The sequence below is a fragment of the Pseudomonas sp. BN415 genome (assembly GCF_029871195.1).
GTDB classification, from domain to species: Bacteria; Pseudomonadota; Gammaproteobacteria; order Pseudomonadales; family Pseudomonadaceae; genus Metapseudomonas; species Metapseudomonas resinovorans.
Genome location: NZ_SSOK01000029.1, coordinates 1 through 54,791, shown reverse-complemented (window position 1 = coordinate 54,791; position 54,791 = coordinate 1). Strand labels below are relative to the sequence as shown.

Below are 54,791 nucleotides of genomic sequence, written 5' to 3'. Positions count from 1 at the left end.
GGCCGACAGACGCAGCAGGCTGATGAAGATCAGCCGCGTCAGCGCCGACAGGCTCGCCTCACGCCCCGGACGCTGGGCACCGAACTCACTGCGCAACTGGTCGAAGAGCAAATCCAGGCGTTGCACTTCCTCGCGGTATTCCTCCCCCAGTGCCGAAAAAGCGACGCACACCGGCGCAATCTGCGGACCGTCGGCCAGGCCCTGCTCGGCCTCCAGCAGCGGCCAGACCAGTTGCTGACGAACCGTGAGTACGTGGCCGTCGGCGTCCTGCTCGGTGACGAAGGCATGCGGGATGGTCGGCGGTGTGAGGAAGAACAGCGGTCCTTCCTGGCGGTATTGCTGCTCATCCAGGTAGACCCGCACCGCGCCGCTCTTCACGTAGTGCACCTGGAAAAACCGGTCGTGGCGATGCACCGGCATGTTGCGGCCGAAGAAGTCCGCCAGCTTGCCCAGGGCCTCGTAATGCACCTCGGCATCGGCGTAACGCTGGTCGTAGACCTGGCCAATGTTGATGTTGGGGATGGGCTGGCGCTCTGACATGGCGACCTTTCTCCGCTGCCTTTGCACACCTTCGATGACGAAAGGCGAAGACGCAAGGCTTGACGATCATTAACATGTTAAATATAACGTTAACACATTAACGAAACCTCGATACGGGTGGCGCGCCTGTCAGGCCCACCCGCTTTTTATCCACAGGAGACCACCATGCGCCCTGCACTCGACCACGTCGCCACCGGCACTCTGTTCGGCGTCGCGCTGAACTACCAGGGCCTGCTGGAGAGCCGTCTGGACGAATTCCAGCAGCCCCCCTACCAAAAGCCGCCGGTCAAGCCAGTGCTGTTCATCAAGACCCCGAATACCCGCAACGGCCACGGCCAGCCGGTGGTGTATCCGAAGGGCGTCGAGCGCCTGCAACCCGGCCCGGCCCTGGGTGTGGTGATCGGCAAGAGCGCCAGCCGCGTGCGCGCCGAAGATGCCGTAGCCCACGTGGCCGGCTACGTGATCGTCAACGAGTTCAGCCTGCCGGAAGTTAGCTATTACCGCCCGGCAGTGAAGGCCAAGTGCCGCGACGGCTTCTGCCCCATCGGTCCAGAATTCGTCCCCGCCGCTGATGTGCAGGACCCGCACGCCCTGACCCTCAAGCTCTTCGTCAACGGCGAACTGCGTCAGGAAAACAGCACCGCCAACCTGGTGCGCGGCATTCCCCAACTGATCGAAGAGATCAGCGAATTCATGACCCTGCACGAGGGTGACGTGCTGATCACCGGTACCCCGGAAGGCCGCGTCGACGTGCAGCCGGGCGATGTCGTGGAAGTGGAAATCAGCGGCCTCGGCCGCCTCGCCAACACCGTGGTCGCCGAATAAGGAGCCCGAGATGAAACACGCACGCATTCGCCATCAGGGCGTTATCCACAGCGTCACAGTGGAAGAAGGCAACGCCGTCCGCCTCGCCGATGGCCGCCTGCTTGCCGAAGAGCAGGTCGAGTGGCTGCCACCGGCCACCGGCAGCATGTTCGCCTTGGGCCTGAACTACGCCGACCACGCCGCCGAACTGTCCTTCAAGGCGCCCACCGAGCCGCTGGCCTTCATCAAGTCACCGGGCACCTACACCGGCCACAACCAGGTCACCTGGCGCCCGGACAACGTCGCCTACATGCACTACGAGTGCGAGTTGGTGGCAGTCATCGGCAAGCCGGCGCGCAACGTCAAGCGCGAGGACGCCCTCGCCTACCTGGCTGGCTACACCGTCTGCAACGACTACGCCATCCGCGATTATCTGGAGAACTACTACCGGCCCAACTTGCGAGTGAAGAACCGCGACGCCACCACCCCGGTCGGCCCCTGGATGGTCGACGCGGCGGACGTGCCCGCCCCCTCGAAGCTGAGGTTGTGCACCTGGGTCAACGGCGAGCTGAAGCAGGAAGGCACCACCGCGGACATGATCTTCGACATCCCTTACCTGATCGAATACTTCTCCAGCTTCATGACCTTGCAGCCGGGCGACATGATCGCCACCGGCACGCCGGAGGGCCTGGCGGACGTGGTGCCCGGCGATGAAGTGGTGGTGGAAGTGGAAGGCGTGGGCCGCCTGGTCAACCGCATCGTTAGCGAAGAGGCCTTCTTCGCCAGCAAGCAACAAGAGGCATGAGCAACATGATCAAACACTGGATCAACGGCCAGGAAGTCGAGAGCAAAGAGGTCTTCGTCAATTACAACCCGGCCACCGGCGATGCCATCGGCGAAGTCGCCAGCGGCGGTGCCGAAGAAATCGCCGCCGCCGTGGCCGCCGCCAAGGAAGCTTTCCCCAAGTGGGCCGACACCCCGGCGAAAGAGCGCGCGAAGCTTATGCGCAAGCTGGGTGAACTGATCGACGAGAACGTTCCGCACCTGGCCGAGCTGGAAACCCTGGACACCGGCCTGCCGATCCATCAGACGAAGAATGTGCTGATCCCCCGCGCTTCGCACAACTTCGAGTTCTTCGCCGAGGTCTGCACCCGCATGGACGGGCACAGCTACCCGGTGGACGACCAGATGCTCAACTACACCCTCTACCAGCCGGTGGGTGTGTGTGGCCTGGTCTCCCCGTGGAACGTGCCGTTCATGACCGCCACCTGGAAGACCGCGCCCTGCCTCGCGCTGGGCAATACCGCGGTGCTGAAGATGAGCGAGCTGTCGCCGCTGACCGCCAACGAACTGGGGCGCCTGGCGCTGGAAGCCGGCATCCCCAAAGGCGTGCTCAACGTGGTGCAGGGCTACGGTGCCACGGCTGGCGACGCCCTGGTCCGTCACCCGGATGTGCGTGCCATTTCCTTCACCGGCGGCACCGCCACCGGGCGCAAGATCATGCAGACCGCCGGCCTGAAGAAGTACTCCATGGAGCTGGGCGGCAAGAGCCCGGTGCTGATCTTCGATGACGCCGACCTCGACCGCGCCCTGGATGCCGCGCTGTTCACCATCTTCTCGTTGAACGGCGAGCGCTGCACCGCGGGCTCGCGGATCTTCATCCAGGAAGGCGTCTACGACCAGTTCGTCGCCGAGTTCGCCGCCCGTGCCAAGCGCCTGATCGTCGGCGACCCGCAGGACCCGAAGACCCAGGTTGGCTCGATGATCACTCAGGCCCACTACGACAAAGTCACCGGCTACATCCGCATCGGCATCGAAGAGGGCGCCACCTTGCTCGCTGGTGGCCTGGAGCGCCCGGCGAATCTCCCGACGCACCTGTCCAAAGGACAGTTCATCCAGCCCACGGTGTTCGCCGATGTGGATAACCGCATGCGTATCGCCCAGGAGGAGATCTTCGGCCCGGTGGTCTGCCTGATGAAATTCAAGGACGAAGCCGAAGCGCTGCGCCTGGCCAACGACACCGAATACGGCCTGGCCTCGTACATCTGGACCCAGGACATCGGCAAGGCGCACCGACTCGCCCGTGGCATCGAGGCCGGCATGGTGTTCATCAACAGCCAGAACGTGCGCGACCTGCGCCAGCCGTTCGGCGGCGTGAAGGGCTCGGGCACCGGCCGCGAAGGCGGCCAGTACAGCTTCGAGGTCTTCGCCGAGATCAAGAACGTGTGTCTTTCCATGGGTAGTCACCACATCCCGCGTTGGGGCCTGTGAGATAACTGCTACTCCATAAAGAGGGGAGTACCGCTCCCCTCCCCGTGCCGGCGTGCAACCGACCGACAACAAGACCAGGAGTTACCGTCATGGGCAAACTTGCTCTGGCTGCCAAGATCACCCACGTCCCCTCCATGTACCTGTCCGAACTGCCGGGCCCGCGCCAGGGCTTTCGCCAGGCAGCCATCGACGGGCACATCGAGATCAGCCGCCGCTGCCGCGAGCTGAACGTCGATACCATCGTCGTGTTCGACACCCATTGGCTGGTCAACGCCAACTACCACATCAACTGCGCGCCGAACTTCGAAGGCCTGTACACCAGCAACGAGCTGCCGCACTTCATCGCCAACATGGAATACGGCTTCCCGGGTAACCCCGAACTGGGCCGCCTGCTGGCCGATGAGTGCAACCGCTTGGGCGTGGAAACCATGGCCCACGACGCCACCACCCTCGGCCCGGAATACGGCACCCTGGTGCCCATGCGCTACATGAACACCGACCGCCACTTCAAGGTGGTTTCGGTTTCGGCGCTGTGCACCTCCCATTACCTGAACGACAGCGCCCGCCTCGGCTGGGCCATGCGCAAGGCGGTGGAAGAGCACTATGACGGCACCGTCGCCTTCCTCGCCAGCGGCTCGCTGTCCCATCGCTTCGCCCAGAACGGGCAAGCTCCGGACTTCGCCACCAAGGTCTGGAGCCCCTTCCTGGAAACCCTCGACCACCGTGTCGTGCAGATGTGGGAAGACGGCGAGTGGGAAGCCTTCTGCGGCATGCTCCCGGAGTACGCGGTCAAGGGCCACGGCGAAGGCTTCATGCACGACACCGCCATGCTGCTGGGTGCGCTGGGCTGGTCGAAGTACGACGGCAAGGCGGAGGTGGTCACCCCCTACTTCGGCTCGTCCGGCACCGGCCAGATCAATGCCGTCTTCCCGGTCACTCCGCAGGACGGCTCCGCCATCCCCGCTGCCCAGGCCTCCAACCCGGCCGGCGTCGTCTCCACCAGCCGCCTGTAAGGAGCATCGCCATGCCCCATCTGGTCCTACTCTACACACCCGACCTGGAGCGCGAAGCGGACATCAGCGGCCTGTGCCGCGCGCTGGCCGACCGCATGCTTGAACAGCGCGACGAAATCGGCCGCCAGGTGTTCCCCACCGGCGGCACTCGCGTGCTGGCCTACCCCGCGGCACACGCCGCCGTGGCCGACAGCCAGGGTGACTACGGTTTCCTCTACGCCAACCTGCGCATGGGCGCCGGACGCAGTCCGGCCGTGCACAAGCAGGTCGGCGACGCCCTGCTGGCGGTGCTGCGCGGACACCTCGATGAGCGGCTGGAACGCCGCCCCATCGGCATCACCCTGCAGATCGACGAAAGCCCCGGCCAGGTCTTTGATGCCAAGCACAGCAGCCTGCATCCCCTGTTCAACAAGAGTTCCTGAGGTTTCCATGCTCGACGCCAGCATCATCCAGCAAGCCGCCGCCCGCCTCGACGCCGCGGAGCGTTCCCGCGAGCAGGTGCGCCAGTTCTCCCTGGACTACCCGTCTATCAGCATCGACGACGCCTATGCCATCCAGCGCGCCTGGGTAGCGCAGAAGATCAAGGACGGTCGCAAGCTGGTGGGTCACAAGATCGGCCTGACCTCCCGCGCCATGCAGGTGTCGTCCAACATCACCGAGCCGGACTACGGCGCCCTCCTGGACGACATGCTGTTCGAGGAAGGTAGCGACATCCCCTTCGAGCGTTTCATCGTTCCACGCGTGGAAGTGGAACTGGCCTTCATCCTCGGCAAGCCCCTGCGCGGCCCGAACTGCACTGTCTTCGACGTGCTGGACGCCACCGAATGGGTGATTCCGGCGCTGGAGATCATCGACGCGCGCATCCACCAGGTGGACCCTGATACCAAGATCACCCGCAAGGTCTTCGACACCATCTCCGACAACGCCGCCAATGCCGGCGTGGTGATGGGCGGCCGCGCCGTGCGCCCCAACGAGATCGACCTGCGCCGCGTCCCGGCGATCCTCTACCGCAATGGCGTGATCGAGGAATCCGGGGTCTCCGCCGCGGTGCTCAACCACCCGGCCAAGGGCGTGGCCTGGCTGGCCAACAAGCTGGCGCCCTACGACGTCACCCTGGAAGCCGGCCAGGTCATCCTCGGCGGCTCCTTCACCCGCCCGGTGGCCGCCAACCCCGGTGACACCTTCCACGTCGACTACGACCAACTGGGCTCCATTGCCTGCCGTTTCGTCTGAGCCTCTCCTGTAGGAGCGAGCTTGCTCGCGAAGCTTTTCGCCAGCAGAGCTGGCTCCTACAGTCATGCCTTCCAAGGAGGCCCCATGGACCTGCCGATCAACACCTTCAAACAGCGCCTGCAATCCGGCCAGCCGCAGATCGGTCTCTGGCTCGGCCTGGCCGATGCCTACTGTGCGGAACTGGCGGCCAACGCTGGTTTCGACTGGCTGCTGCTGGACGGTGAGCACGCGCCCAACGACCTGCGCAGCCTGCTGGCCCAGCTCCAGGCCATTGCGCCCTACCCTTCGCAGCCGATCATCCGCCCGCCGGTTGGTGATGCTGTGCTGATCAAGCAGCTGCTGGACATAGGCGCCCAGACCCTGTTGGTGCCCATGGTGGAGTCCGCCGAGCAGGCCGCCGAACTGGTGCGCGCCATGCGCTATCCGCCGTTTGGCGTCCGGGGCGTCGGCAGTGCCCTGGCCCGTGCCTCGCGCTGGAACAGCATCCCCGACTACCTGGATAACGCTGACGAACAGATGTGCCTGCTGGTGCAGATCGAGAACCTCCAAGGCCTGGCCAACCTGGACGTAATCGCCGCCGTGGACGGCGTCGACGGCGTATTCATCGGCCCGGCCGACCTCTCCGCCGCCATGGGCCATCGCGGCAACCCTGGCCACCCGGACGTCCAGGCCGCCATCGAGGACGCCATCGCCCGCATCCGCAACGCAGGCAAGGCCGCTGGCATTCTCTCCGCCGACCAGACATTGGCCCGCCATTACATCGAGCTGGGCGCCGCCTTCGTCGCCGTCGGCGTGGATACCACGGTGCTGATGCGTGGGCTGCAGAGCCTGGCGGCGGCGTTCAAAGGGGCGCAGGCTCCGGTGAGTGGTGGTGGGGTGTATTGAATCGCCCGGGTAGAAACGGCAAGCCGGCGGATTGAGCCGGCTTTTTAGTCCCGCCGAATTGCCAGCAGCAGCCCTGTAGGATGCCCATGCTGTCAGCGCCAACAACGGCAGACACCCTGGTTTGATGGGTATCGCAAGCTCCACCCATCCTACGGCTGCGCGCTGAACATGCCTTGCGGAACGGGATCCGCCGGACCCCATACCAAGAAAATGGCGCCCACTCAGGGCGCCATTTTCATTGCCAGGCAGGGCTTCAACCCAGCGCAATCACCGCCTTGAGCATCTGCTTGAAGGTCTCCACCTGCTCCGCGCTGAACTGCGCAAACACCTTCTCCTGTTGCTCACGGGCGATGCGCCAGAGCTCCTCGGCCTGGTCCACACCCAGCGGCGTCAGCACATAGCGCTCCTCGGCATCGGCCACCATGCCCTTGCGTTTGAGGATGGCCACGGCTTCTTCGATCTCGCGCATGGGCATCGCCACTTCACGCTGCAAGTCGCAAAGACTGAGGCCGGCGTCATTCTCCAGCACCATCAGCATGCGCGCCTCGCTGGTACGCAGGCCGGTGGCCAGCTGCTTCGGCTGGTAGTTGGCCTGGTAGCCACGCACCGCCTGGGTCATCAGGTAGTAGAGGTTGTGCGACAGGCGTCCCTGAAAGGCGCTGGACGCTGGCTGGCCTTCGGCCTTCTGGGTCATACGGGTGTGGGGTAGGACCATGGAATAGGCGCCCTGGTGATAGAGCAGCGGCGAGCGGCCGAAATCGTCGAAGGCCAGTACCTTGCCGATCAGGATGACGTGGTCGCCACCCTCGACCTGCTGGTGCAACTCGCACTGGAAACGTGCGGCGCAATCCGGAAACAGAGGCGCACCACCAATACCGCTGTCGAACGCCACGCCCACGAACTTGTCATCACGCGGGCGGGCGAACTGGTTGGACAGCTCGATCTGGTCGGCGGCGAGGATGTTCACCGCGAAATGGCTGGCCTGCTCGAACACCGCCAAGCTACTGGAGCGCTTGTCGATGCTCCAGAGGATCAGCGGTGGGTCGAGTGAAACCGAGTTGAAACTGTTGGCGGTGACGCCGGCGCGCGTGCCATCCGGTGAGGTGGCGGTGACGATGGTGACCCCGGTGGCGAAGTTGCCCAGGGCGCGGCGGAAGGCACGGGAGTCGAAAGCATTTTCTTGGGACGACATGACGCAGCTCCTGGCGGCCGCCGCATGGGACGGCCGCGCGATGGTTCGAACAAGTAGCACGCAGGTGGGAGTGGCGGCGCGACGGCTCACACCATGGAGGGGTCCGGCTCCAGCCCCATCAGCTCGCGGCCAAGGATCTGCGCACAAACGTCGTAGTCGGTGTAAGCATGGGCACCGGTCATGTGGGCGTCGCGGAACAGCCGCTGCATCTCGTTGCTCTCGAACCAACTGGTGCCGCCAGCCGCATCGAACAGGCGGTCCACCGACTGGATGCACATCTTCACCGCGTAGGCCTGGTTGGTGCGCCAGAAGGCCAGAGTCTCGCGGCTCGGGTACTGGTGGCGCTCGCCGTGTTCGGCGTGTTCCTGCCAGGTCTTCTCGAGGAAGGCGCGGGCGGCGGCGACCTGGTGGGTAGACTCGGCCAGGCGCATCAGCGCCGGGGTGGCGGTGCCGACGCTGGCGCCGGTGTAGGCACGCACGCGGTTCCGGGTCTTTTCCTTGTAGGCCTCCAGCATGCGCTCGGCGATGCCCAGGCTGATCGCCGCGAAGCCGCTGGCGAAGTACGGACGGTAGGGCGCGTAGAAGATTTTGCTGTCCGGATAGAGGCCGAAGCCGTCGGAGCGGCCCTCCATCATGTCCTTGGCGGCCTGGATGCGGTAGTTCGGGACAAAGGCGTCCTTGATGACCAGCGTCTTGGTGCCGCTGCCCTTCATCCCGGCGGCATACCAGTCATCACGAATCTCGTAGTCGCTGCGCGGCAGCACGGCGAAGCAGTAGACCGGCTCGCCTTCGGCATTTTTGCGACGGCAGCCGACAATGGCCCATTCGGCATGGTCGCTACCGCTGCTCCAGCCCATTTCGCCGTTGAACAGAACCCCGCCCTCGACTTCTTCGACCTTGCCGAACGGTGCAATGGAGCTGCTGGCAGTGGCGTTGGAATCCTCGCCCCAGACTTCCTCCTGCAGGCGTGCAGAGAACATCGCCAGTTGGTGGCTGTGGGTGCACAGCAGGCTGAAGGCCCAGGCGGTGCTGGCGCAGGCGCCGGCCAGGGCAACCACGCAATCGGCGAACTCCGGCAGGGAGATTTCCATGCCGCCGTACTTCTTCGGCTGCAGCGCGCGGTGCAGGCCGATGCCCTTGAGCATGGCGATGTTCTCGTCGGGAACCTGGCGCAGCTGTTCGGCCTTCGCGGCGTTGGCAGCAATGGCAGGCAGGATGGCCTTCAGGTCGTCGAGAAGGGGGTTTGGCTTTTTCATGTCGGGCCCTGCTTATTGTTAGAGGTGGCGCCGTTGGGCCGAAGCGGTCCTGATGGCCGGATCAGGCCGCTGCCGCAGGCGGTAACCCAAGTGGGTGCAGGGCGATTATGGGACGGGGTGCCAACCCCAAAAATGGACGTTACGGACTCCCGATTGCATTTTTCATAGCGACTTGCTGTGGGGGCGAATTCATTCGCCAAGGGCAACGCAGTTGCCCCCATGAAATCCGTCAGGCAGGTCTTCGGCCTGCTTGACGAATGAATTCGCCCCCACAAGGTCCCCCCGTCAGGGTTTGATCTGCTTCAGCTCGTTGAGCAATTCGAAGAGCTGCTTGAGCTTCGCCTCGCCGAACTGATCCTGGATCTTCTGGTAATTGGCCTCCATCCCCGAGCTCATGGACACGAAGCACTGCTGGCCCTTCTCGGTGAGGTTCACCAACACGCGGCGCTGGTCCTGCGGAGCCTTGCGGCGCACCAGCATGCCATCGCGCTCCAGACGCGCCAGCACGCCGGTCATGCTCGGCTTGAGGATGCAGGCCAGATCAGCCAGTTGGTAGCTTTCCAGTTCGCCGTGCTGCCGCAGTAGGCGAATCACCCGCCATTGCTGTTCGGTCAGGTCGTGCTGGTTGAGCAGGGGGCGGAAGAAACTCATGGCCGCTTCACGGGCCTGCAGCAGAGTGAGGGTCAGGGAGGGTCTGGTTTCGGGCATGGTGGCTGTGGTCCGGGACGTATCGTGAACATTTTAACGAAAATAGCCGGACCACCACAGCTCCCGCAAGATGAAGGGGCGAAACCGTCGGGCCCGCCCCCCGGTAAATCATGCCTCCCCGAAGCTCAGCTCCGGCGGCTGACGGCGGAAACCGCCGGTGAGCCAGCCGAGGTAGATCAACCCCAGCGCCAGCCAGGACAGGCCGAGGATGATCGCCAAATGGTCGAGACTGACCATCAGCCAGAGCGTCGCGAGCATCCCGATCAGCGGAAATATCAGGAACTGCACCAGCGCGCGCGGGCCACGGCGCTCGCCGTTCAACCAGTAATGGAAGATCACCGACAGATTCACCAGGGTGAAGGCCAGGAAGGCGCCGAAGTTGATGAACGAAGTCGAAGTGGTCACGTCCATTTGCAGCGCCAGCAGGGCCACGGCTCCGCACAGCACGATGCTGCCCAGCGGGGTGCCAAAACGCTCGCTCAGGCGGCCGAACAGGGACTGCGGCAGCACGCCATCGCGCCCCATGGCGAACAGCAGGCGCGAGGCGCTGGCCTGCGCGGAAAGACCTGAAGTGAATTGGCCGACAACCAGGCCGATGAGGAAGATCGACACGAATACGTCGCCACCAATGTTGCGGGCGATCTCATAGGCGGCCGAGTCGGCGCTCTGGAACTCGCTGGATGGATGGGCCAGTTGCACGAAGTAGGAAGTGACGATGAAGATCAGGCCGCCGATCAGCGTGATCAGCAGGATGGCGCGGGGAATAGTACGGCGCGGGTCGCGCGTTTCTTCCGTCAGGGTGCTGACCGCGTCGAAGCCGAGGAAGGAATAGCAGGCGATAGCCGCACCACTCATGATCAGCGGCAATTGCATGCCCTCCTTGAGGAAGGGTTCCAGCGACCACAACGGCTTGCTCGCATCGCCAAGCACGTAGTGCACGCAGAGCACGACGAAAGCGACCAATACCAGGAACTGCACCAACATCAGCGCGCCGTTGATGTTCTTCGCCAGGCGCAGGCCGACCACGTTGATGGCAGTGGTCACACCGATGAAGGCCAGCACCCAAACCGCGTGGGGCACGGCGGGAAAGGCCGAGTGCAAGTAGGCCGCGCCGATCAACCAGATGGCCATGGGCAGGAAGAGGTAGTCCAGCAGCACCGCCCAGCCGGCGAGGAAGCCCAGCTTGGGGTTGATCGCTTTGCGCACGTAGCTGTAGGCCGAACCCGCCACGGGGAAGGCGGCGGCCATTCGCGCATAGCTCAGAGCAGTGAAGAGCATGGCCACGGAGGCTGCGACATAGGCGGCCGGTACCCGGCCGCCGGTGGTGTCGGCGAGGATGCCGAAGGTGCCCAGGACGATGATCGGGGTCATGTAGGCGATGCCGAACAGCACCACTGACCCCAGCGACAGGGTGCGCTGAAGATGAGCCATTACCGCTACTCCGAATTGTTGATTGTTGTGGCAGAGCCGATGTCGGCAGGAAGCGGCCACCCGGCGATAGGCGGCCGAAAAGGAATCAGGTGATCAGCAGCTCTCGGCGGCCGTCGGCGTGGTCGATGCGCTCACCCGGCAACACGAACCGCCGCTCTTCCAGGTAGCGGTAGTCGCGACGGGCGGCCGCGAGGCGGGACATGTCCAGTTCGACGATCTGCCGGCACTCGTCGCGCCCGGCCTCGCACAGCATTTGGCCGAAGGGGTCGACTACCGCGCTGCCGCCGGCGAACACCAGGTCGCCGTCGCCCCCGCCCACACGGTTCACCATCACCGCATAGACCTGGTTCTCCATGGCGCGGGCCATGATGGCGGTGCGGTGGGTAGGGCCATAGGGGTCCATGTTGCCGTTGGTCACCAGGATCAGTTCGGCACCCAACTGGCCGAGAGCGCGGGCACTCTCGGGGAACTCGATATCGAAGCAGATCAGGATTCCGACGCGGATGCCCTTCCACAGCGCCGTGGCGTAACGGTCACCGGGCGTGAAAATGCCGCGATCCGAGGCCCAGAGGTGGGTCTTGCGGTAACGCAGGGCGATGCCCTCCGGGGTGATCAGCAGCGTGGTGTTGTAGAAGGTACCCGCGTCGTTCTCGGCTACGCCGACGACCACCGCGACATTACGCTCGCGCGCGGCGCGCTGTACCGCCTGGACACTGGGGCCGTCCAGTGGCTCGGCAACGGCAGCGACGCTCTCTTCTGTTGGGAAGCCCATCAGTTGGGTTTCCGGGAAGACCACGAGGTCGGTATCCGGTGCACAGCCAGCGATGGCCTGGAGCGTGCGTTCGAGGTTGTAGGCAGTGTCGCCATCACGGCCGGCGAGTTGGACGAGTTCGACCTTCATGAGTACTCCTGGTTCTTGTCAGCGGGCGAGCAACGGTCACAATGCTCGGCACCCGCCCTGGTATGTCCGGAGTATGGAACGCGCCGGGGCCGGGAGTAATTACGCGGGCGTGGTAACCCATCGGGGGTAGAAATATGAATCCAACGTTGCAGGACATTGCCTGGCATCAGGCCATCGGCCGGCTGGTCGAACAGCTCGACCGTCCTGGCTTCTGGCTCGCCCTGGTGCGTTTGCTGGAGCAGTATGTGCCCTTCGATAGCTGGGTCGCCCTGCTCTTCAGCGATGGCCGACCGCAGGTGTTCGCCGAATGCCCCGGTGCCGATGGCGGGCCCGACTCGCTGTTCCAGGACTACCTGCACGGCCTCTACCAGCTCGACCCCTTCTATATCGCCAGCTGCGAGCAACACGCCAGCGGGCTGTTCCGCCTGGCCGACGTGGCGCCGGAATGCTTCGAACAGACCGATTACTACCAGCGCTACTTTCGCCTCAATGTGGTGGCTGACGAGGTGCAACTGAACGTGGCCCTGGACGGCGGCAGGACCCTCTGCCTGTCCCTCGGCTCGCGCCAGCCCTTCTCCCCGGAGCAACTTGCCCTGCTCGGCCTGATCCAGCCCTGGGTTGCCGGATTGATGCGCCAGCGCCTGACCTTCGAGAAGGAACTCATGGCCAGCCCACCGCCACCGGCACCGGCCTGGGAGGCGCAGTTGGAAGCGGCTGGGCAGAAGGTAGAGTCAGCCCTCACCACGCGCGAGATGGAAGTCGGCCGGCTGATGCTGAGTGGCTGCTCCAGCAAGGAAATTGCCCGCAAGCTGGATATCTCGGCAGAGACGGTGAAGGTCCACCGCAAGCACATCTACAGCAAGCTGGGGATCAAGTCGCAGTCGGAGCTGTTCAGCCTGTTCCTGAAGGCACAGAAGGGTTGAGGGAGTAGCTCTTCCGTGGAGGCGAATTCATTGGCCAAGCAAACCGATAGTTCGGCTCAAACAATTACTTCCTGCGAATCAACCACTACTGCAACCCTGGCCGAAAACCACATATTCCAGGCGATGAACTTTGCCTTGATGGTCTTCGTAAGTCATATAAGCCGGGACAACGCCACAAACGTCGGGGATTTCACTTTTTGAAATAACCCTGGCGATATCGAGCTCCATCCCATAGTGATACTGCTCGATAGCGATTTCTCCGGCGACAGCGGTCTCCTCCGGTTCTTCGGCCAAGGCGAAGGCAGACATGCCGGCAAGCGCCAGCAAGGCAAGAGTTTTCATTGGATAGTTTCCGAGTGCTTGGAAGTTTGAAACTTCGACCAGCTCTCCACGAACTGGCCGAAGGTACAGCGCAACACCTTTCGGTGATATTTACGGCAGCAAGTGCCTCATCGTGGGAGGCAGGGTAATTTTATTGTCTGGGTAACTTTCTAAACAGCGCCAAACACTCCAAGGACTATTTACTGGCCAAACAACAATCCATTGAGGAAGCCTGACGTTTCCGGCTTCTTGCCCGCTTCGCCAATCACCACGGTGCAGGTCATGCCGGCAGCCAGCAGCACGCCTTCCGGCACTTCATCCATGTGGATGCGCACCGGTACCCGCTGGGCCAGGCGCACCCAGTTGAAGGTGGGGTTCACATCGGCGATCAGCTCGCGGCTTTCCGGGTTGTCGCGGTCGTAGATACCACGAGCGATGCTGTCCACGCGCCCGGTGAGGCGCTCGCCGCTCATCAGCCTGAGTTCGGCGAGATCCCCCACCTTGATGCGCGGCAGGCGAGTTTCCTCGAAGTAGCCGTTGACGTAGAAGGAGCGGTCAGCCACCAGGGCCATGCTGGCTTCGCCCCGCTCGGCATAGTCGCCCTTATAGACATTGAGGTTGGTGATGTACCCGGCCACCGGGGCACGGACTTCGGTACGTGCCAGATTGAGCTTGGCGGCATCCAGGGCGGAGGCCGCCTCCTGGTACTCGGCCAGGGCGGCGGCGGCCAGGTGCCCAGAGTCCTCGCGGCTTTCACGGGAGACCACCAAGTCGTCCATGTCGGCGCGGCGGTCGGCGTTGACCTTGCGCATGTCCAGCGCGGCCCTGCGCGCCGCCACCAGCGCTTCGGCCTGCTTCACGGCCACCTCATAATGGGAAGGGTCGATACGCAGCAGCAGGTCACCGGCTTTCACCTGCTGGTTGTCCCGCACCCTGACATCCACCACCAGACCCGCCACATCCGGGGCGATGTTGATCACGTCGGCACGCACACGGCCGTCGCGGGTCCAGGGCGAGTCCATGTAGTGCGACCAGAGCGTGCGCACCAGCGCGACCGCCAGGGCGAGGATGAACAGGGTCGCGCCGACGCTGATGATTCGTTTCAGGGACATGAGGGCCTCAACGGTAGATGGTCAGCGCCAGGGCGCCATACAGGCAGGTGAACAGGCCGACGCGCAGCAGCGCCGGGTGCCAGGCGTGGCGATACAGGCCGCACCAAGCGAACAGGCGGTCCAGACCCCAGCCCAACAGGAAGGTGACCAGGAACAGCAGGGTCAGGCTCGGCATGTAGACGCCGTGCAGGGCGAGTTCACGCGGCATGGGCGACTCCTTGCAGAAGGACCGGTGCTTCATCACCGGCCAGTGGGTTCTGCGGGTCCAGCAGCGAGCTGCGGATGAAGTGCAGGTAGCTTTGCAAGCGCCGCAAGGGCGAGGTATCGAACTGCGGTGCACAGGGCTCGGCGGTGTTGCGCACGCTGTCGATGGCCATTTCCACCGCTGCCAGGGCGCGCTGGCGATTGGTTTCCGAAGGCTGGATGAACAGGCGTGCGAGGGCTCGGCCCATGGCGCGGATGGCGTTGCGCCAGGGCATGGATTCGGCATAGCAGGACAGCGCCGGCAGCCGCGCCTGCTCCAGGCGCAGTTCGATCACCGCATGCCCTACTTCCTGCACCAGGAACATCCAGCGCAGCAGCTGGCGCTGCACGTCCGGGCGTCCGGCGGAATACAGATAAGCCTGGTTCAGCAGGTCGCGGGTGCCGCTTTCAAAACCGGACACCAGCCCCTTCATCCGGCCACTGACGGCACGCACCACGCACATGCGCAGGTCGCGCTCCAGGCGGCGCCAGAGCCAGGGCCGGTTGGGCGGCAGGAGCAGGGCAGCAGCGGCGGTAGCCAACGCCATGGAGAGCACTGAGGCAAGGTACTCGTTGAGCACCCGGTGGGGGTCGAACAGGGTCTGGTTGGCCGGCATCGAGGTCATGCTGAACCACACCAGCAGACCCAGGCCGGCGCCAGCCAGCTGCGGCCGCGCCAGCAGGAAAGCACCGAGGGCGACCACCGGCGCCAGGGCGCAGCAGAGCAGCGCGAATCCGTCGATTTCGGGCAACACGCAGAAGGTCAGAATGATGCCCAGGCAAGCGCCGGCGGTCGCACCCAGGGTGAGTTGCAGCGACAGTCGCCTGGGGTTGGACGAGGAAGACGCCAGCGCGGAAACCATGCCGATGGTCATGGCGAAGGTGCCGCCGCTGGGCCAGGCAGTAGCCATCCAGAACACGCTGAGCGACAAGATCAGCAGGCTACTGCGCAGGCCCGCCACGGCTGCGGCCACGGCATTGGCGCGCGGCTGGAAGTTTTCTTTCCACTGCTCGCGGACGTGGTGATCGTCCAGCAACGAAGCGTGGGTCTGGGCGTAGTTGTGCAGGTCGTCGGCGAAGCGGTAGAGCAACTCAGCAGCGGTGTCGTAGTCCAGCCTCTGGGCTTCACTGGGCTGCTGCATGGCAAGCTGCGCGCGGCCGTTGCGGATCAACTGCATCAGTTCCTGCTTGCAGACCTCCAGGCGGATGGCGAGCTGCGCCGCGTCGGCCTCGCTGCTCAGGCGGTCGCGCAACGGCGCCAGCAGCCGTGAGACTTCCGCCAGGCAAGGCTGCAAGACCTGCAGCACGGCGTCTGCGCAGGAGCCAGCTCTGCTGGCGAACGCTTCCGGCTCCGTGCCTTCGCGAGCAGAGCTCGCTCCTACATCAGGTGCCGGCGCGTTGGCCAGGCGCCGCAGCAACTGGTGCAGGCCGTGGAAGCGGGTGGATAGCACCATGAACTCGTTGTTCAGGCGCGCCAGGCGGCCGCTGCGCATGCGCATGTGCGGGTCTTCGAAGGCCGTGGCGCTGCGCATGTTTTCCAGGCTCACGGCGGCCGCTGCGAAGCGCGCATTGCTGGCATCGAAACGCGTACTGTCCAGCCCACCAGCCAGCCCTTCGCAGGCAAAGGCGGCGAAGTCGCGAAAGCGCCCGTGCAGGGTGTTGCGCAGGTCGGTGCGGGTGCTCTGCGGCAGGATCAGGCCATTGACGAGGCCGGTGCAAAGGATGCCCAGGCTGATCTCCAGCACGCGCCAGAGGGCGAGCATGAAGGCGTCGTCCGGGTGGGTGGTGGCTGGCAGGCCGATCATCACTGCCGTGTAGCCGGCCAGCACGCAGGCGTAGCCACGGAAGTCGCGATAGCGTGCGGCCCCTGCGGTGCACAGGCCGATCCAGATGGCCAGGCAGAGCATGAACAGCACCCGCTCCTGATTGAACAAGGCGATCAGCGTAACCATCACCGCCAGTCCCAGGAGGGTGCCGATGATCCGGTAGAAACTCTTGGCCAGGACGTGTCCGCTCTGCGGCTGCATGACGATGAACACGGTCACCAGCACGGTGCCCGGTTGTGGCAGTTCCAGGCGATAAGCCAGCCAGAGGGCGAGGAAGGCGGTGAGCAGCGCCTTGAAGATGAAGGCCCAGGTCAGGCCGTCACTGCGCGCCCAATCGGCCAGCGCGCGGTTGAAGGATTGCACCATGAAGGGTCCTCAGGGCTTGGGGAGAAAGCGCAGGCGCGGTTCCTGGGGTGCCAGGCTGGCGTCGCTCGGACCGACCGGCTCGGGCAGCGCGCCGCCGCCCAGGGCCAACAGCAGGTCGGCCTGGGCACTGAGCGAGGCCGCGCGTACCCGCTGTTGCTGGAGCTGGCGCTGGAACAGGGTGGGTTGGGTATCCAGCACGGCGTCGAAGCCGGTGAGGCCTCGCTGCTGGGCCAGCAAGGCGAGGTCGCAGGTTTTCTGTGCGGCAGCCACTGCCTTGGCGGCGAGTGCCTGCTGTTGGCGCAGCGATTTGATCCGCACCAGCGCGTCGGCCACCTGTTGCAGGGCGCTAACCAGCGTCTGGTTGTAGTGCTCCACCGCCAGGTCGTACTCGGCGGCGGCCGCGCCCAGTTGGCCACGGCGCAGTCCGCCATCGAACATCGGCAGGCTGAGGGCCGGACCGAGGTTGTAGGTGAGCTTGTCGTAACGCAGGAAATCCAGCACGCCGCCCTGGGTGGCGTTGGAACCGATGCCGCCCAACAGATTGACGTTAGGGTAGAAGCCAGCCTTGGCGAACTCTATACCCCGGGCCTGCGCCGCCACCTGCCAGCGACTGGCGACCAGGTCGGGCCGGCGCCCGAGCAGTTCCAGCGGCAGCTGCGCCGGCAGGCCGGGCAGGCGTTGCAGATCAAGGGTCGGTCGTTGCAGGCGCTCGCCCTTCCCCGGCCCGTTGCCGGCCAGGGCGGCGAGCTGGTTGCGGGTGAGCGCGATGGATTCGTTCAGCGCATCGATCTGCCGATGGGTTTCCGGCAAGGGCGCCTCGGCGCGGCTGATTTCCAACCGCGTGCCGATGCCGTCCCGCAATCGCCGCTCAGCCAGGCGCAGGATGTGTTCCTGCTGTGCAAGGCTGGCCTGGGCAATGTCTCTTTCCCCATGGAGCAGCGCCAGGCGGATGTAGCTGCGCACCAGGTTGCCCTGCAACTCCAGTGCGGCCAGGCGCGCGTCGGCCACCGTCACCCGGGCCTGGTCCAACGCCTGGTGACTGCGGCTGCGCTCGCGCCCCCAGAGGTCGAGGTCATAGGAAAAGCCCAGCAGGCTGGTGTTGTCCCAGCTGGTAGTGCGGGCGAGCTCACCGGGGCCGTAGAAGTAGTCGTCGGGCCAGCGCTTGCGATGCAGGTTGGCGTCGAGGTTCACCTGCGGCTGCTCGGCCGACTCCACCACCCCGGCCAGAGCACGGGCCAGGCGCACGCGGGCAGCGGCCATCGCCAGGCTGGGGCTGTCCGCCAGGGCCTGGTCCATCCAGGCATTCAATTGCGGGTCGCCATAGGCACGCCACCACTGGGCACGGGGCCAGGCGGCCTCCTGCTGGGCGCGACGAATCGCCGAGCCGGGGTCCAGTTGGGCAACGTCCAGGCGTTCGGCCTGGGAGGCGATGCCCTGACTATCGATGCAAGCGGAAAGGAGAGAAACGACGGCGAACAGACTGGCGCGGGCGACGCCGGGCCAAGGATTGCGGTGCACTGCGGCATATCCTGAATGCTGGGTAGCCAGACACGGGGCCTGGATCGGCGGCGATTCTAGAGATGGGACAAGCGAAGGATAAGGCGACGGATAGATGAAGGATTGTGTACTAAATCAGCCATAATCAACCGACACACTTCGTGACAAAATTTACCCCCCTTTCGGGCCAGGACCCTCCATGGACATCCTCTTCAACATGCGCGCCTTCGTCTGTGTGGCGGAGACCGGCAGCTTTACCGCCGCTGCCCAGCGCATGGATCTCACCACCTCGTACATTTCCCGCGCGGTGGCGACCCTCGAAACCCATCTGCGCACCCGCCTGCTGCACCGCACGACCCGTCGAATCGCCCTGACCGAAGCCGGCCAGCGCTACCTGCTGCGCTGCGAGCAGATCCTCGGCTACATCGAGGAAGCCGAAGCGGAAGCCAGCGAGGCCCATGCACGGCCGGTAGGCAACCTGAAGGTGCATGCCATGACCGGCATCGGCCAGCACTACCTGATCAAGGCCATCGCCCAGTACAGCGAAAAGTACCCGGACGTGAGCTTCGACCTGACCCTGGCCAACCGCACCACCGATATCCTCGACGAGGGCTACGACATTTCCGTGGTAATCGCCCAGGAGCTGCCGGATTCGGGCTTCATCTCCAAGCAGCTCGGCACCACCTACAGCGTGCTCTGCGCCTCCCCCGGCTACATCGAGAAGCACGGGGCTCCACGCATGCCTTCAGATCTGTCGAAGCACCGCTGCCTGCGCCTGGTGAACAACGTGATGTCCCTGGACAAGTGGCTGTTCGAAGGCCCGGACGGCCAAGAGATGGTCAGCGTCAACCAGACCCCCTTCCAGGTGAACACGGCAGACGCCATGACCGAGGCGATCAAGGCCGGCATGGGTGTCGGCGTGCTGCCGGTGTACTCGGCCATCAGCGGGCTGAAGGACGGCAGCCTGGTGCGCGTGCTGCCCAACCACAATCTGTTCCCTCTGGGCATCTACGCCCTTTACCCGTCGCGGCAGTTCCTCGACGCAAAGATCCGCACCTGGGTGGAGTTTCTCCGCGAGTTCGTCCCGGAACGGGTCGAGGCGGATGAGAGAGCGGTAGCGGAATTCAGCCTGAGGTTGGGTGCGCGCGGGTAGCCCCTACAGATTCCCCGCCTGGTCCAGCATCCGGCGGCTGCGTTCGAACCAGGCCAGCAGGTAGTCCGCCAGTACCTGCGTGCGCCGAGGCAGGCCACCTTGCCAGGGGTGGACCAGGAACACCGGGGTCTGTCGCGTCTGGCAGTCGCGCAGCAGCCACACCAGTCGGCCGTCGGCCAGTTCGTCGTAGATCATGTAAGACGGCAACCGCGCGATACCGGCCGACGACATGGCCGCCTTTTTCAGCAGGCTGTAGTGGTTGCTGGCCAGCGCCCCGGCCACCTTGACCCGCTCCAGTTGGTGCTGGCGGTGGTAGAGCCATTCCTCGAAGCCGCTGTAGTGGGTATTCAAAAGGCACTGATGATGAGCAAGGTCCGCCGGCTGTTGGGGTTCGCCATGGGCCACGAGGTAAGCCAGCGTGGCGCAAGTGATTTCCTGCAGGGAGAACAGCGGCTTGGCCACCAGTCTCTCGTCCACATCCATGCCGGAACGGATGGCCAGGTCGAAGCCGTCGGCCACCAGATCGCGATAACCGTTGTGCAGGTCCAGCTCGATGCGGATCTGCGGGTACTGGCGGGTGAAATCCAGCAGCAACGCATCGAAGAAGGTTTCGCCAAGGGACACCGGCAACGTCAGCCGCACGCAGCCGGCCAGGTCCTCCTGCAGGCGACGTACCGACTGCCGTGCGCGCTCGGCCTGAGCGGCCAGGGCCTGCGCTTCCGGCAATAACGCAGCGCCGGCAGCGGTCAGGTCCAGGCGCCGGGTGGTGCGATACAACAGGGCGGCGCCCAGCCCTTGTTCCAGCAGGCGAATGCGCTTGGACAACTGGCCCTTGCTGCAGCCCAGGCGCTCCGATGCCGCCGTGAAACTACCCGCGTCCATCAGCACTGCGAAGGCAGCCAGATCGTCCAGCTCGCTCATGGGAAATACCGTTCCATTGTTTCCATTTGAAAACCAACGTTTTCCAATTACATGGATTATCGACCAAAGTCGGCACTCTACACTGAACCGGTCATCCCCTCCCTCACACAGGAACCGCTCCTATGAAAATCATCCTCGTCGGTGCCAGCGGCACCATCGGCCAGGCCATCGAGCAGGAACTCAAGGAACGCCACGAGATCATCCGCGTCGGCCGCAGCAGCGGTGACCAGCAGGCGGATATCACCGACCCGGCGTCGATCCGTCGCTTGTTCGAGCAGGTCGGCCCCTTCGATGCGCTGATCAGCGCCGCCGGCAAGGTGCATTTCGGTGCCCTGGCGGAGATGGGCGAAGCCGAGTTCGCCGTCGGCCTGAAAGACAAACTGATGGGCCAGGTCAATCTGGTGCTGATCGGTCGCGAGTTCGCCAACGACGGCGCCTCGTTCACCCTCACTTCCGGGGTGCTGAGCCACGATCCAATCCGCTACGGCGCCTCGGCCAGCATGGTCAACGGCGCCATCGATTCCTTCGTGCGCAGCGCAGCACTGGAACTGCCACGCGGCATGCGCATCAACAGCGTCAGCCCCACAGTGGTCGAGGAAGCCCTGCCGGGCTACGGGCCCTACTTCCGCGGCTACAAGGCGGTACCGGCCGCCGACGCGGCGCTGGCCTATGCCAAGAGCGCGGAAGGCGCGCAGACGGGGCAGATTTACCGGGTCTGGTAATGGCCGCTACAGCCCGCCGGCGTAACACACCGGCGAGCTGGGTGGGCCGCCGCGCTCCAGCTCTTCTTCGAGAAATTCCGCCAGCACCCGGGCGTTGTTGTGCGCTTCGTCCCTGGCGGCGTAGAGGAGCGTCAGGTTGCCCGCGCGCGCCATCGCCAGCAGCCCTTGCCAGGACTCGGGGTGAGCGGCCAGCTCGGCGCGGTAGAGCAGGCGGAATTCATCGAACAGCTCCGGGTCATGGCAGAACTGCTTGCGCAGTGTGTCCGACGGCGCCACCTCCTTCAGCCAGGCCGACAGCCCCAGGGATTCCTTGCGACAGCCCCGCGGCCATAGACGGTCCACCAGCACGCGGTGGCCATCAGTGGATAGCACCGTTTCATACACGCGCTTGCACTGGATCATTCGCCCTCTCCACCCTTGAGCTGGGCGTCCTGCACCGGTAACGTGGCCGCTCCCTGAAGGAGACCCGTGATGCGCTTTGCCCGCCCCCTGCTATTCAGCCTCTTGCCTCTCTTCGGCGCTTGCCAGATGTTCGCCGAGAAAGCCCCCGCCCCCGCCGCCAATCTGGTGCGCTTGCAGGGTGAGCTGAGCGTAGACGCCGGCCAGGTGATGTTCAGCCCCTGTGGCGAGAAACGCCGTTTTACCCTGGTGGACAGCGGCGCCACCGGTCTGCTGCCTGAGGCGGCCAACCTCTCTGCGGACGGCCCAGGCACACTGTTCGCGGACATTCGCGCCAGCATGGGATCGACCAGTGTGCAAGGCGCCGACGGCCAGTTGGCCCTGCATACCCTCTACCGCCTTCAGCGCGAAGGTCATGGCTGCGAAGACCTCAACTTCAAGCGCCTGCTGTTGCGCGCCAGCGGCCATGAGCCGGACTGGAGTGTCAGCGTCAGCGGCAAGGGCCTTGTGCTCAACCGCCCCGGCCAACCCTCCCTGGCCCTGCCCTACATGGAAGAACAGCTGCCAGACGGTCGCTTCAACCTGTCCAGCGAGGCCAACGGCCAGCGCCTCGAGCTCTGGGTAGCACCACAACGCTGCGTCGACAGCATGAGCGGCGCGGTTCAGCACCTGACCGCCGAGTTGCGCCTGGACGGCGAACCGCAGCGTGGCTGTGCGTCTTTCGGCGGCGCCCGCAACGACTGAGGCCCTGCAGCGACTCCTCGCTTGTCCTTCATCGCTAAGCTGAGTGAAGGACAACCGGAAAGGAGTACACCATGCTGCGTATCGCCCTGAATGGATATGGGCGCATCGGTCGCGCGTTGGTTCGTGCGCTGTTCGAGCGGGGTCTCGACCAGCGCCTGCGCATCGAAGCCATCAACGACCTCGGTGACTTCGAGTCACTCGCCCACCTCACCCGCTTTGACTCCACGTTCGGCCGCTTTCCCGGCCATGTCGCACTGCATGACGAACGCCTGCAAGTGAACAACCAGATCATCCACCTGCTGCGCGAACGCGACCCGGTGAACCTGCCGTGGGACCAACTGGGCGTAGACCTGGTGCTGGAGTGCTCGGGCAAGATGAAGAAGCGCGCGCAGGTGGAGCAGCACCTGACCGCTGGCGCGCCGCGGGTACTGCTGTCCCACCCGCTGGACAGCGCTGACCTGACGGTGGTTTACGGGATCAACCACGAGCAGCTGGGCAGCCAGCAGATCGTCTCGAACGCATCCTGCACGACCAACTGCCTGGCACCTCTGGCCATGCTGCTGCACCGCGAAGTGGGTATTCGCAGCGGCCTGGTGACCACGGTGCACGCCTACACCAACGACCAGAGCCTGCTCGACAAAAGCCACGGCGACCTGTACCGGGCGCGCGCTGCGGCCGTGTCCATGATTCCCACCAGCACCGGCGCGGCCAAGGCCATCGGCCTGGTCCTGCCGGAACTGGCCGGCCGCCTGGATGGCCTGGCGGTGCGTGTGCCGACGCCGAACGTGTCGCTGCTGGACCTTACGTTCATTGCCGAACGCCTAACCAGCCGCGAGGCAATCAATGCCGCCCTGGAGGCAGGTGCCCGCGAGTTGCTGCCAGGGGTGATGGAGTGCAACGCGCTGCCACTGGTGTCCAGCGACTTCAATGGCTACCCGACGTCCTGCGTGGTGGACCTCAATCACACCCGTGTACAGGGTGACCTGGTGAAGGTGCTGGCCTGGTACGACAACGAATGGGCCTTCGCCAACCGTATGCTGGACGTGGTGGTGGCCTGGCTGAATCCCTAGCGTGGGGTCCAGTGACAGAGCGTGGTGCGGAGTGAGCCGTTGGGCCGCCGGGCCGGATGGTCAACGGTCGACACTTCGCGAGGGCCAGCCGCGCGTTTGCGGCTGTTCAAGGCAATCAATCCAGCACCCCGGCCGGCGTCGGGGATGCGCTTCTCCATTGGCTCAGCGCCACCCCGGCAAAGACCAGGCCGGCGGCGAGCATCTGCATGCTCGTCAGGCGCTCACCGAGCAGCCCCCAGGCGAAGACCAGGGTAAACACCGGGATCAGGTTGATGAATCCCGTGGCCTGGCTGGCCGGCAGACGCGATACGCCAAAGTTGTAGAGACCGTAGGCGCCCACCGTGACTACGGTGCCGAGGTAGATCATGGCGCCGATACCCATCGGGCTGACGGACTCCGGCAACGGCGAGGTGATCCAGGCCAGGGGCAGGAAGAAAACGCTGCCGATGAGCGCCTGCAGAGCGGTAAGAAGGAAGGCCGAGTAACGCGACGACAGGTGTTTGAGCAGCAGGGTGTAGCCGGTGGCGCAAAGCATTGCAAGGAACTCATAGAAGTTACCCAGCAGTGGCTGAGGTGCATGGCCATCGGACTCACTGGCCAGGCTCAGCCAGACCGCGCCAACCACAGCGAGGAGGAAACCGGCCAGGGTGCTGCGGGTGATGCGTTCATGCAGCAGCGCGTAGGCCCCCACCGCCACCAGCAGCGGCAATAGCGCCGTAATCATCCCGGCCTGGGAAGCGCTGGTGTGCTGCAGCGCCAGGGCTTCGAAGATGAAGTAGAGGCAGGGCTCGCAAGCGGCCAGGCCGAGCAGGTACTTCCAGTCACCGGGGCGGTAGTCGAGGGCTCCGCGCCAACGCCAGGCCGCCAGGAAGACCAGACTCCCCAGGGCCATTCGGGCAAAGATCACCCAGTGCGGCGCGACTTCCTGGAAGGCCAGCTTGAGGGCGATGAAGGAGCTGCCCCAGAGCGCCATGGCCAGCACCAGGCACGCCACCGCCACCGGTCGACCTTGCTGCACCATGCTTCACCTCCGGAGGAAAAGCGTCAGTCTAGGCGGCAGCTCGCAAGGCCAGACAGGCACAGCAAGCGGGAAAAACTGTAGCGCTCACTGGTTCCAGGGTTTGCCACGAGTCTTCTGGTCCAGGGGCAACTGCTGCAGGACCGCGGCCTTGGCCAGCATGTAGGCGCTGACCGGGGCGCTGATGAACAGGAACAGGCTGATCAGCAGTTCGTGCAGGCTCAATCCATCGGCATCGGCAGAGAAGAACACCAGCGACGCAACCACCACGCCGCCCACCCCCAGGGTGGTGGCCTTGGTCGGGCCATGCAGACGCATGAAGAAGTCCGGCAGGCGATACAGGCCGAAGGCGCCAATCAGCACGAAGGCACTGCCGAGCAGCAACAGCGTGGATACGAGTACTTCCGCCCAGAGGGACAAGGGTTCGCCACTCATTCGATGATGTCTCCGCGCAGCATGTACTTGGCCACTGCCACGGTGCTGACGAAGCCGAGCACCGCGATCAGCAGCGCCACCTCAAAGAACAGGTCGCTGCCCTTCCAGATGCCATAGAGCATCAGCAAGGCAATGGCGTTGATGTAGAGGGTGTCCAGTGCCAGCACGCGATCCGGCAGGCAGGGTCCCTTGATGAGCCGGGCCAGGGCCAGCAACAGCGCCAGGCCAAGCATGGCCAGGCAAAGCGGTATCACGTAGGCGAGCATGGGAAGATCTCCTTCAGCGGCGCCTCGTAGCGCGACTTGATCCCGGCCACCATGGCGGCCTTGTCCGGCACGTCGAGGCCATGCACCAGCAGGGTGCGGCGATCGGCGCTGAGGTCGGCCGCCAGTGAACCCGGCGTCAGGGACACCACGCTCACCAGCACACTGATGGCCACTTCGTTGTCCAGTTCGATGGGCACCTCGACGAAAGCTGGACGCAGTGCCTCGACGCGCCCCAGTGTCAGCCGCGCCACCTGGAAGTTGGCCACCAGCACATCACCCATCACCATCAGCAGGAAACGCATCAGCTTGAGCGGGTGCCAGCGCTTGGGCCGCTCGATCAGCAGCGGCTGGAAACAGAACGGAATCAGCCAACCGAGGAAGGCGCCCAGCAGCCAGTGGCCGAAGGCGAAGGAATCCACCAGCAGCAGCCACACGAACAGCAGCAACAGGCTCTCGGCGGGGTGAGGCAAGAGTCGACGCATCATGCTCCGGCCTCCTCGAGAATCGCGCGATAGAGGTCCAGGTCATGCAACTGCAACGCGCTGGCCTGAACGTAATCCATCAGCGGCTGGGCAAAGGCGACCAGTACCAGGCTGCCAGCCAGCAGCAACAGGGCCGCGAACAGCCGGCCACTATCCAGTTCGGCACTGCCGAGCACCTGATGGCCGGTGCGCCAGAACAGGGTGCTACCCGCGCGGCTCAAAGCCACCAGGCTGACGAACCCACCGATCAACAGCACGCTCCACAACGGCAGCGCCCCGCTACCCGGGAGCACGGCCTGTAGCAGCAAGAGCTTGGCGAAGAAACCCGACAACGGCGGCAGGCCTGCTACGGCGATGGCGCCGAAGAAGAAGGCCGCCCCCAGGATGCCCGGATTCTGCAGCGCCGGGCCCTGGACAAGGTTGCCGGCCTTGACGCCACGCTGGCGACTGACCAGGTCGGCGAGGAGGAACAATGCCCCCGCCACCCAGGTGCTGTGCAGCAGATAGAAGAGCGCCGCTCCCTGCGCCTCGGGCGTGCCCAGGGCAATGGCCGCCAGCAGTGTACCGGCGGACACCACCACCAGGTAGGCCAGCAGTCCCTGCAGGGTGGTAGCGGCCAGCGCACCCAGGGCGCCGAGGATCACCGTGGCCAACGCCAGCGGCCAGAGCCAGGGCTGGGCCAGGTTGGCCAGCTCGCCGGCACCGGGGCCGAATACCAGGCTGTAGACGCGCAGGATGGAGTAGATGCCGACCTTGGTCATGATCGCGAACAGTGCAGCCACCGGCGCGCTGGCCGCGGCATAAGCTCGCGGTAGCCAGAAATACAGCGGCAGCAGCGCCGCCTTGAGAGCAAAGACCAGCAGCAGTACCAGCCCAGCGGCGGCCAGGACCGGGGTGTTCTCCGGCCCGGCAGCGGCCACCTGGCGAGCCATGTCGGCCATGTTCAGGGTGCCGGTGATGCCATAGAGGGCGCCCACCGCAATCAGGAACAGCGCCGAACCGGCGAGGTTGAGGATCACGTAGTGCATCCCTGCCCTCACCCGCTCGCCACCACCGCCGTGCAGCAGCAGCGAGTAAGAGGCAATCAGCAGGATCTCGAAGAATACGAACAGGTTGAACAGATCGCCGGTCAGGAAGGCTCCGTTGATCCCCAGCAGCTGGAACTGGAACAGCGCATGAAAGCGCAGGCCGATGCGGTCGTCGCCACGCACGGCGTAGAGCACCGCGGCGCTGGCCAGCACGGCGGTGGCCAGCAGCATCAGCGCAGCCAGGCGGTCGAGCATCAACACGATGCCGAATGGCGGCTGCCAACTGCCCAGCGCGTAGACGCGCAATTGGCCATCGCCGGCCTGTTGCATCAGCTGTAGCGCCAGCGGCACCAGGGCCAGGGTGGCGAGTGCGGAGAGGCTGCGCTTCAAGCGCTCATTGGACGGCAGCACCAGCAGCAGCGCGCCGGTGAACAGGGGAATCAGGATGGGCAGGATCGTCAGGTGAGTCATGGCGCCGACTCCTCGTCGGTGCGACCGTCGACGTGATCGCTGCCCAGATCGCCAACGCCGCGCAGGGCCAGCACCACCACGAAGGCAGTCATGGCGAAGCCGATGACGATTGCGGTTAGCACCAGGGCCTGGGGAACCGGGTCGGCGTACTGCACGTCACGCCCAAGCACCGCGGCCTCACCGACCAGGCGCCCCATCGCGAAGAGGAACAGATTGACGGCATAGGACAGCAGGGTCAGCCCCAGGACCACGGGAAAGGTCCGGCCCCGCAGCAGCAGGTAGACACCACTGGTGGTAAGCAGGCCGAGGGTTACGGCGAACAGCGCCTCCATCAGTGAATCTCCTTGATCGCTGCGGGAGCCAGGCTCACCCGCCCCAGATTGACCAGCACCAGCAGGGTGGCACCGACAACGGTCAGATAGACACCCAGGTCGAACAGCATGGCGGTGGCCAGTTCGAATTCTCCAACCAGCGGCAGTTCGAAATGACCGAAGGCGGACGTGAGGAAATTGCGCCCGAAGAACCAGCTACCGAGGCCGGTGAGGGCGGCGATCAGAACACCTACGCCAGTCATGCGCTGGTAATCCAGTGACAGGCGTTGTTCCACCCAGGCGATGCCGCTGGCGATGTACTGCAGCACCAACGCTACGGCGGTGACCAACCCGGCGATGAATCCACCGCCCGGCAGGTTGTGCCCGCGCAGGAAGATGAACACCGAGATCAGCAGCGCCAGCGGCAGCAGGAGGCGCGACAGGGTTTCGAGGATCAGCGGGTGCTTGGCGTGAGCCCATCGGCGTCCCTGGGGATCACAGGTGGGGTTGGTCAAGTGCATGCCTGAGAGCATGGCGAAGATGCCCACGGCGGCAATGGCCAGGACGGTGATCTCGCCCAGCGTGTCGAAGCCGCGGAAATCCACCAGTATCACGTTGACGACGTTGGTGCCGCCTCCGCCTGACACGCTGTTGGCCAGGAAGAACCCGGCAATACCGTCATAGGGACGTGTCAGCACGGCGTAGGCCAGCAGCGCGACCATTACCCCGACACCGCAGGCCAGAACGAAGTCACGCAGGCCGCGCAGGCTGGAGCTTTCGCCCGGTGTTCGGGATGGCAGGTAATAGAGCGCCAGTATCAGCAGTACGAGTGTCACAACTTCTACGACCAACTGGGTCAGGGCCAGATCCGGGGCAGAAAAACGGGCGAAAGCCAAGGCGACCAGCAGACCGGCCACGCCGAGAACCATCAACGAAATCAGCCGCTGGCGGTGGAAGATCGCCGTCAACACGCCCGAGGCGGCCAGCACCACAAGCCCCAGGGCGGTAATGCCATCCAGTGGAGTCAGTGGGCGCTCGCCGGCTATCTGAGGCAGCGGCGCCAGGGACAGCGCCACCAGCACCACCGCGCTGCCCAGCAACCAGGCCAGGTAGCGTTGCAGGGAACCGTTTTCCAGGTATCCAGTAATCCAGCGGGCGGCCTGGGTGACACGCTGCACCTGCTGTTCGAACACTTCCTTGGCGTCGGTGTCGGGCAAATCGGCATACCAACGGAACAACGGTTTGCGCAACACGTAGACGAGCACGCCGCCGACCAGCGCCACCAGGCTCATGGCCAGCGGCAGGTTGAAGCCATGCCAGATCGCAAGGTCGTATTCCGGCAGCGTGCCACCGAGACTCGCGGAGGCTGCGGCGGCCAGTAACGGCGCCACCGTGTAGCCCGGCAGCATGCCAACCACCAGGCAGAGAAACACCAGGATTTCCACCGGCACCTTCATATAGCGCGGAGGTTCGTGGGGTGGGAACTTGGGCAGGGCCATCGGCTCGCCGTTGAAGAACACGTCATGGACGAAGCGCAGCGAGTAGGCCACCGAGAAGACCCCGGCCAGGGTCGCTGCCGCCGGCACCACCCAACTGAAACTGCCCAGCAGGTCCTGCTGCAGCGTTTCGCCGAAGAACATTTCCTTGCTGAGGAAGCCGTTGAGCAACGGCACACCAGCCATTGCGAGCGAGGCCACCATCGCCAGCACGGCCGTGTGCGGAAGGTACTTCCACAGCCCGTTAATCAGGCGCATGTCGCGGCTGCCGGTTTCGTGATCGATGATCCCTGCCGCCATGAAGAGCGAAGCCTTGAACGTGGCATGGTTGATGATGTGGAACACCGCCGCGACGTTGGACAACGGCGAGTCGAGACCGAACAACAAGGTGATCAGGCCCAGGTGGCTGATGGTCGAGTAGGCCAGCAAACCCTTGAGGTCATGCTGGAACAGCGCCATGCCGGCACCGAACAGCAACGTCGCCAGGCCGCTCAGGCTGACCAGATAGAACCAGAGGTCGGAACCGGCCAGCGCGGGGTAGAGGCGCGCCAGGAGGAACACGCCGGCCTTCACCATGGTGGCCGAGTGCAGGTAGGCCGACACCGGCGTGGGTGCCGCCATGGCGTGGGGCAGCCAGAAATGGAACGGGAACTGCGCGGACTTGGTAAACACGCCCAGCAACACCAGTACCAGGGCTACGGGGTAGAGGCTATGGGCGCGTATCTGCTCACCCGCGGCGAGCACCTGAGTCAGTTCGAAGCTACCCGCGATGTGTCCCACCAGCAGCACCCCGGCGAACAACGCCAGGCCACCGCCGCCTGTCACCGCCAGGGCCATGCGCGCGCCTTTACGCGCGTCGGAGCGATAGCCCCAGAAGCCGATCAGCAGGAACGACGACAAGCTGGTCAGCTCCCAGAACACCAGCATCAGCAGCAGGTTCTCGGACAGCACCACGCCGAGCATCGCGCCCATGAACAGCAACAGGAACGCGAAGAAGCGCCCCATGGGCTCTTCCTTCGTCAGGTAATAGCGGGCGTAAAGGATGACCAGCAGGCCGATGCCGAGAATAAGCAGGGCGAACAGGTAGCCCAGACCGTCAAGGCGCAAGCTGAAACTGAGGCCGAACCCCGGCAGCCAGGGCTGGACGAATGTCAGGGTATGGCCGGCGAAGATGCTGTCGGTCTGGGCCAACAGCAGGATGAGGCCGGTCAGTGGCACCAGCGCGGCAACACCCGCGCATACGGAACGGCCAAGGCGCTCGGCCAGTGGTGGAAACAGCGCCCCAAGAAAAGGCAGGGCGACAATGAGCGCCAGGATCATCCATATCTCCCCTAGGTCAGCGCCATTTCCTTCCAAGTCACGGAAATGGCAAGCGAAAAACCCAGCGATTATCCATTACTATCGATTCATCGCGATAGATTGAATTATTTCAAAACGCTAGTAACGCCGAATAGCGTCCAGACCAGAAGGCGACAGGCCAATGGCACTGTCGCCGTCTTTTTCGGGACTGGACGGGAACGAACAAGCTGTCCCGAATGGGACAGCTTAGCTTCAGTGGGCGACGCGGCTGGTGCCGTTGACCGTCAGAATGCGCACGCGCTCGCCAACGCGGAAGATTTCGTTGGGTTGGACTTCCTGGACATAGGCGCGCATCGAGCCATCGTCCTCACGTACGGTGATTTCTACACCCTGGGTACGGGTAATGCCCTCTTCAGCCGCAGCACCCAACAGGCCACCCGCGACCGCGCCAATCACCGCTGCAACCGCGCTGCCGCGGCCACCGCCGATGGTGCTGCCGCCAATACCGCCGACCACCGCGCCGGCACCGGCGCCGATTGGCGTCTTGGTACCTTCGATCTTCACCGGGCGCAGGGATTCGATCATGCCCATGCGCACGGTCTGCACTTGCCGGGCCTCGTCACGGGAATAGGTGTCACCGGTCAGGCTCGACTGACAGCCACCCAATGCCAGTGCCACTGCCGTGAAAGAGGCGACTAGCAGGACGGGTTTACGCATAGCATTTCCTCCAGGATTGAGTACCTGTCCATTAGACTCCGCGCCGCGGAGGCTGTCACTCGAACAGGCGAACTACTCAGGGTTCGTTCAGCTGGAATTCAACTTTCTGACAGCAGCCTAGGAATTTTCCCACGCCCATGTAACCCAAGGTTAGCCCATGGACTACTTCATCATCGTAATCACCACCGCAGCCGGCCTGTACTTCCATTGGTGGCTCTATGTGCGCATCAAGCGCTGGATGGATCGCGACCTCGCCTTGTCCTTGGCTGAAGGCGACAAGGCCAAGCAGGCCTTCATGCTGGAACAACTGGCGCTGGCGCGTGAGGCCGGTATCAAGCGGCGCCAGCTTCCGGATTGGCTGCGCCAGGCGGCCGATCGCTACCAGGCGCAGGACTGAGCCTATTCAGGGGGCCAGGCGCTCACGCACCCAGGCACCGTCGACAAGTCGATAGTTGAGGCGGTCGTGCAGGCGACTTGGCCGCCCCTGCCAGAACTCGATGCGCTCAGGCAGCAGGCGATAGCCGCCCCAATGCGGCGGACAACTGGGCGCCGTGTCGAGGAAACGTTGTTCGGTCTGCGCCAGTAGTGACTCAAGCTCGACACGATCGCTGATCACCCGGCTCTGCGGCGAAGCCCAGGCCCCCAGACGGCTGCCCAGCGGGCGCACCTGGTAATAGGCGTCGGATTCAGCTGGAGTCACCCGCTCTACCCTTCCCTCGATGCGCACCTGGCGCTCCAGGGCCGGCCAGAAAAAGGTCATGGCGGCAAAGGGGTTGGCCGAGAGCTGCTCGCCCTTGGCGCTGTCGTAATTGCTGAAGAAGGTGAAGCCACGCTCATCCAGGCCCTTGAGCAGCAACACCCGGCAATGGGGTCGGGCTTCGGCATCCACCGTGGCGAGGGTCATGGCATTGGGCTCGACTGGCAGTTGCTCGGTCTTCACCGCATCGCCAAACCAGCTCTGGAACAGGCTGAAAGGCTCGGCGGGAGCCTGCTCCTCGCTGAGCCCGTCACGGGTGTAGTCGCGGCGCATATCGGCCAGGGTCTGGGTCATGATTGGCAATCCTGTGTTCGGAAAGCCAATAGCTTACCCAAGCCCGGCCTACTTGGTTTGATCTGCCGCAACCACCTGCACGGCCTTGCCCGGCTGCACCGGCTTGGCCGGCGTGTTGTACTGGGCGAGCAGCGCAACCAGTGTGGATTGCGGCGTCAGGACCATCTCGACACGACGATTGAGCGAACGACCCTGCTGGCTGTCATTGGCCGCGCGAGGCATATCCGAACCCAGTCCCTTGAGAGAAAGGCGATCACGCTGCAAGCCGCTCAGGCGGAAGATGGCGGCCACGGACTGGGCACGCTCCTGGCTGATCTTGCGGTTGGTTTCATCCTTGCCGGAGGTATCGGCGTGGCCGAGCACCAGCACCGCGGTCTTGGGATCGCCTTCCACCAGCTTGGCCACCCGGGTAATCGGGCCCAGGGTAACGGGCAGGAGCATGCTCGGGCGATCCGGATTGAACGATGGGTCAACCGGCAGGATCACCACCAGCACGTTCTCGCGGCGCTCCACTTCCAACTTGCTGTCTTTCGCGGCTTCACGCAGGCGCGGTTCGTACTGGTCGAGCCATGCCTGGGTGGCCTTGACGTCCACCTTGGCCACCTTCGGTGCCTTGGCTTTTGCTTCACCGCCAAACGGCCACCACCCGTGGCTGCCAGAAGCAACCTTCTCGGGTTGGGCGGGGGCTTCGGCCTTCTGGTGGCCAAGCATGCTGCAACCGGACGCAGACATGCAGAGGATCAAGGTGGATATCTTGAACAGCTTCATGGGCAGGATTCCGTAGTCGCTGAAGGCCGCACGCCAACACGGGGGTGATGGCGATTTAATTTCACAATCTGGCTTAAATTCTGGCGGCAAGCCTTTAATCGGCAAAGAAAAAAACAGTCTATCTGACGAGTGGCTCAGCCCAGGCAGGCCTTGACCACTCGCGCCAGCTTCTGCGCGCGAGGGTCCATCAGCACATAGGGGCCGAGAGTATTGGTGATGAAGCCGAACGCCAGCTCGCGCTCCGGATCAGCGAAGCCCGTGGAGCCGCCAGCACCGGGATGGCCGAAGGCGTAACGGCCCAGGCCGTAAGTGGCGTTGGCCACGTCCGGCTGGTCGAGCATGCAGCCGAGGCCGAAACGGGTGGCAGTCAGCAGGGTAAGGTCTTCGCCCTGACTGTATTCCCGGGTCAGTTCGGAGAGCAGTTCCGAGTCCAGCAACTTGCCGTCCAGCAAGGCGGCATAGAAGCCAGCCAAGCTGCGCGCGTTGCCATGGCCATTGGCCGCCGGCTGCTGCATGCGCCGCCATTCCGGCTTGTTGGTGCTGGTCATGATGGACGGTGGATTGGTAAAGGCGCGGGTACTGAGTGAATTCGGCTCGGTCATCATGCACTTGAGCAGCCGCTGCGCTGCCGCGTCGCCCATGTTGCCCTTGGCGCGGGCGATGTGGGCCACGCGGTGGAATTCCTCATCCGCGAGGCCGACGTGGAAATCCAGTCCCAAGGGTTTGGCGACACGCGCCACGATGGATTCCCCCGCGCCACGGCCATCGGCACGACGAATCAGCTCGCCTACCAGCCAACCGTAGGTGATGGGTGCATAACCGTGGGCTTGTCCCGGCGTCCACCAGGGCGCTTCGGCAGCCAGGGCGGCCGTCATCGCGTCCCAGTCGTAAAGCGCTTCAGCCGGCAGCGCCGTTCGAATCGCCGGCAGGCCGGAGCGATGACAGAGCAACTGGCGCACACTGATGCCTTCCTTGCCGGCGGCGGCGAACTCGGGCCAATAGCGCGCCACTGGGGCGTCCAGGTCCAGCTTGCCCTCCCCTACCAACTGCAGCAGGGTCACTGACGTAAAGGTCTTTGTGCAAGAGAACAGGTTGAGGATTGTGTCGCTGTGCCAGGCTTGCTGGCCATCCTTGTCGGCCACACCCGCCCAGACGTCGAGCACCGTCTCCCCACCCACCTGCACACAAAGGGCGGCACCGCGCTCCTGCGGGTCAGCGAAGAGTTCGGCGAACGCGTCTCTCGCCGCCTCGAAGCGCAAGTCGAAATAGCCCTGGGTCTGCACCGGGTTGCTCCTGAAAAATGAATGGAGGCGGCATTGTTCCAGCCTTGCCGCCCCTTGTGAACCGTGCCGAAGACGGGCGCCCATCAGGGCTTCCCGGTTTCCTCCTGCTGGGGCGCCGCCGGCTGGGCGGGCGCCTCGGCCTTGGGTTGATCCGCCGGTGAGTCCTTGGGTTGACTGGCCTCTTTCACTGGCGCGGCCGGTTTCTCCGCTGCCGCAGGCTTGGCCGGCGCCTTCTGCGCCACCCGCTTGTTGATATCGGCGGCCAGGCCCAGGTTGGCCTTGCGCACGGCATCGACAAACCCCTGCCAGGGACGGTCGGTGATAGCAACGAGCCCCAGGTGGCCGTTCTCGCCATCGAGCAGGCGACCTGTAGCGGGCTGATCGAGGTACTGGAACCAGTGAGCGCCGACAATCAACGGCTCCTCGGCGGCCTTTTCCAGGTAGTTGGCATAGGCCGCGCCGCGATCCTCTTCCTTGTAGACCTCCGAAACACCACCCCAGAACGGGCCGCGGTCACGGGAGCCGAAGTGGAATTCGGTGATCATCAGCGGCTTGTCCAGACGACGCAGCAGGTCCATGTCCAGTCCATGCTGCGGCTCGCGGGTGTAGCGGTTGAAACTGATGACATCGCAGTACTGCGCGCAGGACTCGATGGCCTCGGGCACGGTGGCAGCGAAGCGTCCCCCCAACAGCATGTGATTGGGCGCGTGCCACTTCATCGAATCAGCGATGGTCTTGAAGTAGGTGTCGGCATAGAAGCGCTGGAAACGCTGGAAGTCTTCCTCGATGGCCGGGTGTTCGGGATTCGGCAACGGCGGTTCGAATCCCGGGTCCTCCATCAGTTCCCATGCTTGCAGCTCGATGCCCCAGGCCTTGGAGAGGCCCGCCTGATTGCGGTACTTGTCGCGCAGCTGCTTGAGGAAGGCACGCTTGGCGGGCACGTCGGTGGTCAGGCGCAGGGTGCCATAGGCCAGGGCGTAGCGGGCTTTCGGGTCTTCACCGTAGCCGCCCCAGGCCAGTTCGTTATCGGCAAAGAAACCAAGCAGCCAGGGGTCGTCACGGTGGTCGCGGGCGGCAATGGCAATGGCTCGCTCAGCCGCCATGGCAAAGCGCGGATCGAAGGGATCGGGCATGCCACCCCACCAATCGAAACCGGTCTTGATGGTCGCGTAGTCACCATGAATGGAGAGCGGCAAGGTGTAGGGCATGCGCTGGCTGTTGTTGAAGGCCGGATCACTCCAGTTGCCGACAGTATTGAAGCCCCAGGCCTTGAGGCGGTCGAGACTGTGGCTGATCCAGCGCTGAGGATCATTGCCGCCGTAGGTGCGCTCGACGTTCGCGCCATAGAAGTCGTACCAACGCCCCTGGTTGAAGGCGCGGCCCTTGTTGGCATCGGTCTCGGCGCGGTCGTCGCCCTTGCCGAAGTGAGTGGCGAGGGGCTCGTTGTCCTTGGGCAGCGCCTTGAACATGGCTTCGCGGCCCTCGACGTAAGTCTGACTCAGGCCGGGGGTCACCGCGTTCACGCCCAGGGAGAAGAACGGATGGCCTTCCGGCGTCACCAGGAACCAACGGCCATTGCGCTTCTCCGTCCGGAAAAAGCCGCTGGCTTCGAAGGTTTCACCGCCCAGCCAACCGCCATAGACATCCTGCTGCGGTAGTTTGGCTGTCCAGCCGGCGAGCTGCTTCGCCTCATCCTCGGCGCCCTTCTTCAGTTGCTCGTCATTTTTCACCTTGCCCGGCCAATCAGCGCGGGCGTACTGGCCATAGGCGTCCATCAGGCCGTCATAGAGGGCATCCTGCTGGTCGTCCTCCACCGTGCCGAAGCGTCCAAGCAGCACGTTCTGGGCGGCATTCGGCTGGTTCAGGGAAAGCGTCACAGACGCGACCTTGCTGCGATCCAACTCACCATTGACCAATGTGGCAGGCAGCGACCGCTGGCCGTCGCGGGTCCAGGGCACTGGAGGTGCCGCGCGCATGCCATGGGCATTGGGCGAAGTGGCAGCCAGGGGCACCAGCAGGGTCTGCGCCGGGCCGGCCGGTAGCGCCACCTGGGTGGTTAGGACCTTGCCGTCGGTGCTTTCGATGGCAACGTCCAGGGTTATCGCCCAGTCTTGCGCACTCTGGATACGCAGGCTCATGGCCTCAGCCTTGGACCAGTCCCAGCTGCCGCTCTGCGGGGTCAGGCGCAGGCTGGGCTTCTCGGCGACGTTGAAGGTGAGCCGGCGCAGGATCTCACCATCGGCGGTCGATTCGGCGGTCACGCTCGGCAGGCTGGCGTCCTGGGTGGTCACCTGCACCGCGTCCAGCGGACGGACAAAATTGAACAGGGTCTCTGCCTGGGCAGCCAGGGGGATTCCCGACAGCCCGAGAAGAATGGCCAGGACAAGGGGGTGTTTGGATGTCGAAAGCATCGGACCGGAGTTCCCAAGAGAATGCAGTGCATAGACCGCAGTAAGTTCGTCTCTCGCCATGGGTGCGACAATACGAAGCGGGCGAGGCGGATGCCACGGGGCACCCGCAAAACCCCGGCATCATCGCAGATGGGGGGAGCACAGCGTCAAGGGCGGGCTGTCGAGCTCAGGGCGCTCAGGGCGCTCAGGCGATCTCGCGACGAAACGGCGGCAAGGCATCCAGGATGGCGCGACCGTAACGCTGGGTGACCACTCGTCGATCCAGCAGGGTGATGGTGCCGCGATCTGCCTCGGTACGCAGCAGTCGACCGCATGCCTGTACCAGGCGCAGCGAGGCATCGGGCACGGCGATCTCCATGAAGGGATTGCCACCTCTCGCTTCGATCCAGTCGGACAGCGCCGCTTCCACCGGGTCGTCCGGCACGGCGAAGGGAATCTTGGCGATCACCACATGCTCGCAATAGGCACCTGGCAAGTCGACGCCCTCGGCGAAGCTGGCCAAGCCGAAGAGCACGCTGGACTCGCCATCGTCCACCCGAGCCTTGTGTTTGTTCAGCGTTTCCTGCTTGGACAGGTTGCCCTGGATCAGCACGCGCTTGCGCCAGTCACGCTCAAGGCCTTCGAACACATCCTGCATCTGCCGGCGCGAGGCGAAGAGCACCAGGGTGCCGCGCGCCCCCTCTACGAGGTCAGGCAGCTCACGGACGATAGCGGCGGTGTGGGCCGCAGCATCGCGGGGGTCGGCCTTGAGATCAGGCACCCGCAGCAGACCGGCGTCGGCGTGATGGAACGGGCTCGGCACAACGGCGGTTACGGCAACCTTGGGCAGCCCGGCACGCATGCGAAAGCGATCGAACTTGCCCAGGGCGGTCAGGGTGGCGGAGGTTACCAGGGCACCGTAGGCCACATTCCACAGGTTGCGACGCAGGGTCTCTGCCGCCAGGATCGGGCTGGCGTTGACCTCGATGTCATGCAATGCACCGCTCTCGGCCAGAGTCAACCAGCGCGCCATTGGCGGGCTGTCTTCCGGGTCTTCGGCGGTAAAGGCGGTCCACAGCTCCCAATTGCCCTGGGCACGGGACAGCAAGCTGCCGAACAGCGGATACCACTCCTCGGCCTGGTGGCTGGCGATGCCAATGCTGGCTTCACCGTCCATGGCTTCCTTGAGCAGTTCGGTGAGCCGCGTAAAGACGTCATGCAGCCTAGAGAAGCCCTTCTTCAACTCGATGCCCAGCTCTCTCAGGTGCTCGGGTACGACGCCGGCCTCGAATCGGTGCCGCGGTCGGTCGCGACCTTCCATGTCCTCACCGGCACGGAAGTCGGCAATTTCCTCGCAGGCGTTGAACATGAACTGCTGGTGGGTACGGATCTCCCGCGCCAGTTCCGGCACGCCTTCCATCAGGCGGCCGAAGTCACCCGGCAAGGGGTTCTGCGCCAACAGCTTGGTCAGGTTCTTGGCTACTTGCTCCAGCCAGTCGGCGGTGGAGCGCAGGCGGGTGTAATGGGCGAAGTGGCCAATGGCCTTGTCCGGCAGGTGGTGGCCCTCGTCGAATACATAAAGCGTGTCGCGCGGGTCCGGCAGCACGGCACCGCCACCCAGGGCCAGGTCCGCCAGCACCATGTCGTGGTTGGTGACGATCACATCTACCTTGGTCATGCCTTCCCGCGCCTTATAGAAGGCACATTGCTGGAAATTCGGGCAATGACGCTTGGTGCATTGGCTGTGGTCGGTGGTGACACGGGCCCAATCCGGGTCCTCGATGGCTTCGGGCCAGGAATCTCGATCACCATCCCAGCGATTACCGGCGAGGCGCTCGATCATCTGGTTGAGCAGCTTCTGGCCCTTCTCATCGACGTCGATCCTGAAACCTTCGTCTTCGAACAACTGCGCCGTGGCGCTCTGCGCCTGGCCTTCCTGGAGCAGCATGTCGAGCTTGGAAAGGCAGAGGTAGCGACCACGGCCCTTGGCCAGGGCGAAGCTGAAGTTGAGGCCGCTGTTGCGCATCAGGTCGGGCAGGTCCTTGTGGACGATCTGCTCCTGCAGGGCCACGGTGGCGGTGGCGATCACCAGGCGCTTGCCCGCGGCCTTGGCGGCAGGAATGGTCGCCAGGCTGTAGGCCACCGTCTTGCCGGTACCCGTCCCCGCCTCCACCGCCACCACGGCGGGCTCGCCCTCGCGATGCCCCTCGTCGTCGACAGGGATAGCGCCCAGGACCTTGGCCACCTCGGCGATCATCAGGCGCTGGCCATAGCGGGCCTTGAGCCCCTTGGCTTCGAGAAAACGGCTGTAGGCGCCCTGGATCTGGGACTTGAGTTCAGTGCTGAGCATGGACAGTGATGAAGGCGGGAGCTGGATAAATTTTCAGTACTTTAACAGGGCGGCTATGATAGCGCGCCTAATTTTGCCCGCCGAATGGAGTTCACCGGATGACTGCCCACGCTGCCCTTTATGCCCTGCACCTGCTGGCCGCCCTGATCTGGGTCGGCGGCATGTTTTTCGCCTGGATGATCTTGCGGCCGGCCGCCGTCACCACCCTGGAGCCCCCGGCCCGGCTACGCCTGTGGCTGGAAGTGTTCCGCCGTTTCTTCCAATGGGTGTGGCCGGCGGTGCTGGTACTGCCCTTTACCGGGGTCGGTATGCTGCACCTGTCGTACGCCAGCATGGAAGCGGCGCCGCGCTACGTGCACATGATGATTGGCTTGTACGTGGCGATGCTGGCGCTGTTCCTGCGGGTCAGCGCCCTACTACTGCCGCAGCTGCGCACGGCGGTGAATGCCGAGAACTGGCCGGAAGGTGGTGCGGTACTGGGTCGCATCCGCCGGGCGGTGGGGTTCAATCTGCTGATTGGGCTGGCGCTGGTGACAATCGTCGCCATCCGCCCCAGCTTCTGAATTCCGGCGCACGTCCCTGTGCGCCATCTCTCGTTCAGAAACGTACGACCTTGAGGCTGCCAGTGGCGCCGGCAGCACCGGGGTGGCCGGACTGCCCGGCGCGTCCATTCCTGGCGCCGTCAGCCTTGTACAGCAGACAGCCCTTGCTGGCACCGCCGTGCCCACCCGCGCCCCCCTCGCCCGGCGCACCACCGGCGCCGCCATCCAGGCGTACGCGCACCTGCTCCACCGGGAAGGTTTCAGGCACTTCCAGGCGCACCTGGCCACCGGCGCCACCCGTTTCGCCATTCTCGCCGGGCTGGCCATCCCAGCCACGCTCTGCCTGGCCCCACAGGCAACCGGCCGCGTCACCATCAGCGCCATCCAGCCCCGGACGACCGGGCGCGCCTATGCCGCCACGCACATCCAGGGTGATCTCGTCCACACGGACATCCACCAGGCGCAGATCGAGGTTACGGCCAGCGCTGGCCGGCCTGTTCATGCTGCCGGCCGCACCCGATGCCGTGATATGGCTACCCGTGCCTATCTCCCCTCGCTGCACTTCCAGGCGGAACGCCTGCGCGGACGGCGCGATGCCCAGACGCGCGTCGCGCCCCATGCGCAGTTCACCGATCTTAAGCTCGGTGACGCCGGCCGGGATCAGCAGCGTAGCGTGGTCGGCAACCTCGACCTGATCAAGGCTGAGACTGCCTACTCTCTGCGGTAGCTTGAGGAAGTTATGGGCATCCACTTTCACCTGGCCCTGGGCCAAGGCCATCGGCGCGACAAGGGCCGCCAGCAGGCAAAACTTACGCATGACCGGCCTCCTTGGCGGCGTGACGTGGAATGCTGAGCAGGTGAAAAACTCCGAACAGGAGCAGTTGCATCCGATCCAGCCAGGGACTGGCACGGCCGCGAAGCAGCGAATTGAACAGCATGATTTCCAGCAGGTGCACCAGGATCAGCAACCCCCCTGCACCGTTCAGCAGCATCTCGAACGGCCTGGCGAAAGGTGAGATCAGATTGGCGATCACCACCAGCCAGAACAACAGGGCAACCAGCTTGCCCAGCCCCATGATTAGACGCATGCCTTCCCCCTAGCATTGTTTTAGTTTTGCGGAACATACGCCGAAGGCCGGCGGCGCACCAGAGCGTCGCCGGGATAAACGTGGGGCTGGGGCCGGCCCCTAGGTTTCGGGCGTAAGCGTCATTCAGCGATCAACATGGATTTCCACCCTGCGGTTCTGCGCACGTCCAGCATCCGTTCCGTTGTCCGCCACCGGCCGGCTTTCGCCCATGCCCTCAGCCGTCAACTTGCCGGCCGGCACACCCTCGCTCGCCAGGAAGTCCGCCACACTCTGTGCCCGGCGCACGGACAATCCCTGGTTGTAAGCGTCGGACCCGGTGCTGTCGGTGTGGCCTACCACCTTGACGCTGACCAGATTGGCGCCGATCAGGCGGTTGGCAATGGCCACCAGTTGCTCCTTGGCCGTGGAGGTCAGCTCGGCAGAATCGAAGGCGAAGAGCACATTGCCCATGTCGCTGAGAACGATCACTTCATCCTGGGGTGGTGGGGCTTCGACAGGCGCTTGTGGGTAGGTTCGCTCCGGGCAACCGCGAGAGTCGACAGTCAAGCCGGAAGGTGTGTTCGGGCAATTGTCACGACGATCGAAAACGCCGTCGCCATCGGCATCGCCATCCTGGGCATAACAGATGAGTCCACCGGCAATCGCGCCGGCTGCGGCACCGCCGGCCGCCCATGCGGAGCTCTCGATGGCACCCAGGCCACCGCCCATCAGACCACCGATCAGACTGCAGATTGGCCAATTCCCCTGATTCAGCGCCGCACTGCCGTCACTGGACGTCGAGGCGCAACCAGACAGGAAACTGCTGACCAGAAGAAGGGAAATCGCAACCCGGGGAAGCTGCTTGCCCATGATGATTCTCCTGTGCCACCGGCCAAACCGGTAACACAGGAGTAAAGACCCGGAGACCACGGCGCACAAGGCGCACGCCGTGGATGTCCCTGGGGTTTAGCGGTCGATCTGGATTTCCACTCGACGGTTCATCGCACGACCATCCTTAGTGGCATTGTCGGCCACCGGCTGGCTTTCACCCGCACCACCCACACTGAGGATGTTGGAAGCCGGGATACCACTGCTCACCAGATAGTCGGCAACCGATTGAGCACGGCGTTCCGAGAGTTTCTGGTTGTAGGCATCGGAACCAACGCTGTCGGTGTGACCGGTAATGGTCAGCTTGGCGTCAGGGGCTTCGCTCTTCAGGCGACTGGCAACGGTGTCCAGCTTGGCTTCGTCGGCCGGGTCAAGCTTGGCGGAGTCGAATGCGAACAGCAGGTCGCGGACAACAATGGTTTCGTGCTCGACGACCACTTCTTCGACCACCGGCTCTTCTGCCTTGAGCGGGCAGCCATCGGCGTCTACTTGGGTGCCGGGCGGAGTGCCAGGGCACTTGTCGCGGCTATCAAGCACACCATCGCCATCTTCGTCGCCATCGCCATGAACCCAGCAATAGGCGGCTGCAGTACCCGCGCCGATCAGGGCGCCCCAGCCAGCATAGGTACTGCTTTCAATCGCACCCAGTCCCGCACCTACCACACCCCCTACTGCAGCGCACTTGGGCCAGTCGGTTTTCTGCAAGCCGGCGCAGCCGGTCAGCAAGCTGGTCACAAGAAGAAGGGGTAAAGCTGTCCGTGTAATGCTCATAAGCGAGTCTCCTCTTAGAATCGGCCCATACCGACAAATAGGGAGTAAAGACGCCCGCCCCGGAAACCGCCAGCACTAGGCCATGTCTTGCCTTCAGGCTAGTCTTGCCCTATTGGTCCGAGGATTTTCAATGACTGACAGCTTCTCTTCCCGCACGCCCCAGCAAGCCCTCGCGGCTCTGCTCGAACGTTATGCCCCGCGCAGCCTGCTCCTGGTCGGCAACAGCCCCCTCCCTGCACTGGAAGCCTTTGCTGCCGCTCACCCGGACAGCCAGGTGATACAGGTCCCCGCCGGCCCGTTGCCACCGGAGCAGGCGGGGTGTCGTTTCGACCTTGCGCTGCTGGCGGACTGCCTTGAACACCTACCCAAACGCACCGGCCTGCAACTGCTGGGTGGCATTCGCAACCTGAATGCCAGCCGGGTAGCCGTGCTCGCGGACCTCAACGCCTGTGGCTGGCAGGACACCGACTTCTTCTCCCTGGCGCTGCAGGCCAGCGAACGCTTCCGCCGCGACCAGCAGACCCTGAGCCTTTTCACCTACGACCTGCGCGAGTACAAGCAGGTCCCCGACTGGCTGAACGCCAAGTTCTGGGCCAACCCGGAAAACTTCGGCAAGTACTGGTGGTAAGCCATGAGCACTGCGATCTGTCCCTGTGGTAGCGGCAACCTCCTCGAGGTCTGCTGCGGCCGCCATCACGCCGGCCACCCCGCCGCCAGCGCCGAGGCACTGATGCGTTCGCGCTACAGCGCCTATGTATTGGGGCTGGTGGACTACCTGGTGGAAACTACACTGCCCGCCCAACGCGGGGCCCTGGACGTCGACGCAATTCGCGCCTGGAGCCTTTCCAGTACCTGGCTCGGCCTGGAGGTGGAAGGCCATGAGCTCCTTGGCGGTCAGCCGGAACACGCCTTCGTCACCTTCACCGCGCGCTGGCACGACCAGTCGGGTGAACACAGCCATCGTGAAAAGTCCGCCTTCGTCCAAACGGATGGCCGCTGGTACTTCCTCGACCCGACCGTCGTGGTCAAGGCGGGGCGAAACGATCCCTGCCCCTGCGGCAGCGGCCAGAAATTCAAGAAGTGCTGTTCGAGTTACTTCTGAATCACCAACGAAGAGGCCCGCAAACTGCGGGCCTCTTGCACTCTACTTGCGCTCTTCCAGGCGCAGATGGGAGGTATCCGGCGGAGGGACAGCCGGAGGCGACTTCTCCTGGCCCATATCGCTACCGACTGGGGCCAAGCTCAGGGCCGACAGGTCGAAACGCGGGGCCGTTGCCTGCGGCTTGGCGTCCTGCAGGTCCGCGCCGACCGGTGCGATACCAAAATCCGGTGCATCCACCCCGACAAAGGCGGCCATGTACTCATCGCGCGGCGCCACCTTCAAACGGCCCGGCGCGGCGGACTGGACCGGGGAAGGTGCTGGCGCGGGCTGGACCTGGGGTTCGGGCGGAGGGGCCAGTTCCACTTCCTCGATTTCCGGCTCCATGAACACCACCTCGACCAGCGCGCCGGCGCGCTCCAGGGCCGAGCGGTATTTTTCTGCGGCGGCTTCATCCAGGTTGTTCTTCAGGACGACGCGCCGCCCGGAGAACAGCATGGCAATCCGCTGGGCATCCGCCTGGAACAATTTGGCGAGGTTGGCCTGCACCAGTTCCAGTCGAGCACCGGATACCAGCTTCCCGGAAAAGGCGATCTCGTAACGCCCCATTGGTCACACTCCTGTCCGAATTGGCCTGCAGTATGGCGCAGGTTTTTTTCGGCCCACAACAGGTTGCGGCCAAGCAGTTGCTTGTTACACTGGAGCGTCACTTGGAGTATTGCAATGTTTTCCCAGGCGCAAATGATAAGAATTCTCAGCCTATTACTTTTCTTGGCCCTCCCTTTTTCGGGCCTCAGCGGATGTTCCACCTGGATCAGCGACAGCTTCCAGGACCCCGACGTGCGCCTGCTCAAGGTGGACGTGGTACGTGCCAAGCTGCTGGAACAACAGTTCGTCCTGCGTTTTCGCATCGACAATCCCAACGACGTCAGCCTGCCAGTGCGCGGGCTGGTCTACACCGTCCACCTTAATGACGTGAAGCTCGCTTCAGGCGAATCCAGCACCTGGTTCACCGTGCCAGCCCATGGCAGCCAGACGTTCGATGTCCCGGTGCGCACCAACCTGTGGCGCCACATGAAGTACATCGTCAAGCTCCTGGAAAAACCCGACGAGCCCATCAAGTACCGCCTCCAGGGCGAAGTGAAGACCGGGTTGATGTTCGGCAAGAGCGTGCACCTCAGCCGCAATGGCGAGATAATCCCCGGCAGTTTCATCCCGGAGTAGAACTTTCATGAGTCAAGAACCCCACGTCCATGGTCCGAACTGCAACCACGACCATGACCACGATCATCAGCACCATGTGCATGGCCCGCATTGCAACCACGGCCACCAGGAGCCGGTGCGCAACCCGCTGAAAGAAGTGGGCCGCAACGATCCCTGCCCCTGCGGCAGTCAGAAGAAATTCAAGAAGTGCCACGGCGCCTGACGCCTGCGCACTTTTCCAGGCCCGCCTAGTGCGGGCCTGTTCGTTTCAGGATCGAGCCCCCCCTTGGAGACTTCCAGATGATCGACCTGTACTACTGGACCACCCCCAACGGCCACAAGATCAGCCTGTTCCTCGAAGAAAGCGGCCTGCCCTACCGCGTCCACCCGATCAACATTGGCAAGGACGAGCAGTTCCAGCCGCACTTCCTGAAAATCTCGCCGAACAATCGCATCCCCGCCATCGTCGACCACGAGCCGGCGGACGGTGGTGAGCCGCTGTCGCTGTTCGAGTCCGGCGCCATCCTGCTCTACCTGGCCGAGAAGACCGGCCGCTTCATCCCGCAAGACCTGCGCAGCCGCCAGGAATGCCTGCAGTGGCTGTTCTGGCAGATGGGCGGACTTGGCCCGATGGCCGGGCAGAACCACCACTTCAACCGCTTCGCCCCGGAGAAGCTGCCCTACGCCATCCAGCGCTATGTGAAAGAAACCGCGCGCCTCTACGGCGTACTCGACAAGCGCCTGGCAGACCGCAGCTACATCGCCGGCAGCGAATACAGCATCGCCGACATGGCCATCTACCCCTGGATCGACCGCCACCCGTGGCAGGAGCAGAACCTGGACGATTTCCCCAACCTCAAGCGCTGGTACCTGGACACCCAGGCCCGTCCGGCAACTGCTCGCGCCTACGCCCTGGTGGAACAGGTGAATCCGGCTGCCGTGAAAAAGTAGGCTGGACGGCGCTTGCACGGCGCGGGGCGGCTCACTAACGTAGCGCGTTTGGTCAGATGCCCCTCTCAGGAGAGCCCGTTCCATGGCTTTGCCAGCCTTCAAGCGCTTCCTTCCCCGGTTCTGCGTTGCCGCCGCCGCTGGCGCCATGATCGGCCTCAGCGGCTGCCAATCCTGGCTGGACAACCGCTACTCCAGCAGCCTGCCGCCCACCTCCGGATTCCAACCGGTCAAGGGATTGGCTCAGAGCGTCTCGATCCGCCGCAACCCGCTGGGCATGCCGTTGATCGAAACCACCACCTTCCACGACGCCCTGTTCACCCTTGGCTACGTCCACGCCTCCGACCGCCTCAGCCAGATGGTCGGCCTGCGCCTGATGGCCGAGGGCCGCCTGGCCGAAATGGCCGGTCCCGGTGTGCTGGAGATCGACCGCTTCATGCGCGCGGTGAACCTGCGCAAGAGCGCCGACATTCTTTACAAGAACGCCTCGCCGCGCCTGAAGGAGTTCTTCGCGGTCTACGCCCGCGGTGTCAACGCCTACCTGTACCGCTACCGCGACAAACTGCCAATGGACCTGGCCGAATCCGGCTACAAGCCGGCCTACTGGAAGCCGGAAGACTCGGTGCTGGTGTTCAGCCTGCTGAACTTCGGCCTGGCAGTGAACCTGCAGGAAGAAATCGCCTCCCTGGTCATGGCGCAGAAGGTCGGCGCCGACAAGCTGGCCTGGCTGACGCCCGTCTACCCGGATGAGCCGCTGCCCTTCGAAGAAGCCGAGAAGCTCAAGGGCCTGCAGCTCGGTGGCCAGATTCCCGGCCTGACCGCGTTGAACGACACCGCCGGCCAGATCGCCGCGCTGAACATGCTCGGCGTCGCGGCCTCCAACAACTGGGCAATCGCACCGCAGAAGAGCCGAACCGGCCGCAGCATCCTGGCCAACGACACCCACCTGCCCCTCTCCATGCCCTCGGTATGGAACTTCGTGCAGATCCGCTCGCCGAAATTCCAGGCCGCGGGCGTTTCCATTGCTGGCGTGCCAGCCGTGGTCGCCGGCTACAACGGCAAACTGGCCTGGGGCATGACCATGGTCATGGGCGACAACCAGGACCTGTTCCTGGAGAAGATCAAGCGCGAGGGCAGCCGCCTCTATTACCAAGCCAACGGTAAATGGGTACCTGCCAGCGAGCGCATGGAAACCTTCTTCATCAAGGGCGAGCGCCCGGTGCGTGAGGTGATCTACGAAACCCGCCACGGCCCGCTGCTGAACTCCGTCCTGGGGCAGCGCAAGCACCCGTTGCAGCCGCTGGAGATCAAGAGCGGCTACGGTATCGCCCTGCAGACCAGCCAGTTCGAGGCCGACCAGTCCCTGGACGCCTTTTTCGCCCTGTCGCGTGCCCAGTCGGTGGAAGCAGCCCATGAAGCGACCCGGAACATACGCGCTGGAGCCCTGAATATCCTCTATGCCGACGCCCAGCACATCGCCTGGCAGGTCACCGGCCGCTATCCGAACCGCCGCGACGGCCGCGGATTGCTGCCCTCCCCTGGCTGGGATGGCCGCTACGACTGGGACGGCTACGCCGACCCCATGCTCCACCCCTACGACCAGGACCCGGCCCAGGGCTGGCTCGGCACCGCCAACCACCGCACCGTGCAGGGCGGCTACGGTGTGCAGCTGTCCAACTCCTGGTACTACCCGGAGCGCGCCGAGCGCATTGCCGAACTCGCCGGCAGTGGCAAGCACGACTGGCAGAGCATGATCGCCATGCAGTACGACCAGACCAGCCCCTTCCCGGCCAAGCTCAAGGCCATGCTGCAAGACCCCGGAATGGCCCAGCCGCTCAAGCAGGCCATCAACGCCCTGCCGTCCGCCGACCGCGCCAAGGCCCAGGAAGGACTCGACCGCCTGCTGGCCTTCGACGGCCGTCTCAGCCCCACGTCGGCCGACGCCGCCTACTACGGCGCCTTCCTCCACGAAAGCGCGCGGCAGATATTCCTCGACGAACTCGGCCCGGAAACCAGCCCGGCCTGGCGCGCCCTGGTGCAGACCGCCGACCTCTCCTACTCGGCCCAGGCCGACCACCTGCTGGGCCGCGTCGACAGCCCGTTCTGGGACGATGTCAGCACCTCGCAGACAGAAGACAAGCCGGCCATCCTCGCGCGCAGCCTGGCTGCCGCCGTCAGCTACGCCGAAAGCCGACTGGGCGCAGACCGCAAAGCCTGGCAATGGGGCAAGCTGCACACCTATGAATGGGTGACCGAAAGCACCCAACTGTCGCCGTACATGAGCGCCAGCCAGCGCACCGGCCTGAATGCCCTGAAGGGTTATCTGGATCGCGGCCCCTACCCGGCTGGCGGCGACCACAGCACCCTCAACGTCTCGGCCTACCACTGGGGGCAGGACTTCAACACCTGGCTGATCCCGGCCATGCGCATCATCGTCGACTTCGGCCAGCCCGAACCCATGCTCGGCATGAACAGCTCCGGCCAGTCCGGCAACCCGGCCAGCCCCCACTACGCCGACGGCATCGATGCCTGGCTCAAGGCGCGCTACATGAAGTTCCCCTTCCAGCCGCAGAACCTCGATGCCGTCTACGGCACCAAACGCCTGATGCTGACCCCGCAAAAATGATCAGGCGGTGGCGGAACTTCCCACCGCCCCGTCGCTCTGATCCAGTGGACTTACTCCATAGATCACATTTCAAGGCGCCCCCGGGCGCCTTTTCTTTTGCCCGCCGCCGGCAGGGAGCAGCCTTTACTGTGGGGGCGAATTCATTCGCAAAGGGATGCACAGCATCCCCCCGCAAGTTCGCAAGCCGGCCCTGCGGTCCGGTCAGCGAATGAATTCGCCCCCACAACGGGTACCGCCACAATCTTGCGTATCACCCGCCCGTGCCGCATTCTGCGCCCTTTCCACGGTCTGCCCGGAACGCCGAGAACCGACCATGCCCGACAGTGCCTTTTCCGGCCGCATCGTTCAGAACCTGCTGGACACCGATTTCTACAAGCTGACGATGATGCAGGCGGTGCTGCACAACTACCCTAACGCGGAAGTCGAGTGGGAGTTCCGCTGCCGCAACGATGAAGACCTGACGCCCTACCTGGCGGAAATTCGCTACCAGATCGAGCAGTTGGCGGACATCTCCATCACCCCGGACCAACTGAACTTCCTCGAACGCATCCCCTTCATCAAGCCGGATTTCACCCGTTTCCTCAGCCTCTTTCGCTTCAACCTGCGCTACCTGCAACTGGGCATCGAGGACGGACAACTTTGCGTGCGCCTGCGCGGCCCCTGGCTGCACGTGATCCTCTTCGAGATCCCGCTACTGGCGATCATCAGCGAGGTGCGCAATCGCTACCGTTATCGAGATGTCAGGCTGGTCCAGGCCCGCGAGCAGCTCTACCGCAAGCTCGACTGGCTCAAGGCCAATGCCACCGACAAAGAATTGGAAGGCTTCCAACTGGCCGATTTCGGCACTCGCCGGCGCTTCTCCTACCGGGTCCAGGAAGAAGTGGTGCACATCCTCAAGCGTGACTTTCCCGGCCGCTTCGTCGGCACCAGCAACGTGCACCTGGCTCGCGAGTACGATCTCAAGCCCATTGGCACCATGGCGCACGAATGGTTGATGGCCCACCAGCAACTCGGCCCGCGCCTGATCGACAGTCAGATCGCCGCCCTCGACTGCTGGGTACGCGAATACCGCGGCCTGCTGGGTATCGCCCTGACCGACTGCATCACCATGCAGGCCTTCCTCAACGACTTCGACCTGTACTTCGCCAAACTCTTCGACGGCCTGCGCCACGACTCCGGCGATCCGCTGGAGTGGGCGGAAAAAGCCATTTGCCATTACGAGAAGCTCGGCATAGACCCGCTGACCAAGACCCTCGTATTCTCCGACGGCCTCGACCTGCCCCGCGCCCTGGAGCTCTACCGAGCCCTGCGCGGGCGGATTCACGTCAGCTTCGGCATTGGTACCAACCTGACCTGCGACATCCCCGGCGTCGAGCCCATGAACATCGTGATCAAGATGACCGGCTGCAACGGCCAGCCGGTGGCCAAGATTTCCGATGCGTCGGGCAAGACCCAATGCCGTGACGAGAACTTCGTCACCTACCTGAAACACGTTTTCCGCGTCACCGACACCCAGTAAGGACTCCGCACATGAGCAGCAACCGCCAGCAAGAAATCGCCAAAGCCCTGGACGTTGTTCCGCCCTTCGCCAACGAAGCCGCCCTGGTGGCCGAAATCGAACGCCGCAAGGCCTTCATCAAGGACTGCCTGCGCACGTCCGGCCTCAAGGTCCTGGTGCTGGGCATCAGCGGCGGCGTCGACTCCACCACCGCCGGCCGCCTGGCCCAGCTCAGCGTCGAGGAGCTGCGTGCCGAGACCGGCGATGCCGGTTACCGTTTCATCGCCGTGCGCCTGCCCTACAACGTCCAGCACGACGAGTCGGACGCCCAGGTGGCGATGAACTTCATCCGCGCCGATGAAGAAGAGACCGTCAACATCGCTGACAGCGTGATCGGCCTGGCCGAACAGGTCACCCACCTGAACCACCTCACCGACGCACGCCGCGACTTCGTCACCGGCAACATCAAGGCGCGCATCCGCATGGTCGCCCAGTTCGCCATCGCCAACGCCAACAACGGCCTGGTGATCGGTACCGACCACGCCGCCGAGGCGGTCATGGGCTTCTTCACCAAGTTCGGCGATGGCGCCTGCGACCTCGCTCCGCTCTCCGGCCTGGTGAAGAACCAGGTGCGCAGCATTGCCGATTACCTTGGCGCGCCTGACGCCCTGGTACACAAGGTACCCACCGCCGACCTGGAGGAGCTGCGACCCGGCAAGCCGGACGAAGAGGCCCATGGCGTGACATACGTGGAAATCGACGCCTTCCTCCATGGCCAGGAAGTCAGCCCCGAGGCGTACGCCACCATCGTCCGCACCTACGACAACACCCAGCACAAGCGCATCCTGCCACTGGTGCCCTGACGTGGCGAAGGGTAGCTCGCGCCTGATGCTCTTCGCTCACCTGTAGGGGCCCAGGCAGGCCGAAGGTCCGCCCCGATGAGCAGGGACACGTTAGGTCTCGTTCCGCTATCCAGCCTACGAAACCGGGCCTGGGATCAGGCTCGGCTCGCGTATCTCCCCTTGAGGTGGAGGCGCAGCCAGCGCAGTTGAACGTCTATCGCAGGCACAAAAAAGCCGGGCATTGCCCGGCTTCTTCGTTGCGGAACGGCCTCAAGCCTTGGGCAGGGTTACCCCGGTCTGGCCCTGGTACTTGCCGCCACGGTCCCTGTAGGACACTTCGCAGGCTTCGTCCGACTGCAGGAAGAGCATCTGCGCCACGCCTTCGTGGGCATAGATCTTCGCCGGCAGGTTGGTGGTGTTGGAGAACTCCAGGGTCACGTGGCCTTCCCACTCGGGCTCCAGCGGGGTCACGTTGACGATGATGCCGCAACGCGCATAGGTGCTCTTGCCCAGGCAGATGGTCAGCACATCGCGGGGAATGCGGAAGTACTCGACCGTGCGCGCCAGGGCGAAGGAGTTCGGCGGGATGATGCAGACGTCGCTGTTGATGTCCACGAAGCTCTTCTCATCGAAGTTTTTCGGGTCCACCACGGCGGAATGGATGTTGGTGAACACCTTGAATTCCGCGGCGCAGCGCACGTCGTAGCCGTAGCTGGAAACGCCGTAGGAAATCACCCGGCTATCGTCCGCGCCGCGCACCTGGCGCTCGACGAACGGCTCGATCATGCCGTGCTCCAGCGCCATGCGGCGAATCCACTTATCCGATTTGATGGTCATGGCGGGCGTCCTGTCAGGGGCTGAAAAATTGACCGCGAATCTTACAGTCCGGCGCAGGCCTGGGCAAAGGCCCCGCCGGATAGCCGGAACGTCAGTCGTCGCTGATCGTAATGTTCGGCATGGCGGTGGCCGCCTGGCCGGACAGCGCGATGCGCGCCCCGACGCAGCGGGCCATCTGCTGGTAGATCATGGCGATCTGGCTTTCCGGGTCGGCGATGGTGGTTGGCTTGCCACCATCGGACTGCATGCGGATGGCGATGGACAGCGGCAGCGACGCCAGCAGTTCCACGCCGTACTGCGCGGCCAACTTCTCGCCGCCGCCCTCGCCGAACAGGTGCTCGGCGTGACCGCAGTTGGAGCAGATGTGCACGGCCATGTTCTCCACCACGCCCAGTACCGGGATGTTCACCTTGCGGAACATCTCCACGCCCTTCTTGGCGTCCAGCAGGGCCAGGTCCTGCGGGGTGGTGACGATTACGCTGCCGGCCACCGGCACCTTCTGCGCCAAGGTCAGCTGGATGTCGCCCGTGCCCGGCGGCATGTCCACCACTAGGTAGTCGAGGTCTTCCCAGGCGGTCTGGGTGATCAGCTGGATCAGTGCACCGGAAACCATCGGGCCGCGCCACACCACCGGGGTGCTGTCGTCGGTGAGGAACGCCATGGACATCACCTGTACGCCATGGGCCTCGATGGGCACGAAGAACTTCTGGTCGCGTACCTTCGGCCGCGTGCCTTCGGGGATGCCGAACATGATGCCCTGGCTGGGGCCGTAGATATCGGCATCGAGGATGCCAACCCGCGCGCCCTCGCGAGCCAGCGCCAGCGCCAGGTTGGCGGCGGTGGTGGACTTGCCCACGCCACCCTTGCCGGAGGCCACGGCGATGATGTTCTTCACGTTGGCCAGGGCCGGCACCTGCTCCTGCGCCTTGTGCGCCTCGATCACGCAATCCACCTGCACGTCCGCGCTGTCCACGCCGTCCAGGTTCTCCAGGGCCATCTTCAGCATCTGCGCCCAACCGGACTTGAACAACCCGGCGGCGTAACCCAACTCCAGGCGCACACGGACCTTGCTGCCCTGGATATCGACTTCACGCAGGCAACCGGCGCTGACCGGGTCCTGGTCGAGGTGGGGATCGGTGAACTGGCGCAGGGTCGCTTCGACCTGGGCGCGGGAAACGGTGCTCATGGCAGGACTCCAAATAAAGACCGAGCAAATCAGGCGGCTATCCTACCCGACCACCCGCCCGCTTGGTCCTCCAGGCGTGAAAAAATCGCGCCGGGCCTATATAGTTGCCGACTTCCCTTTTGTTTCGTATCCGGTAGCCGAGCACCATGACCGAGCCCCGCAAGATCCTTGTGACAAGCGCCCTCCCCTATGCCAATGGTTCCATCCACCTCGGGCATATGGTCGAGTACATCCAGACCGATATCTGGGTGCGCTTCCAGAAGATGCGTGGCAACCAGGCTGTTTACGTCTGCGCCGACGACGCCCACGGCTCCGCCATCATGCTGCGCGCCGAGAAGGAGGGCATCACCTCCGAGCAGCTGATCGACAACGTCCGCGCCGAGCACACCACCGACTTCGCCGACTTCCTGGTGGACTTCGACAACTACCACTCCACCCATTCGGAAGAGAACCGCGTACTGTCCAGCAGCATCTACACCAAGCTGCGCGACGCCGGCCACATCGCCACCCGCCCGGTGACCCAGTACTTCGACCCGGACAAGCAGATGTTCCTGGCCGACCGCTTCATCAAGGGCACCTGCCCGAAATGCGCGGCCGACGACCAGTACGGCGACAACTGCGAATCCTGCGGCGCGACCTACTCGCCCACCGAATTGAAGAACCCGAAGTCCGCTATCTCCGGCGCCACTCCGGTACTGAAAGAATCCCTGCACTACTTCTTCAAGCTGCCGAACTTCGACGCCATGCTGAAAGAGTGGACCCGTAGCGGCGCCCTGCAAGAGTCGGTGGCCAACAAGATCGCCGAGTGGCTGGACGCCGGCCTGCAGGAATGGGACATCAGCCGTGACGCGCCCTACTTCGGCTTCGAGATCCCGGACGCCCCCGGCAAATACTTCTACGTCTGGCTGGACGCCCCCATCGGCTACATGGCCAGCTTCCAGAACCTCTGCGCGCGCCGTCCCGAGCTGGACTTCGACGCCTTCTGGAACAAGGATTCCAACGCCGAGCTGTACCATTTCATCGGCAAGGACATCGTCAACTTCCACGCCCTGTTCTGGCCCGCCATGCTTGAAGGCGCCGGCTACCGCAAACCGACCGCGCTGAACGTACACGGCTACCTGACCGTGAACGGGCAGAAGATGTCCAAGTCCCGCGGCACCTTCATCAAGGCGCGCACCTACCTGGACCACCTGCAGCCGGAGTACCTGCGCTACTACTACGCGTCCAAACTGAGCCGCAGCGTCGACGACCTCGACCTGAACCTCGACGACTTCGTACAGAAGGTCAATTCCGATCTGGTGGGCAAGGTGGTCAACATCGCCAGCCGTTGCGCCGGGTTCATCCACAAGGGCAACGCCGGCAAGCTGGTGGCCGAGAACGCCGCACCGGAACTGTTCGCCGACTTCAAGGCCGCCGTGCCGAGCATCGCCGACGCCTATGAGAACCGTGACTTCGCCCGTGCCATGCGCGAGATCATGGCGCTCGCCGACCGTGCCAACGCCTGGATCGCCGACAAGGCGCCCTGGGCCCTGGCCAAGCAGGAAGGCAAGCAGGCCGAGGTGCAGGCCGTATGCGCGGCGGGCGTCAACCTGTTCCGCCAGTTGGTGATCTTCCTCAAGCCGGTACTGCCGCAACTGGCCGCCGCCGCTGAGCAGTTCCTCAATGTCGCCCCGCTGACCTGGGACGACCACGAGACCCTGCTCGCCGACCATCAACTGAATGCCTTCAACCCGCTGATGACCCGCATCGAGCCGGCGAAGATCGAAGCCATGGTCGCCGCCTCCAAGGAAGACCTGGCCGCCGCCTCCGCCCCTAAAGGCAATGGCGAACTGGAGAAAGATCCCCTGGCGGCGGAAATCGCCTTCGACACCTTCGCCGCGGTCGACCTGCGCATCGCGCTGATCGAGAAAGCCGAGTTCGTCGAAGGCGCCGACAAGCTGCTGCGCCTGAGCCTGGATATCGGTGATGCCAAGCGCAACGTCTTCTCCGGCATCAAGAGCGCCTACCCGGACCCGAGCAAGCTGGAAGGCCGCCTCACCCTGTACGTCGCCAACCTGGCGGCGCGCAAGATGAAGTTCGGCGTCTCCGAAGGCATGGTCCTGGCTGCCGGCCCCGGCGGCGAGGAAATCTACCTGCTCAGCCCCGACAGCGGCGCCAAGCCGGGTCAGCGCGTCAAGTAACGCCACTCGCTCCAGCAAAAATGCCCGCTTCTGCGGGCATTTTTATTGGCTAAGTCTGCGTTAGTTGTTGCAACGATGAAGGAAGTGCTCTAGTGCAGACCTTCGAGGCTTCCGCGCCAGCCGGACATAACCCTCACCCGAACGAGGCCCGCCCCAGCCCCTCTCCCGGAGGGAGAGGGGTGACTCGCGCTGGCGAGGCACGAACCAT

56 protein-coding genes (1 of these 56 running past the window's edge) are annotated in these 54,791 nt (G+C 64.2%); 23 read left to right on the top strand and 33 right to left on the bottom strand.

Annotated features, from left to right (window positions below; all coding sequences use genetic code 11):
* Window positions 1–540: the 5' portion of a 4-hydroxyphenylacetate catabolism regulatory protein HpaA gene (gene hpaA / locus E8F20_RS08695; protein ID WP_280283397.1), read on the bottom strand. 378 nt of this gene lie to the left of the window's left edge; the window shows 540 of its 918 coding nt (coding positions 1–540); it begins with the start codon at window positions 538–540; the stop codon falls past the left edge of the window.
* 165 nt (window positions 541–705) lie between these two features.
* Between hpaA and E8F20_RS08690 the strand changes: the two genes are divergently transcribed.
* The 7 genes from E8F20_RS08690 to hpaI all read left to right on the top strand — a co-directional run bounded on the left by E8F20_RS08690 (window position 706) and on the right by hpaI (window position 6,746).
* Window positions 706–1,365, top strand: coding sequence for a fumarylacetoacetate hydrolase family protein (locus tag E8F20_RS08690; protein WP_280283396.1), 660 nt, complete (start codon window positions 706–708; stop codon window positions 1,363–1,365).
* A gap of 10 nt (window positions 1,366–1,375) precedes the next feature.
* The gene (locus tag E8F20_RS08685) at window positions 1,376–2,149 is read left to right on the top strand and encodes a fumarylacetoacetate hydrolase family protein (RefSeq protein WP_280283395.1); all 774 of its coding nucleotides are present in this window, start codon (window positions 1,376–1,378) and stop codon (window positions 2,147–2,149) included.
* A 5-nt stretch (window positions 2,150–2,154) separates the two neighbouring features.
* Complete coding sequence (hpaE, locus tag E8F20_RS08680; protein WP_280283398.1) at window positions 2,155–3,615, top strand: 5-carboxymethyl-2-hydroxymuconate semialdehyde dehydrogenase; 1,461 nt, start codon at window positions 2,155–2,157, stop codon at window positions 3,613–3,615.
* 89 nt (window positions 3,616–3,704) lie between these two features.
* Window positions 3,705–4,628 (top strand): 3,4-dihydroxyphenylacetate 2,3-dioxygenase, encoded by a 924-nt coding sequence (gene hpaD, locus E8F20_RS08675; protein ID WP_280283394.1) that lies wholly within the window; start codon window positions 3,705–3,707, stop codon window positions 4,626–4,628.
* An 11-nt stretch (window positions 4,629–4,639) separates the two neighbouring features.
* A complete protein-coding gene (locus E8F20_RS08670) occupies window positions 4,640–5,050 on the top strand; it encodes a 5-carboxymethyl-2-hydroxymuconate isomerase (protein ID WP_280283393.1) in 411 nt (136 codons plus the stop codon).
* Between the two features lie 7 nt (window positions 5,051–5,057).
* Window positions 5,058–5,861 (top strand): 2-oxo-hept-4-ene-1,7-dioate hydratase, encoded by an 804-nt coding sequence (gene hpaH / locus E8F20_RS08665; protein ID WP_280283392.1) that lies wholly within the window; start codon window positions 5,058–5,060, stop codon window positions 5,859–5,861.
* Window positions 5,862–5,945: 84 nt separating this feature from the next.
* Window positions 5,946–6,746 carry a 4-hydroxy-2-oxoheptanedioate aldolase gene (gene hpaI, locus E8F20_RS08660; protein ID WP_280283391.1) on the top strand — a complete coding sequence of 267 codons (801 nt, stop codon included), beginning with the start codon at window positions 5,946–5,948 and terminating at the stop codon, window positions 6,744–6,746.
* A gap of 253 nt (window positions 6,747–6,999) precedes the next feature.
* Here the strand turns inward: hpaI and E8F20_RS08655 are convergent, their stop codons facing one another.
* The 5 genes from E8F20_RS08655 to E8F20_RS08635 all read right to left on the bottom strand — a co-directional run bounded on the left by E8F20_RS08655 (window position 7,000) and on the right by E8F20_RS08635 (window position 12,234).
* Window positions 7,000–7,938 (bottom strand): p-hydroxyphenylacetate 3-hydroxylase reductase component, encoded by a 939-nt coding sequence (locus E8F20_RS08655; protein WP_280283390.1) that lies wholly within the window; start codon window positions 7,936–7,938, stop codon window positions 7,000–7,002.
* Window positions 7,939–8,024: 86 nt separating this feature from the next.
* On the bottom strand, window positions 8,025–9,194 hold the full coding sequence (locus tag E8F20_RS08650; protein WP_280283389.1) for a p-hydroxyphenylacetate 3-hydroxylase oxygenase component: 1,170 nt from the start codon (window positions 9,192–9,194) through the stop codon (window positions 8,025–8,027).
* Between the two features lie 285 nt (window positions 9,195–9,479).
* Entirely contained in the window at window positions 9,480–9,902 is a 423-nt protein-coding gene (gene hpaR, locus E8F20_RS08645; protein WP_028630992.1) for a homoprotocatechuate degradation operon regulator HpaR, read from the bottom strand.
* 108 nt (window positions 9,903–10,010) lie between these two features.
* Window positions 10,011–11,333: an APC family permease gene (locus tag E8F20_RS08640; protein ID WP_280283388.1), complete on the bottom strand. Its 1,323-nt coding sequence runs from the start codon at window positions 11,331–11,333 to the stop codon at window positions 10,011–10,013.
* Between the two features lie 85 nt (window positions 11,334–11,418).
* Window positions 11,419–12,234, bottom strand: coding sequence for a carbon-nitrogen hydrolase family protein (locus tag E8F20_RS08635; protein ID WP_280283387.1), 816 nt, complete (start codon window positions 12,232–12,234; stop codon window positions 11,419–11,421).
* 134 nt (window positions 12,235–12,368) lie between these two features.
* On the opposite strand from E8F20_RS08635, the gene E8F20_RS08630 reads away from it, so the two are divergent.
* On the top strand, window positions 12,369–13,157 hold the full coding sequence (locus tag E8F20_RS08630; RefSeq protein ID WP_280283386.1) for a LuxR C-terminal-related transcriptional regulator: 789 nt from the start codon (window positions 12,369–12,371) through the stop codon (window positions 13,155–13,157).
* A 78-nt stretch (window positions 13,158–13,235) separates the two neighbouring features.
* Here the strand turns inward: E8F20_RS08630 and E8F20_RS08625 are convergent, their stop codons facing one another.
* From E8F20_RS08625 to E8F20_RS08605, 5 genes are all read right to left on the bottom strand, one after another.
* Window positions 13,236–13,499 carry a DUF2790 domain-containing protein gene (locus E8F20_RS08625; protein ID WP_280283385.1) on the bottom strand — a complete coding sequence of 88 codons (264 nt, stop codon included), beginning with the start codon at window positions 13,497–13,499 and terminating at the stop codon, window positions 13,236–13,238.
* A 179-nt stretch (window positions 13,500–13,678) separates the two neighbouring features.
* Window positions 13,679–14,590, bottom strand: coding sequence for an HlyD family secretion protein (locus tag E8F20_RS08620; protein WP_280283384.1), 912 nt, complete (start codon window positions 14,588–14,590; stop codon window positions 13,679–13,681).
* Between the two features lie 7 nt (window positions 14,591–14,597).
* The gene (locus tag E8F20_RS08615) at window positions 14,598–14,798 is read right to left on the bottom strand and encodes a DUF1656 domain-containing protein (RefSeq protein ID WP_280283383.1); all 201 of its coding nucleotides are present in this window, start codon (window positions 14,796–14,798) and stop codon (window positions 14,598–14,600) included.
* Window positions 14,788–17,025, bottom strand: coding sequence for an FUSC family protein (locus E8F20_RS08610; protein ID WP_280283382.1), 2,238 nt, complete (start codon window positions 17,023–17,025; stop codon window positions 14,788–14,790). Before E8F20_RS08610 ends, E8F20_RS08615 begins: the two co-directional genes overlap by 11 nt.
* Before the next feature lie 9 nt (window positions 17,026–17,034).
* The gene (locus E8F20_RS08605; RefSeq protein ID WP_280283381.1) at window positions 17,035–18,543 is read right to left on the bottom strand and encodes an efflux transporter outer membrane subunit; all 1,509 of its coding nucleotides are present in this window, start codon (window positions 18,541–18,543) and stop codon (window positions 17,035–17,037) included.
* A 178-nt stretch (window positions 18,544–18,721) separates the two neighbouring features.
* On the opposite strand from E8F20_RS08605, the gene E8F20_RS08600 reads away from it, so the two are divergent.
* Complete coding sequence (locus tag E8F20_RS08600; protein ID WP_280283380.1) at window positions 18,722–19,675, top strand: LysR family transcriptional regulator; 954 nt, start codon at window positions 18,722–18,724, stop codon at window positions 19,673–19,675.
* A gap of 3 nt (window positions 19,676–19,678) precedes the next feature.
* On the opposite strand, the gene E8F20_RS08595 is transcribed toward E8F20_RS08600, so the two are convergent.
* On the bottom strand, window positions 19,679–20,596 hold the full coding sequence (locus tag E8F20_RS08595; protein ID WP_280283379.1) for a LysR family transcriptional regulator: 918 nt from the start codon (window positions 20,594–20,596) through the stop codon (window positions 19,679–19,681).
* 122 nt (window positions 20,597–20,718) lie between these two features.
* Between E8F20_RS08595 and E8F20_RS08590 the strand changes: the two genes are divergently transcribed.
* Complete coding sequence (locus E8F20_RS08590; protein ID WP_280283378.1) at window positions 20,719–21,318, top strand: short chain dehydrogenase; 600 nt, start codon at window positions 20,719–20,721, stop codon at window positions 21,316–21,318.
* Between the two features lie 6 nt (window positions 21,319–21,324).
* Here the strand turns inward: E8F20_RS08590 and E8F20_RS08585 are convergent, their stop codons facing one another.
* A complete protein-coding gene (locus tag E8F20_RS08585) occupies window positions 21,325–21,720 on the bottom strand; it encodes a DUF488 domain-containing protein (RefSeq protein WP_280283377.1) in 396 nt (131 codons plus the stop codon).
* Between the two features lie 69 nt (window positions 21,721–21,789).
* Between E8F20_RS08585 and E8F20_RS08580 the strand changes: the two genes are divergently transcribed.
* The gene (locus E8F20_RS08580; RefSeq protein WP_280283376.1) at window positions 21,790–22,461 is read left to right on the top strand and encodes a hypothetical protein; all 672 of its coding nucleotides are present in this window, start codon (window positions 21,790–21,792) and stop codon (window positions 22,459–22,461) included.
* Between the two features lie 71 nt (window positions 22,462–22,532).
* Window positions 22,533–23,531, top strand: a complete 999-nt coding sequence (gene gap / locus E8F20_RS08575) for a type I glyceraldehyde-3-phosphate dehydrogenase (RefSeq protein ID WP_280283375.1) — start codon at window positions 22,533–22,535, stop codon at window positions 23,529–23,531.
* Window positions 23,532–23,646: 115 nt separating this feature from the next.
* On the opposite strand, the gene E8F20_RS08570 is transcribed toward gap, so the two are convergent.
* The 8 genes from E8F20_RS08570 to E8F20_RS08535 all read right to left on the bottom strand — a co-directional run bounded on the left by E8F20_RS08570 (window position 23,647) and on the right by E8F20_RS08535 (window position 31,054).
* Window positions 23,647–24,552, bottom strand: a complete 906-nt coding sequence (locus E8F20_RS08570) for a DMT family transporter (RefSeq protein WP_280283374.1) — start codon at window positions 24,550–24,552, stop codon at window positions 23,647–23,649.
* Window positions 24,553–24,636: 84 nt separating this feature from the next.
* On the bottom strand, window positions 24,637–24,984 hold the full coding sequence (locus E8F20_RS08565) for a Na+/H+ antiporter subunit G (protein ID WP_280283373.1): 348 nt from the start codon (window positions 24,982–24,984) through the stop codon (window positions 24,637–24,639).
* Window positions 24,981–25,250, bottom strand: a complete 270-nt coding sequence (locus E8F20_RS08560; RefSeq protein ID WP_028631008.1) for a K+/H+ antiporter subunit F — start codon at window positions 25,248–25,250, stop codon at window positions 24,981–24,983. The genes E8F20_RS08565 and E8F20_RS08560 overlap by 4 nt, the downstream gene beginning before the upstream one ends.
* Window positions 25,235–25,735: a Na+/H+ antiporter subunit E gene (locus E8F20_RS08555; RefSeq protein ID WP_280283372.1), complete on the bottom strand. Its 501-nt coding sequence runs from the start codon at window positions 25,733–25,735 to the stop codon at window positions 25,235–25,237. The genes E8F20_RS08560 and E8F20_RS08555 overlap by 16 nt, the downstream gene beginning before the upstream one ends.
* Window positions 25,732–27,231 (bottom strand): monovalent cation/H+ antiporter subunit D, encoded by a 1,500-nt coding sequence (locus E8F20_RS08550; RefSeq protein ID WP_280283371.1) that lies wholly within the window; start codon window positions 27,229–27,231, stop codon window positions 25,732–25,734. The genes E8F20_RS08555 and E8F20_RS08550 overlap by 4 nt, the downstream gene beginning before the upstream one ends.
* Entirely contained in the window at window positions 27,228–27,563 is a 336-nt protein-coding gene (locus E8F20_RS08545; protein WP_028631011.1) for a Na+/H+ antiporter subunit C, read from the bottom strand. The genes E8F20_RS08550 and E8F20_RS08545 overlap by 4 nt, the downstream gene beginning before the upstream one ends.
* Window positions 27,563–30,358, bottom strand: a complete 2,796-nt coding sequence (locus tag E8F20_RS08540; protein ID WP_280283370.1) for a monovalent cation/H+ antiporter subunit A — start codon at window positions 30,356–30,358, stop codon at window positions 27,563–27,565. Before E8F20_RS08540 ends, E8F20_RS08545 begins: the two co-directional genes overlap by 1 nt.
* A gap of 231 nt (window positions 30,359–30,589) precedes the next feature.
* Window positions 30,590–31,054 carry a membrane protein gene (locus E8F20_RS08535; RefSeq protein WP_028631013.1) on the bottom strand — a complete coding sequence of 155 codons (465 nt, stop codon included), beginning with the start codon at window positions 31,052–31,054 and terminating at the stop codon, window positions 30,590–30,592.
* 157 nt (window positions 31,055–31,211) lie between these two features.
* On the opposite strand from E8F20_RS08535, the gene E8F20_RS08530 reads away from it, so the two are divergent.
* Window positions 31,212–31,451, top strand: a complete 240-nt coding sequence (locus E8F20_RS08530) for a hypothetical protein (RefSeq protein ID WP_280283369.1) — start codon at window positions 31,212–31,214, stop codon at window positions 31,449–31,451.
* Window positions 31,452–31,457: 6 nt separating this feature from the next.
* Here the strand turns inward: E8F20_RS08530 and pdxH are convergent, their stop codons facing one another.
* The 5 genes from pdxH to dinG all read right to left on the bottom strand — a co-directional run bounded on the left by pdxH (window position 31,458) and on the right by dinG (window position 38,896).
* Window positions 31,458–32,105: a pyridoxamine 5'-phosphate oxidase gene (gene pdxH / locus E8F20_RS08525; RefSeq protein WP_280283368.1), complete on the bottom strand. Its 648-nt coding sequence runs from the start codon at window positions 32,103–32,105 to the stop codon at window positions 31,458–31,460.
* A gap of 48 nt (window positions 32,106–32,153) precedes the next feature.
* Window positions 32,154–32,873: an OmpA family protein gene (locus E8F20_RS08520; RefSeq protein WP_280283367.1), complete on the bottom strand. Its 720-nt coding sequence runs from the start codon at window positions 32,871–32,873 to the stop codon at window positions 32,154–32,156.
* 134 nt (window positions 32,874–33,007) lie between these two features.
* The gene (locus tag E8F20_RS08515) at window positions 33,008–34,156 is read right to left on the bottom strand and encodes a serine hydrolase domain-containing protein (protein ID WP_280283366.1); all 1,149 of its coding nucleotides are present in this window, start codon (window positions 34,154–34,156) and stop codon (window positions 33,008–33,010) included.
* An 83-nt stretch (window positions 34,157–34,239) separates the two neighbouring features.
* Window positions 34,240–36,567, bottom strand: a complete 2,328-nt coding sequence (locus E8F20_RS08510) for a beta-galactosidase (RefSeq protein WP_280283365.1) — start codon at window positions 36,565–36,567, stop codon at window positions 34,240–34,242.
* Between the two features lie 184 nt (window positions 36,568–36,751).
* The gene (gene dinG, locus E8F20_RS08505; protein WP_028631019.1) at window positions 36,752–38,896 is read right to left on the bottom strand and encodes an ATP-dependent DNA helicase DinG; all 2,145 of its coding nucleotides are present in this window, start codon (window positions 38,894–38,896) and stop codon (window positions 36,752–36,754) included.
* A 98-nt stretch (window positions 38,897–38,994) separates the two neighbouring features.
* Between dinG and E8F20_RS08500 the strand changes: the two genes are divergently transcribed.
* Entirely contained in the window at window positions 38,995–39,459 is a 465-nt protein-coding gene (locus tag E8F20_RS08500) for a CopD family protein (RefSeq protein ID WP_280283364.1), read from the top strand.
* Window positions 39,460–39,493: 34 nt separating this feature from the next.
* Here the strand turns inward: E8F20_RS08500 and E8F20_RS08495 are convergent, their stop codons facing one another.
* From E8F20_RS08495 to E8F20_RS08480, 4 genes are all read right to left on the bottom strand, one after another.
* Window positions 39,494–40,255, bottom strand: coding sequence for a collagen-like protein (locus E8F20_RS08495; protein ID WP_280283363.1), 762 nt, complete (start codon window positions 40,253–40,255; stop codon window positions 39,494–39,496).
* On the bottom strand, window positions 40,248–40,526 hold the full coding sequence (locus E8F20_RS08490) for a DUF1145 domain-containing protein (RefSeq protein WP_280283362.1): 279 nt from the start codon (window positions 40,524–40,526) through the stop codon (window positions 40,248–40,250). The genes E8F20_RS08495 and E8F20_RS08490 overlap by 8 nt, the downstream gene beginning before the upstream one ends.
* A gap of 123 nt (window positions 40,527–40,649) precedes the next feature.
* On the bottom strand, window positions 40,650–41,375 hold the full coding sequence (locus E8F20_RS08485) for an OmpA family protein (protein ID WP_280283361.1): 726 nt from the start codon (window positions 41,373–41,375) through the stop codon (window positions 40,650–40,652).
* A gap of 96 nt (window positions 41,376–41,471) precedes the next feature.
* Window positions 41,472–42,164 carry an OmpA family protein gene (locus tag E8F20_RS08480; RefSeq protein WP_280283360.1) on the bottom strand — a complete coding sequence of 231 codons (693 nt, stop codon included), beginning with the start codon at window positions 42,162–42,164 and terminating at the stop codon, window positions 41,472–41,474.
* Window positions 42,165–42,294: 130 nt separating this feature from the next.
* Between E8F20_RS08480 and E8F20_RS08475 the strand changes: the two genes are divergently transcribed.
* Entirely contained in the window at window positions 42,295–42,792 is a 498-nt protein-coding gene (locus E8F20_RS08475; protein WP_280283359.1) for a DUF6231 family protein, read from the top strand.
* 3 nt (window positions 42,793–42,795) lie between these two features.
* A complete protein-coding gene (locus tag E8F20_RS08470) occupies window positions 42,796–43,266 on the top strand; it encodes a YchJ family protein (RefSeq protein ID WP_280283358.1) in 471 nt (156 codons plus the stop codon).
* Window positions 43,267–43,308: 42 nt separating this feature from the next.
* On the opposite strand, the gene E8F20_RS08465 is transcribed toward E8F20_RS08470, so the two are convergent.
* Window positions 43,309–43,872, bottom strand: coding sequence for a hypothetical protein (locus E8F20_RS08465; protein ID WP_280283357.1), 564 nt, complete (start codon window positions 43,870–43,872; stop codon window positions 43,309–43,311).
* Window positions 43,873–43,986: 114 nt separating this feature from the next.
* On the opposite strand from E8F20_RS08465, the gene E8F20_RS08460 reads away from it, so the two are divergent.
* From E8F20_RS08460 to nadE, 6 genes are all read left to right on the top strand, one after another.
* Window positions 43,987–44,487, top strand: a complete 501-nt coding sequence (locus E8F20_RS08460; RefSeq protein ID WP_280283356.1) for an LEA type 2 family protein — start codon at window positions 43,987–43,989, stop codon at window positions 44,485–44,487.
* A 7-nt stretch (window positions 44,488–44,494) separates the two neighbouring features.
* Window positions 44,495–44,689 carry an SEC-C metal-binding domain-containing protein gene (locus E8F20_RS08455; RefSeq protein ID WP_274801681.1) on the top strand — a complete coding sequence of 65 codons (195 nt, stop codon included), beginning with the start codon at window positions 44,495–44,497 and terminating at the stop codon, window positions 44,687–44,689.
* Between the two features lie 77 nt (window positions 44,690–44,766).
* Window positions 44,767–45,417, top strand: coding sequence for a glutathione binding-like protein (locus tag E8F20_RS08450; protein WP_280283355.1), 651 nt, complete (start codon window positions 44,767–44,769; stop codon window positions 45,415–45,417).
* 82 nt (window positions 45,418–45,499) lie between these two features.
* A complete protein-coding gene (locus E8F20_RS08445; protein WP_280283354.1) occupies window positions 45,500–48,040 on the top strand; it encodes a penicillin acylase family protein in 2,541 nt (846 codons plus the stop codon).
* A gap of 313 nt (window positions 48,041–48,353) precedes the next feature.
* The gene (gene pncB, locus E8F20_RS08440) at window positions 48,354–49,559 is read left to right on the top strand and encodes a nicotinate phosphoribosyltransferase (protein ID WP_280283353.1); all 1,206 of its coding nucleotides are present in this window, start codon (window positions 48,354–48,356) and stop codon (window positions 49,557–49,559) included.
* A gap of 11 nt (window positions 49,560–49,570) precedes the next feature.
* Window positions 49,571–50,401 (top strand): ammonia-dependent NAD(+) synthetase, encoded by an 831-nt coding sequence (gene nadE / locus E8F20_RS08435; RefSeq protein ID WP_280283352.1) that lies wholly within the window; start codon window positions 49,571–49,573, stop codon window positions 50,399–50,401.
* A gap of 249 nt (window positions 50,402–50,650) precedes the next feature.
* On the opposite strand, the gene dcd is transcribed toward nadE, so the two are convergent.
* The gene (gene dcd / locus E8F20_RS08430) at window positions 50,651–51,217 is read right to left on the bottom strand and encodes a dCTP deaminase (protein WP_028631034.1); all 567 of its coding nucleotides are present in this window, start codon (window positions 51,215–51,217) and stop codon (window positions 50,651–50,653) included.
* A 91-nt stretch (window positions 51,218–51,308) separates the two neighbouring features.
* On the bottom strand, window positions 51,309–52,403 hold the full coding sequence (apbC, locus tag E8F20_RS08425) for an iron-sulfur cluster carrier protein ApbC (RefSeq protein ID WP_280283351.1): 1,095 nt from the start codon (window positions 52,401–52,403) through the stop codon (window positions 51,309–51,311).
* A 146-nt stretch (window positions 52,404–52,549) separates the two neighbouring features.
* Between apbC and metG the strand changes: the two genes are divergently transcribed.
* Window positions 52,550–54,583: a methionine--tRNA ligase gene (gene metG / locus E8F20_RS08420; RefSeq protein WP_280283350.1), complete on the top strand. Its 2,034-nt coding sequence runs from the start codon at window positions 52,550–52,552 to the stop codon at window positions 54,581–54,583.
* The last annotated feature ends 208 nt before the right edge of the window (window positions 54,584–54,791 follow it).

What these genes read in the sequence shown, in the direction of transcription:
- hpaD (WP_280283394.1), top strand. Translation starts at nt 3,705, where the DNA reads ATGGGCAAACTTGCTCTGGCTGCCAAGATCACCCACGTCCCCTCCATG.
- E8F20_RS08655 (WP_280283390.1), bottom strand. Translation starts at nt 7,938, where the DNA reads ATGTCGTCCCAAGAAAATGCTTTCGACTCCCGTGCCTTCCGCCGCGCC.
- E8F20_RS08615 (WP_280283383.1), bottom strand. Translation starts at nt 14,798, where the DNA reads ATGCCGCGTGAACTCGCCCTGCACGGCGTCTACATGCCGAGCCTGACC.
- E8F20_RS08450 (WP_280283355.1), top strand. Translation starts at nt 44,767, where the DNA reads ATGATCGACCTGTACTACTGGACCACCCCCAACGGCCACAAGATCAGC.
- E8F20_RS08585 (WP_280283377.1), bottom strand. Translation starts at nt 21,720, where the DNA reads ATGATCCAGTGCAAGCGCGTGTATGAAACGGTGCTATCCACTGATGGC.
- E8F20_RS08480 (WP_280283360.1), bottom strand. Translation starts at nt 42,164, where the DNA reads ATGAGCATTACACGGACAGCTTTACCCCTTCTTCTTGTGACCAGCTTG.
- E8F20_RS08580 (WP_280283376.1), top strand. Translation starts at nt 21,790, where the DNA reads ATGCGCTTTGCCCGCCCCCTGCTATTCAGCCTCTTGCCTCTCTTCGGC.
- E8F20_RS08635 (WP_280283387.1), bottom strand. Translation starts at nt 12,234, where the DNA reads ATGAAGGTCGAACTCGTCCAACTCGCCGGCCGTGATGGCGACACTGCC.
- E8F20_RS08495 (WP_280283363.1), bottom strand. Translation starts at nt 40,255, where the DNA reads ATGCGTAAGTTTTGCCTGCTGGCGGCCCTTGTCGCGCCGATGGCCTTG.
- metG (WP_280283350.1), top strand. Translation starts at nt 52,550, where the DNA reads ATGACCGAGCCCCGCAAGATCCTTGTGACAAGCGCCCTCCCCTATGCC.
- pdxH (WP_280283368.1), bottom strand. Translation starts at nt 32,105, where the DNA reads ATGACCCAGACCCTGGCCGATATGCGCCGCGACTACACCCGTGACGGG.
- E8F20_RS08485 (WP_280283361.1), bottom strand. Translation starts at nt 41,375, where the DNA reads ATGGGCAAGCAGCTTCCCCGGGTTGCGATTTCCCTTCTTCTGGTCAGC.
- hpaH (WP_280283392.1), top strand. Translation starts at nt 5,058, where the DNA reads ATGCTCGACGCCAGCATCATCCAGCAAGCCGCCGCCCGCCTCGACGCC.
- E8F20_RS08670 (WP_280283393.1), top strand. Translation starts at nt 4,640, where the DNA reads ATGCCCCATCTGGTCCTACTCTACACACCCGACCTGGAGCGCGAAGCG.
- pncB (WP_280283353.1), top strand. Translation starts at nt 48,354, where the DNA reads ATGCCCGACAGTGCCTTTTCCGGCCGCATCGTTCAGAACCTGCTGGAC.
- E8F20_RS08625 (WP_280283385.1), bottom strand. Translation starts at nt 13,499, where the DNA reads ATGAAAACTCTTGCCTTGCTGGCGCTTGCCGGCATGTCTGCCTTCGCC.
- E8F20_RS08630 (WP_280283386.1), top strand. Translation starts at nt 12,369, where the DNA reads ATGAATCCAACGTTGCAGGACATTGCCTGGCATCAGGCCATCGGCCGG.
- hpaR (WP_028630992.1), bottom strand. Translation starts at nt 9,902, where the DNA reads ATGCCCGAAACCAGACCCTCCCTGACCCTCACTCTGCTGCAGGCCCGT.
- E8F20_RS08455 (WP_274801681.1), top strand. Translation starts at nt 44,495, where the DNA reads ATGAGTCAAGAACCCCACGTCCATGGTCCGAACTGCAACCACGACCAT.
- E8F20_RS08540 (WP_280283370.1), bottom strand. Translation starts at nt 30,358, where the DNA reads ATGATCCTGGCGCTCATTGTCGCCCTGCCTTTTCTTGGGGCGCTGTTT.
- E8F20_RS08690 (WP_280283396.1), top strand. Translation starts at nt 706, where the DNA reads ATGCGCCCTGCACTCGACCACGTCGCCACCGGCACTCTGTTCGGCGTC.
- E8F20_RS08610 (WP_280283382.1), bottom strand. Translation starts at nt 17,025, where the DNA reads ATGGTGCAATCCTTCAACCGCGCGCTGGCCGATTGGGCGCGCAGTGAC.
- E8F20_RS08445 (WP_280283354.1), top strand. Translation starts at nt 45,500, where the DNA reads ATGGCTTTGCCAGCCTTCAAGCGCTTCCTTCCCCGGTTCTGCGTTGCC.
- dinG (WP_028631019.1), bottom strand. Translation starts at nt 38,896, where the DNA reads ATGCTCAGCACTGAACTCAAGTCCCAGATCCAGGGCGCCTACAGCCGT.
- E8F20_RS08595 (WP_280283379.1), bottom strand. Translation starts at nt 20,596, where the DNA reads ATGAGCGAGCTGGACGATCTGGCTGCCTTCGCAGTGCTGATGGACGCG.
- E8F20_RS08620 (WP_280283384.1), bottom strand. Translation starts at nt 14,590, where the DNA reads ATGTCCCTGAAACGAATCATCAGCGTCGGCGCGACCCTGTTCATCCTC.
- E8F20_RS08600 (WP_280283380.1), top strand. Translation starts at nt 18,722, where the DNA reads ATGGACATCCTCTTCAACATGCGCGCCTTCGTCTGTGTGGCGGAGACC.
- E8F20_RS08560 (WP_028631008.1), bottom strand. Translation starts at nt 25,250, where the DNA reads ATGCTCGCCTACGTGATACCGCTTTGCCTGGCCATGCTTGGCCTGGCG.
- E8F20_RS08535 (WP_028631013.1), bottom strand. Translation starts at nt 31,054, where the DNA reads ATGCGTAAACCCGTCCTGCTAGTCGCCTCTTTCACGGCAGTGGCACTG.
- E8F20_RS08650 (WP_280283389.1), bottom strand. Translation starts at nt 9,194, where the DNA reads ATGAAAAAGCCAAACCCCCTTCTCGACGACCTGAAGGCCATCCTGCCT.
- E8F20_RS08640 (WP_280283388.1), bottom strand. Translation starts at nt 11,333, where the DNA reads ATGGCTCATCTTCAGCGCACCCTGTCGCTGGGGTCAGTGGTGCTGTTC.
- apbC (WP_280283351.1), bottom strand. Translation starts at nt 52,403, where the DNA reads ATGAGCACCGTTTCCCGCGCCCAGGTCGAAGCGACCCTGCGCCAGTTC.
- E8F20_RS08475 (WP_280283359.1), top strand. Translation starts at nt 42,295, where the DNA reads ATGACTGACAGCTTCTCTTCCCGCACGCCCCAGCAAGCCCTCGCGGCT.
- E8F20_RS08460 (WP_280283356.1), top strand. Translation starts at nt 43,987, where the DNA reads ATGTTTTCCCAGGCGCAAATGATAAGAATTCTCAGCCTATTACTTTTC.
- gap (WP_280283375.1), top strand. Translation starts at nt 22,533, where the DNA reads ATGCTGCGTATCGCCCTGAATGGATATGGGCGCATCGGTCGCGCGTTG.
- E8F20_RS08685 (WP_280283395.1), top strand. Translation starts at nt 1,376, where the DNA reads ATGAAACACGCACGCATTCGCCATCAGGGCGTTATCCACAGCGTCACA.
- E8F20_RS08545 (WP_028631011.1), bottom strand. Translation starts at nt 27,563, where the DNA reads ATGGAGGCGCTGTTCGCCGTAACCCTCGGCCTGCTTACCACCAGTGGT.
- hpaE (WP_280283398.1), top strand. Translation starts at nt 2,155, where the DNA reads ATGATCAAACACTGGATCAACGGCCAGGAAGTCGAGAGCAAAGAGGTC.
- E8F20_RS08570 (WP_280283374.1), bottom strand. Translation starts at nt 24,552, where the DNA reads ATGGTGCAGCAAGGTCGACCGGTGGCGGTGGCGTGCCTGGTGCTGGCC.
- E8F20_RS08465 (WP_280283357.1), bottom strand. Translation starts at nt 43,872, where the DNA reads ATGGGGCGTTACGAGATCGCCTTTTCCGGGAAGCTGGTATCCGGTGCT.
- E8F20_RS08520 (WP_280283367.1), bottom strand. Translation starts at nt 32,873, where the DNA reads ATGAAGCTGTTCAAGATATCCACCTTGATCCTCTGCATGTCTGCGTCC.
- nadE (WP_280283352.1), top strand. Translation starts at nt 49,571, where the DNA reads ATGAGCAGCAACCGCCAGCAAGAAATCGCCAAAGCCCTGGACGTTGTT.
- E8F20_RS08555 (WP_280283372.1), bottom strand. Translation starts at nt 25,735, where the DNA reads ATGATGCGTCGACTCTTGCCTCACCCCGCCGAGAGCCTGTTGCTGCTG.
- E8F20_RS08590 (WP_280283378.1), top strand. Translation starts at nt 20,719, where the DNA reads ATGAAAATCATCCTCGTCGGTGCCAGCGGCACCATCGGCCAGGCCATC.
- E8F20_RS08550 (WP_280283371.1), bottom strand. Translation starts at nt 27,231, where the DNA reads ATGACTCACCTGACGATCCTGCCCATCCTGATTCCCCTGTTCACCGGC.
- E8F20_RS08530 (WP_280283369.1), top strand. Translation starts at nt 31,212, where the DNA reads ATGGACTACTTCATCATCGTAATCACCACCGCAGCCGGCCTGTACTTC.
- E8F20_RS08510 (WP_280283365.1), bottom strand. Translation starts at nt 36,567, where the DNA reads ATGCTTTCGACATCCAAACACCCCCTTGTCCTGGCCATTCTTCTCGGG.
- E8F20_RS08500 (WP_280283364.1), top strand. Translation starts at nt 38,995, where the DNA reads ATGACTGCCCACGCTGCCCTTTATGCCCTGCACCTGCTGGCCGCCCTG.
- hpaI (WP_280283391.1), top strand. Translation starts at nt 5,946, where the DNA reads ATGGACCTGCCGATCAACACCTTCAAACAGCGCCTGCAATCCGGCCAG.
- E8F20_RS08470 (WP_280283358.1), top strand. Translation starts at nt 42,796, where the DNA reads ATGAGCACTGCGATCTGTCCCTGTGGTAGCGGCAACCTCCTCGAGGTC.
- E8F20_RS08565 (WP_280283373.1), bottom strand. Translation starts at nt 24,984, where the DNA reads ATGAGTGGCGAACCCTTGTCCCTCTGGGCGGAAGTACTCGTATCCACG.
- dcd (WP_028631034.1), bottom strand. Translation starts at nt 51,217, where the DNA reads ATGACCATCAAATCGGATAAGTGGATTCGCCGCATGGCGCTGGAGCAC.
- E8F20_RS08490 (WP_280283362.1), bottom strand. Translation starts at nt 40,526, where the DNA reads ATGCGTCTAATCATGGGGCTGGGCAAGCTGGTTGCCCTGTTGTTCTGG.